General features: G+C 42.2%; 30 protein-coding genes. 2 read left to right on the top strand and 28 right to left on the bottom strand.

Annotation, left to right across the window (positions count from 1 at the left end; translation table 11 throughout):
- The first annotated feature begins 195 nt into the window (after positions 1–195).
- Together E4635_RS09960 and E4635_RS09955 are read left to right on the top strand one after the other, a co-directional pair.
- Positions 196–1,035 carry a helix-turn-helix domain-containing protein gene (locus E4635_RS09960; protein ID WP_135526500.1) on the top strand — a complete coding sequence of 280 codons (840 nt, stop codon included), beginning with the start codon at positions 196–198 and terminating at the stop codon, positions 1,033–1,035.
- A gap of 97 nt (positions 1,036–1,132) precedes the next feature.
- Positions 1,133–1,678, top strand: coding sequence for a YbhB/YbcL family Raf kinase inhibitor-like protein (locus E4635_RS09955; protein WP_135526499.1), 546 nt, complete (start codon positions 1,133–1,135; stop codon positions 1,676–1,678).
- A gap of 55 nt (positions 1,679–1,733) precedes the next feature.
- Here the strand turns inward: E4635_RS09955 and E4635_RS09950 are convergent, their stop codons facing one another.
- The 28 genes from E4635_RS09950 to E4635_RS09820 all read right to left on the bottom strand — a co-directional run.
- Positions 1,734–3,014, bottom strand: a complete 1,281-nt coding sequence (locus tag E4635_RS09950; protein WP_135526498.1) for an ATP-binding protein — start codon at positions 3,012–3,014, stop codon at positions 1,734–1,736.
- Between the two features lie 81 nt (positions 3,015–3,095).
- Positions 3,096–6,659, bottom strand: a complete 3,564-nt coding sequence (locus E4635_RS09945) for a phage tail protein (protein ID WP_135526497.1) — start codon at positions 6,657–6,659, stop codon at positions 3,096–3,098.
- Between the two features lie 26 nt (positions 6,660–6,685).
- A complete protein-coding gene (locus tag E4635_RS09940; RefSeq protein WP_135526496.1) occupies positions 6,686–8,128 on the bottom strand; it encodes a contractile injection system tape measure protein in 1,443 nt (480 codons plus the stop codon).
- Between the two features lie 10 nt (positions 8,129–8,138).
- On the bottom strand, positions 8,139–8,702 hold the full coding sequence (locus E4635_RS09935) for a hypothetical protein (RefSeq protein ID WP_135526495.1): 564 nt from the start codon (positions 8,700–8,702) through the stop codon (positions 8,139–8,141).
- Between the two features lie 14 nt (positions 8,703–8,716).
- Positions 8,717–11,713: a PKD domain-containing protein gene (locus E4635_RS09930; RefSeq protein WP_135526494.1), complete on the bottom strand. Its 2,997-nt coding sequence runs from the start codon at positions 11,711–11,713 to the stop codon at positions 8,717–8,719.
- Positions 11,714–11,722: 9 nt separating this feature from the next.
- Positions 11,723–14,743: a hypothetical protein gene (locus E4635_RS09925; protein ID WP_135526493.1), complete on the bottom strand. Its 3,021-nt coding sequence runs from the start codon at positions 14,741–14,743 to the stop codon at positions 11,723–11,725.
- An 11-nt stretch (positions 14,744–14,754) separates the two neighbouring features.
- Entirely contained in the window at positions 14,755–17,916 is a 3,162-nt protein-coding gene (locus E4635_RS09920; RefSeq protein ID WP_135526492.1) for a baseplate J/gp47 family protein, read from the bottom strand.
- Between the two features lie 7 nt (positions 17,917–17,923).
- Positions 17,924–18,337 (bottom strand): GPW/gp25 family protein, encoded by a 414-nt coding sequence (locus E4635_RS09915; RefSeq protein ID WP_135526491.1) that lies wholly within the window; start codon positions 18,335–18,337, stop codon positions 17,924–17,926.
- Between the two features lie 13 nt (positions 18,338–18,350).
- Complete coding sequence (locus E4635_RS09910; protein WP_135526490.1) at positions 18,351–18,641, bottom strand: PAAR domain-containing protein; 291 nt, start codon at positions 18,639–18,641, stop codon at positions 18,351–18,353.
- Positions 18,642–20,339 carry a phage baseplate assembly protein V gene (locus E4635_RS09905; RefSeq protein ID WP_135526489.1) on the bottom strand — a complete coding sequence of 566 codons (1,698 nt, stop codon included), beginning with the start codon at positions 20,337–20,339 and terminating at the stop codon, positions 18,642–18,644.
- A 5-nt stretch (positions 20,340–20,344) separates the two neighbouring features.
- A complete protein-coding gene (locus tag E4635_RS09900; protein ID WP_135526488.1) occupies positions 20,345–21,115 on the bottom strand; it encodes a CIS tube protein in 771 nt (256 codons plus the stop codon).
- Positions 21,112–21,288, bottom strand: a complete 177-nt coding sequence (locus E4635_RS15745; RefSeq protein ID WP_169630240.1) for a DUF5908 family protein — start codon at positions 21,286–21,288, stop codon at positions 21,112–21,114. The genes E4635_RS09900 and E4635_RS15745 overlap by 4 nt, the downstream gene beginning before the upstream one ends.
- 9 nt (positions 21,289–21,297) lie before the next feature.
- On the bottom strand, positions 21,298–21,756 hold the full coding sequence (locus E4635_RS09895) for a phage tail protein (RefSeq protein WP_135526487.1): 459 nt from the start codon (positions 21,754–21,756) through the stop codon (positions 21,298–21,300).
- A 5-nt stretch (positions 21,757–21,761) separates the two neighbouring features.
- Positions 21,762–22,202, bottom strand: a complete 441-nt coding sequence (locus tag E4635_RS09890; protein WP_169630239.1) for a phage tail protein — start codon at positions 22,200–22,202, stop codon at positions 21,762–21,764.
- A 31-nt stretch (positions 22,203–22,233) separates the two neighbouring features.
- Positions 22,234–24,159 (bottom strand): phage tail sheath C-terminal domain-containing protein, encoded by a 1,926-nt coding sequence (locus E4635_RS09885; protein ID WP_135526486.1) that lies wholly within the window; start codon positions 24,157–24,159, stop codon positions 22,234–22,236.
- Positions 24,160–24,200: 41 nt separating this feature from the next.
- Positions 24,201–24,860: a Pvc16 family protein gene (locus E4635_RS09880; protein ID WP_135526485.1), complete on the bottom strand. Its 660-nt coding sequence runs from the start codon at positions 24,858–24,860 to the stop codon at positions 24,201–24,203.
- 286 nt (positions 24,861–25,146) lie between these two features.
- Entirely contained in the window at positions 25,147–25,797 is a 651-nt protein-coding gene (locus E4635_RS09875; RefSeq protein WP_135526484.1) for a 4'-phosphopantetheinyl transferase family protein, read from the bottom strand.
- Positions 25,798–25,825: 28 nt separating this feature from the next.
- Entirely contained in the window at positions 25,826–27,199 is a 1,374-nt protein-coding gene (locus E4635_RS09870) for a hypothetical protein (RefSeq protein ID WP_135526483.1), read from the bottom strand.
- A gap of 40 nt (positions 27,200–27,239) precedes the next feature.
- Entirely contained in the window at positions 27,240–29,174 is a 1,935-nt protein-coding gene (locus E4635_RS09865) for an alpha/beta fold hydrolase (protein WP_135526482.1), read from the bottom strand.
- 31 nt (positions 29,175–29,205) lie between these two features.
- Complete coding sequence (locus tag E4635_RS09860; RefSeq protein WP_135526481.1) at positions 29,206–33,645, bottom strand: non-ribosomal peptide synthetase; 4,440 nt, start codon at positions 33,643–33,645, stop codon at positions 29,206–29,208.
- Positions 33,646–33,746: 101 nt separating this feature from the next.
- Entirely contained in the window at positions 33,747–35,381 is a 1,635-nt protein-coding gene (locus E4635_RS09855; protein WP_135526480.1) for a cyclic peptide export ABC transporter, read from the bottom strand.
- Between the two features lie 11 nt (positions 35,382–35,392).
- Entirely contained in the window at positions 35,393–35,752 is a 360-nt protein-coding gene (locus E4635_RS09850) for a hypothetical protein (protein WP_135526479.1), read from the bottom strand.
- A 99-nt stretch (positions 35,753–35,851) separates the two neighbouring features.
- Positions 35,852–36,574: a thioesterase II family protein gene (locus E4635_RS09845; protein ID WP_135526478.1), complete on the bottom strand. Its 723-nt coding sequence runs from the start codon at positions 36,572–36,574 to the stop codon at positions 35,852–35,854.
- A 14-nt stretch (positions 36,575–36,588) separates the two neighbouring features.
- Entirely contained in the window at positions 36,589–38,916 is a 2,328-nt protein-coding gene (locus tag E4635_RS09840) for a TonB-dependent receptor domain-containing protein (protein WP_169630238.1), read from the bottom strand.
- A gap of 114 nt (positions 38,917–39,030) precedes the next feature.
- Entirely contained in the window at positions 39,031–40,668 is a 1,638-nt protein-coding gene (locus E4635_RS09835) for an MBL fold metallo-hydrolase (protein ID WP_135526476.1), read from the bottom strand.
- A gap of 31 nt (positions 40,669–40,699) precedes the next feature.
- Complete coding sequence (locus tag E4635_RS09830; protein ID WP_135526475.1) at positions 40,700–48,391, bottom strand: non-ribosomal peptide synthetase; 7,692 nt, start codon at positions 48,389–48,391, stop codon at positions 40,700–40,702.
- Between the two features lie 24 nt (positions 48,392–48,415).
- A complete protein-coding gene (locus E4635_RS09825; protein WP_135526474.1) occupies positions 48,416–54,973 on the bottom strand; it encodes a non-ribosomal peptide synthetase in 6,558 nt (2,185 codons plus the stop codon).
- Positions 54,974–55,054: 81 nt separating this feature from the next.
- Positions 55,055–57,671: condensation domain-containing protein (locus tag E4635_RS09820; RefSeq protein ID WP_169630237.1), on the bottom strand; the 2,617-nt coding region annotated here is incomplete at its 5' end.

Below are 57,671 nucleotides of genomic sequence, written 5' to 3'. Positions count from 1 at the left end.
TAGTTCTTTGTTATTCAACCAAATACAACAAAAAGTAAACAAAAGAAAATTAAAAATAACAGTCTGTTAATCAGAGGGTCCTTGGTTCGAGCCCAAGAGGGGGAGCGTTAAAAGCCTGACAGCAATGTCAGGCTTTTTTTATGGCGTAAATTTAATTCTAGTTTCTGCTTATATTTGCGTACAAACACAACGGTAATGAAGCAATACATCCTTCCGCATGACATTATGGAAAAAGGCCAAACCGGCCAGGATGTCTATGCCTTTGATTATTTAGTCAATACTCCAAGTACGAAAAACCAGATCGCGCTGACCCAAAATGTTTTCAGTTTTTTATTGGAAGGCAGTAAGGAATTGGTCCATTTCGATAAAAAGGCAAAAATTGAAAAGCAACAGTTTTTATTGATAAAAGCGGGCCGGTGCCTGATGACCGAAAATGTATCGGAAGACAGAAACTACAGAAGCCTGCTGTTTTTCTTCGATAATGAAATCCTATTGAACTTTATCGAGAAGAACAAAATCCAACTCAAGACAAGCTCACAAAACAGCCCTTTCTTTGTTTTCGATTACGATCATTACATCCGGCATTTTGTAGAAAGCCTGATTCAGGTCACCCGGATGCCTTCTGCTTTCAAAAATCAATTCCTGCAAACCAAAACCGATGAATTATTGTTGTACCTGGTCCACAAGAACGGAACAGGTTTCCTTTCGGAATTCCTGCATACACCTGCTGATGCTTCTGCCCATTTTACGAGCGTCATTGAAAACAACCTTTATAACAATTTAAGTGTTGCAGAACTGGCTTTTCTTTGTCATGCAAGTGTTTCCTCTTTCAAACGGAAATTTGAAAAAACATACGGTCAAAGCCCGATAAAATGGTTCCAGGAAAAACGATTGGAACACGCTTCCTTTCTTATGGAACACAAAAAACTCCGTCCCAGCGATGTTTATGGCGAAATGGGGTACGAAAGCCTGTCTTCTTTCATACAGGCATACAAGAAAAAATTCGGCACAACGCCCAAACAGCATTTTATATGATTTTGGACGTTTGCAAACACTTTTAGGGCTTCTCAAACTACCCCGGGGCTGTAAAGCCATTTTACCTTTGCATTGAATTATTTAATTGTAAAACATCATGCAAAAAATCAGCTTTTTTATCAGTTGCCTTGTAATAGCGACAACCGCCCTGGCACAAAAAACATTTACATTATCCAGTAAAGATGTTGGCGGACAGGCAACCGTAACGGAAGAATTCAATGGCTTCGGTTGTACCGGAAAAAACCAATCGCCACAGCTCTCCTGGAGCAATGCGCCCGACGGTGCAAAAAGTTATGCGGTCACGATTTATGATCCCGATGCGCCAACAGGAAGCGGATGGTGGCACTGGGTGGTATTTGACATTCCGGGGAATATCCATGAATTAGTAGCCAATGCCGGGAATCCTGCCAGCAATCTTGCGCCAAAAGGAGCTATCCAATCGGTTACGAATTATGGTGTAACGGGTTATGGCGGCCCTTGTCCTCCGCAAAAACACGGTTTGCACCAATATATTGTTACGGTATATGCCCTTAAAACAGAGAAATTAGGACTTGATGCTGCTGCCAATCCGGCAATTGTGGGTTATTATTTATGGAACAATACCATCGCGAAAGCCAGTTTGGTTTTTTACTACCAACGTTAAACTATTATTCGGGAAGTATGATAAAAGCCTTGCAGTTTTAACCTGTAGGGCTTTCTCACCTCGCAACGGCCGTAAACTGCCTTTCTTCCTTGTCAAATTCTCCTTTTATGCCCAGCAGCAAGTTTTCCTTGGATACTATTCCTGAATTTTCTTCCAGTGCCAAAAGAGAGGCATGCATGATGGCGGAAACGATCTGGGCTCCCGTTAGTTCATAATAAGTGGCGAGCTCTTCTAATTGCCCGACCGGTAGTGATAGGTGTTTCGGCATGGCGTTTGTCCATAATTTCAGGCGTTCTTCTATGGTAGGTTTTGAAAATTTGACAATCGAATTAAACCTTCTCAGGAAAGCATCGTCAATATTGTTCTTGAAATTAGAGGTCAAAATGACCAATCCGTTGAACTGTTCCACCCTTTGCAGCAGGTAACTCACTTCCTGGTTGGCATACCGGTCATTTGACGATTTTGTAGTGGTTCGTTTGCCAAAAAGCGCATCGGCTTCATCAAAGAGGAGAATCCAGTTTTTGTGCTCGGCCTGATTGAATATTTTTTCCAGGTTCTGTTCGGTTTCCCCGATGTATTTTGAAACTACCTGAGACAAATCGATCCTAAATACCGGTCGGTTGAATTCCTTTCCGACAAGGGCCGCAGTAAGGGTTTTCCCAGTACCGGAAGGGCCATAAAACAAGGTCCTGAAACCGGGAAGGATGTGCTTGTCCATGCCCCAGTCCTTCAGCAATGCCTGGTGGTGTTTTATCCAGAGCTTGATTTGGTTAATTTGAGTGCGAACGGTTTCATTGACTACCAAGTCATCCCATTCCATTAGCGTATTGACTTCTTTTGCCGGGAAATTGCTTCCGAATTTCGGTTTGAGCCTTTCTCCGTAACAAAGCAGATGGACAATTTCTTTGGGAAGTTTCAGTTTGCCGCTCATCATGGGTTCGCCTTCTTTCACTTCTTCCAAAAACAAAATATTTTCCTTCGAAAACCAATGCTCTGGAGAAAACAACTGCTGTGTTTCGAGACGGCCGTCCAGGTCTTCTTTGGCCAACACATGGAGTATGGTTTCCCCGGTGGGCTGCATTCCGCGGTGGTTGCCTTCCCTGACGCCGCCAAATTCAGGGATATCCCCTCCTTCAGGGTGCAGCTCTTTGATAATCTCATCAAAAAAATTAGGAAAGACGTGCGGTGCCAAGGCGATCAGTAAAATAACCGCTTCCTCGTGCGTGGTACTCCGCTCCAACGCTTGCTCAAAAGAATTTTGGAAATCAAAAATTTCAGTAGCTTTTTTATCCGAAAGCTGGGAAAGGATGTATTTTTTAAGTGCTTTAAAAGGCATATTGGATTGGATTTGCTTTTTTAGGCCTTCCGCAAAAGAGCCTATTGGTAAATGTAATCAAAAACTTTGAATGTCAGCCGCCTAGCTTTTGAGTTTGACCACAGGTGGCAATTCATTTTTGATAGAATCGCTGATTTCAGTAAAACTGTCATCTACGACAACTTTTCCGTTTTTAATCATCAATTTCTTAAGGGTGAATTTCAGGGTTGTAGGCACCACTCCTCTTGTTTCTTCAATTTCTTTAACCTGTTTCTCCCGCGCTTTAAGATTAGGAAGGTTTCGTTTTGGATGGTCTCCGTACAAGGCTTCCACACTATAGCTTATAATGCTGCTCTTGGTTTTGGTATCGCTTTCCGATTTTTTGCCGGTTACGATTTTCTTGGCGTCCCTTTCAACATTTTTCAAATGCTCTTTGTTGGAATCTTTAGACAGCGGAGTCAAATTGGTATTGTTTACCACTCCTCCTACTTTTGCATTCAAAAGGTGTCCCCTCACATAATAATAAACGGAATTGTTCCCTTTGTTCTGGCTGACGATATCCCACTCGGTGGTTAGCCCGCCGCCATCGTGCTGTTCTCCCACTTCCTGGCCTTCAACATAATTTGCCGAAAGCTGCTTGGCATTTACTTTTTTACCCAAGCCTTTAGGATTGGTCGGTTCCCATTCTACGATACTTGGAACGTCTTTTTCCGAAGTTCCCGTTTCCCCGTATTTTGAAATGACATCAGCGATATTGTTCATATGGACAATCAGGTTGTCGCCCCATTTTTTCCTGTCTTTTTCATCGGTTTTTTCGTATTTGCCCAATTCACCATCAACCACTTTACCGGCTTTCTTCGCTGTGGCCTGAGGTGTCGATTCCCCGTATTTGTCAGACACGCCCCTTCCTCTTGCGTATTTGTCTTCAAAAGTAACATCCTTGATAAAATCGGTATATTTCTGAGGAGTGGACTGTACGTAAAATTCGGGAACGCCACCTTTGTCTTCAAAGAGCAATGTATGGGTTTCAGTACCCATGGTAAAGCGCTTTTTGAACCCTAAAAAAATCAAGAGTTTGTCTCCGTATTTTTTGGCGGTATCTTTTGCTTTTTTCTTCTTTTCGTCAACCCAGGCTTTTCCTTTTTCGACCGCTTTCATAGACTTGTCAATAAGTTTTGTCAAGCCGATTTTAGTGATTACTTCCTTGATTTTCTTGGCTATTTTGTTTAAGATCTGATCAATTTTAGGGCGGATTTTCTGCTGGATGAATTTCTGTACTTTCCCGACAATGCCGTTGAGTCCCAATACCGCTGCCAGGAAACTGATGGCCAGGCTCAAAAAGCCGCTGAATACATTTTCGACTTTTTCGGCAGCTCCCGCCAGGTCTTTCCGGATGATATTTCCAAAGGATTCGATAATCCCGTCAATGATTTTCAGGATCTGGGCCGCTTTCTGGAATAGTGTAACGACGAATTTTATAAGCAATTGGGCCGCCCTGATGAACCCCGCTCCCGGTATGAGTAGCGAGAGCAAAAACTCAATGGCTTTCATCGTAATGGTTTCCACGACAAAGGTTTTGACATTCTCGATGAGCATTTCCTTCAAATCGCTGAATTCTTCTTTGATAAATTCCCAAAGCCCCGCCAGTCCTTTTTCATTCAGGATCTTGAACATGTTCAGGATGTTGTTCCCGGCCGCAAGCCCTGCATCGACACCTTTTTCGATAAACTCGAACCTTTCTTTCCCGATAATGTCAATGACCAGGTTTTTAATTTTCTTGATACTGATCCCCAATATCTGGAGGACCAGGCTGGTAATGCCTTCGAGGTTGAGTTCTTTTGGCAATTCTATTTCCGAGCCTGCCATAGATCCGGTAAGCCACTCCAGGACTCCTTTGACCAGGTGTTTGTCTATATTGTTTTTGAAATTGGTGAAACCCATCCCTACCCCATCGCTAAGGTTGCCAAAGAACGTGATCGGGTCGTCAATAATCTGTTCGGCATATTTGGCTGCTTTCCTGGCAATGGATTGTATGGCGTTTTTGAGTTCGATTATAGTATTGATGACCGCTTTTACGGCATCGATCGCCCTATCGAGCCAGCTTTTGTTTTCTTCCTTGGCTTTTTCAAAACGGGCATCCAATTCGTCTAATGCGGCACTGAATTTCTCGGTAACCTTATCAATTACGGCGCCTTCTTTGCTTTCTACCGAATTTTCCAATTCTTCGAATTTCGTATTCGATTCATCGTATATGTCACCGGCGATTTTTTTAGTTTCGTCAGATTGGCTTTTCCAGAATTTGTCCACTTTCCCTTTACCCAGCTTAATGGCATTATTGGCAGCATTGAGGTATAAATCTACCGTGTTGACCAAATCATCGATGGGTTTTTGCATGTGTTCGATAAACTCCTTTTTGGCAATATCAAAAATCTGTACTTCGCTCAACAGGTCATCTCCCGTAAGTGCAGCCCCGACATTATTTAAAAAACCGGTATTCTCATCCAGCAGCTTAGCCACTCTCCTGGAAAATGTATCCAGATTCATGGTCAGGCTCAAGCCGAAAATCTGCTCTATATAAAAATCAATCGCACCAAAATAAGACAGCACATTACTGTTGGTTTCGTTGTAAATCGCATCGAGTTCCCGGCTTACATCGTTCCTGATCTTGTTTTCTTCGGCACTTTTTGTTTTTTGGTTGTCAAACCTTCCTCCGTTAATGGTTGTATTGGTTTGCAACATCCCATTGTAGCTCCCGTTGATGGCATTGGTATTGCTGGCCCTGGTATTGGCAATGGTTTTGGCTTCGTTTTTCCGGTTCTGGTCCGTAAGTTCCTGGGCTTTTGCCTGTGAATCCTGCTTTTGCTGGTCGGCCTGGATAAAAGAAGGCTCATTGCTGTTTTGCAGTTTGTTCTGGGAAAGGTTGTTTTGCCCATACTGGTCGTCCAGTACTTTTGTTTCGGTGGTAAAATCGGTTTCTTCCGCAGGCTTTTTTGTAGGGGCGAGTGTTCCTTTTTGAGTGGTAAGCGTTTTGGCTTCCGGCGCTTCTTTTATAAGTCCTTTCGGTTCGTTGGCGGTTACCTCATCTTCCGGGGTTTCCGGTACAGCCGGCGGTTTGAGCGTACTATTCTCTACTTTTCCGCCTGCCGTGGATTTTTCTTCTTCCAAAGATTTCCCGATGTCTTCCGTAACCGTATCATCAACTCCGTTGTTCTTTATCTTTTTCGCATCCTCTTTGCTTTTTATCGTATCGTTGATCTGTTCCTGAAGCTTCTTTTTGAAATTCTTTTTGTCAAATTTTTTAGAATCCTTGGTTTGGGAATCCATCACATCTACCTGGCTCCTGTTGGCCACTACCTTGTTGGTTTTTTCAGAGGGCAGGATGGCGGCGCCCTGGGCTTCTTTTAATACGGTATCGGATTCTTTGTGTTTTTGGTATTTTACGGCCGTTGTTTTGATTTCGGCAACCGGTTTTTTTAACGACTGCGCGGCTTTCTTATCAGACTCTTTTTTCTCTTTGGCTCCTTTTTTAGGCTTTTTGTTTAAGACAAGAGGAGTTGTAGCCCTTTTTTGGGCTTTATTGAGTTTGACATCCAATTTTTTCTTAGCCCCGAAAAAAGGCTTTTTCGAAGTAAGGGATGGTTTTTTAGAGATTGGTTCCGCTTTCATGTTACCGGTTTGATTTTAATACGCAGTTAATTCCAGTGACAGGTTAGGTAATTTTCCATCCAAGGGGTTTTTACCATTCCTATTCCCCACGGAAGTTGTGCCAGCAATACATCGAATCCTTTTTCCTCGACCCATAGCTCATAGGTATTCCCCATTTGAATGTCCAGTTTTCCTTCTCTTTGCAGGAATGTTTGCTGCAAGGCTTCTTTGGAAGAACCGCTCATTACTGTCCAATGTTCTAAAACAGCTTCAAGCAGGCTATGGCATTTTTCTTTTTCCTTTTTCTTTATTTTCAATTGAACATTTACAGTGTCTTCCAATGCCAATCCGCAAAGCACCTTATTCAATAGCAGTTCGTTTTCCTGTATTTTTTCTTCTCCCGTTATTAAATATTGTGTCAGCAGGATGGCTTTATGTTGGTGCATTTCCGTTTTCCAGATTTCATTTTCACACAAGCCCAGCTGTTCAAACAATGTTTTCAGGAAAGGGTGCAGCAGGACCAGCCCGGCATTGCTGATGTATTGCAATTCTAAAGGTTGCAACTCTTTTACAGGTTCGAATCCCGGCGCTTTCCGAAATGCCGATGCATGATTTTCATCTGTAGCACTTTGGACAAACGCTTTAAAAAACAAAGCCATTTCGCTGTCGCCTTTGTTTTCTGTTATTATTTGGGCCATTTCCTTAAAAAACAACACCGATTCCGCTGCGGAAACCTGCCAGTATCTTTCGGAAAGTTTTAGGAATTCCTTGTAGAAAACTTCTCCTGAAGATCTTTTGCGGTACAGGTATTCCGTCCATTGGACCAATTCTATCCATTGCACCTCCAGGATTTTATCGCCTTGCATCCTTTTGCGCAACGGGCTGATTGTTGGTATTTTTTCATCCATTGCAACCCGGAAAACTGCTGTTAAAGGAAAACCGGCAAGCTGTGCCGTTATTTTCGCTTTAAAAAGGACCGGTACCGAAAAAATCCATCGCGCGATACAGGTAAAATCTGCTTCGAAAAACTCCAGTAGTTTTTTAAGGAAAACAGGCGTTATTTCTATTGCAGCCGTAAGGACATTCAAGTCTTTGGAAAGTGTATTCTCTAACAATACACCGGTTTTCAGGAAATGAAAGAACAAAAACCCGGCGTGTTCCCCTTTCGGGAGAAAAGCTCCTGATGCCATTTCCGCATCGTTGTGCAATGCCCTGATGACAGGATTGTTGTCTTTTAAATAGGCTTCTATCTGTTGCAATGACTTTTGGACCAGCTCTGTTTTCCAGTTCTCTTTGAAGATTTTCGGCAATTGAAGTTCCAATACATCAATGCTCCAAATATGGTTGGGATGTGTGTATTGGTCTAACAAATCATCGAGTTTAGGATAGAATTCTTTCTCCAGCAAATCAGCCAACTGGCGTTGTATTTCTTTCCCAAAAGCTTGAGAAGAACATTGGATGTCGAATGTATGTTGCTGGAGTAAATGCATTTGTTATGGATTATGAGAATGTTGGGCAGTGCACGGCTATAGATGTAAAAATCTGGTCACCGGCAAACAGGTTGTCATTCATTTCCTGGCCATCTATTTTGATAGAGAAATTCTTATCCGTTATCGAGAAACTTAAGTTTCCTGTCCTGAATCTTTTTCCGTTTGTTGGTGCCGATGCGACTCCTTTTATCTTTACCAGGAAGTCCATCTGGCTGCTTTGCGCCGCGTCCAGGATTGAATCCAAGGCTTTTACAATTAACGTGTTGTTGTTCAGGAATTTCAGGTCATTCACATTGCTTTCCTTGATCAGGATTTTGAAGGTAATGTTAACGAAGGAATCCGTAATCCCACGGATGGAAAAATTCAATTCCGCTCCCCGGCTGTCGATTAAAGGGACTTTGCTGGCAAAATCAAATTTTGAAGTGCCGCCGCCGGTAGGGCCCTGGTCGTTCAGTTCGATACAATCTAAAATGTCCCTAAGGATCGCATTGGTATCTATTGCTTTGATATTCCCGTTGGTAATAATCTTATTGTTGATTACCTGAATGATTTCTGCTTTTGTTTTTGCTGCCATGATATCTTTTTTTATTATTTAGTACTAAAATCACTTGAATTGAAATCGGGTGCGTTAAAATCGTGCGGATTGGAACTTCCAAGCACTTCCACGACAATAACCTGCATGCTTTGGCACACTTCTCCCAATTGCTGTATGCTGGCCGTATAGGACATATTCCCTTCACTGGCCGGATACATGTGGGAAATATTGGCCTCGTGGGTTGTTACTTTATCTGATCCGTCGCCAAAATTAATTTCGTACTCATGGGAATCTCCCGCTACCAGGTTGGTGAAATTAATCTTGGTTGGCATAGTGGCATCTATCAGCGCACGCCATTTTAAGGTGGCCGGTGTCGAAATTTCAAACTCAACCGTATTACTCAGCTCTTCTTCCACCTCATATTGCAACGTGTATATTTTTGGTGTCTGGATGGAAGCATGGTGCGGATGCAGGTAATATTTGTCGCCCGATTGAGTTATGGCATCTTTTCCTGTTCCTGTAAATGTCCCGCCGGATTTCCCTTTGATGATGATTTCATATTCTCCTTCAACATCATTATTGCAGAATTTAAGCGGATCCAACGAAATGGACAACGGCTCTTTGACCTCAATCTTGACTTCAATCGTATTGCCATCGCCACAGCATAAATACGGCAGGAAGAAATCGGCAATAATCATTTGCTGGAAAGGCACCTGAGGCGCGGCACTGACTTCAAACTGCAGGACATCCTTCAGGTTTTCAAGGATATAACCGCTCATTTCAGCTGTGTAATGGGCATCCATATTATACATGGCCAGTTCCAGCAGGTCATTTTTGATATTATCGGCCTCATCCTTGCATTTATTGGCAGCATTAAGTGCCGGTTTTCTTTTTATCTGCGATTTGTAGTCGGTAAATTTCACACTCTTGATCAAATCGTCTTTTATGCTGGTCGCAATTGGAATATTGTCCTTATATGCGGTCACGGCCGAAAGCAGGTTGGCATGGAACAATGGCGGAGCCACAGCTTTGAAGATGGACGTATCCACATACACCAGTACAAAAGTACCGCCTTTGGTTACGCCTCCTTTGTGTTCCAGTCCCGGGTGTTTTTTCAAAAATGTCGAAAAGAACAAATCCTTGTACGCCTTTTGCCAACGGATGTTCGCTTCCTCATAGATTACCGTAAACGGATCGTCTAAAAACAATTCATTGATGTCGTCAAAACGGTCTATCAGGTCTTCTGCAATGGTCGATAACGAAGGATTGAAGAGCTGGATGCACCATCTGTGGAACAGGAATACATAATTGAGCTGCTTGAATATTTCATAAAAGGATTTATAATTCGGCAGGAATTCTTTCAGGTCATTGGTCAGCAGGTTTTTCAGCTGCGCCAGTATATTTTTGAAATTATCGATATTTTGTGTGGAAATGATATTGTTATCGGCCAAAACCGTCCTTCTCAAATCCATCCATTTGATGACAAATTCCGTGATGTTATAGACTCTTTTGCGGGCCAGGTCGTAATCGGTTTCCAGATCGTCCCAGCGCCCGTCGAATTTCAGGATATCAACTTCTTTGTTCAGATAATCCACCGCATTTAACGCCGTAATCTTAAAAGGAAGGCTATAACTGTCTTTGATCAGGTTAAGGTCTTTGATCGCTTTTTTATAATTCATCCCCAAATGCCCTTCGATCCTAAAGAAATTATAAGGTTCGATGTCAAACAATAGCGGTTTCTGCACGGAGAGCTTGTTCGTATAATTAAGCATGTCGGAGCGGTAGGACAAAATCGTATCGTTTTTGCCTTTTACCGTCAGTTCCGGGTTCCATTTTTTATTCAAATCCAACACGGAATTGTAATAATACGGGATCGCTTTTTCCGATAAGGGAAGGTTGCCGTAAGAAGAAGGCGTGACTTTTATCTTGATGTTTTTTTCCACTTCGAAAGAATTCAGGATATGGGCCAGCCTTTCAAAAAGAAGCGTCAGTTTTTGTACCTTTTTTTCTTCTTTTTTAGTGGCACTCAATGTTTGAATGAATGGCGTCCTGAAAGTATTGGCATAGGCCGAATTCCCTCCTAAAACAACATGGAACGGAAACAGGTTTTCGTTAATGCAGCATAAAGTAGGATACAGTTTCTTGAAAGCGATGATCTCGTTGTAGGCTTCTACAATGTCTGAAATCCAGTCCCAAACGTATTGTATATTGACACTGGCCTTATGGATGTTGACCATTTCATCTATTTTAGCCTTGCTGTTGTCCAGGACGGCAAGATTCCCGTGCGGTGCCAAAGCTTCTTTATGGTCTTCGTACACATTGTCGATTGCATTGGAAATCGTGTTAACCTGAGCAGGATCGTATACTTTTTTGAAAGCGTCCAACACCTGTGTCCCTGTGGTAATGTTTTGGAACGGGACATTATATCTCGGGAAAGTCAATTTGGAATATAATTCCGGCTGTTGGTATTCTTTGAGCAGTCCTTTTGTGGATTCATTGATTGGGATAACCAAAGGCCTGATGTTGAATTCCATCCTTTTGCCCTTGTCGTCGCAATTTGTCGTTACACAGTTTTTCTGGTCGATTAGCGTGACTTCCAAAAGCAGAATAATGGCTTTGTCATTAAAAAACCCGCTAGGAATTGGTTTCTTATCGACTAGATTGGAATCGGCCGGCAACAATTCGGCGCAATTTTTTATCGGCTGGTACGCTGAAGCATATTTAAAAATGTTGTCTAAATACGGTTCACGGATATAATCCGGATGCAAAAACTGATCTGAAATCTCAAAATCATGGTAATGAGAAAGCGTTTGTTCTTTCCAGTTGATTTGAAAACCCAAAGACGTAACGGCTGTTCCACAGGCAATTTTCACAATGTTTTCTGACGGAAAAGAAAGTTCCAATCCGCAAACGATTCCTAATCCTGTTAAATTTTTCCGGGTGATACGGTCTTGCTCCTCCAAGTGGCTGACCACAAGGTTGAGTTCTTTTTGGCTTAAAACCTGATCTGCTTCAAAAACAGGATAAATAGAGGTATTATATGCTTCCATGATGTATTTTTATAAAGTTCCTAATGATGTATTTCCTAGCACTATAGGATTATTTGATTCGCTTAATTGACAATCGTACAGATTTCCTTCCGGATAAATCGTATTGAGTTCTTTTACTGCAACCATAAGTTCGTGCAATGTTGTTTTATAGGTTGTTTCCATGCTTTGTGTGAGTGCGTTTTCGCAAAATTTCAGTCTGTAATACCGGTAACTTTCGAGCCATGCTTTGTATTTCTTCTGGAACCCGAGCATATCTTCCGCATTTACCCAGCAAATCTTCAACAGTACATGGGCCGGTGCTTCCTGCCGGAATATTTTTTCGGCATATTTCCTGAAAATCAGGTTTTTGAATCGGGAAAGATAGCCTGGCAACACGATTGTAGCCTTGAAGGAATATGGGTCGTTGTTAGCCTCGTCATTGCATTCGTCGTTCAGGCAAACCGAGAGCAGGTCATCGTCCTTAAAAACACTGTTGTTGAACGGCCTGAGCAGAATATGTTCCAGGCAATAGAAATTCTCATAATAAACATTCAGTATTTTTATCATTTCCTGCAGATAGGCATACGCTTCTTTTTCCGAAGCGAATCTCTTATCCAGCTTGGCTATTTTTGTAGTACCGTCTACCAAATACAAATAGAAATTCGGGCCGTAATTATCAATCCTGTATAAATTCTGGTCCAGGAAATGAAGCTGTGCCCAGTCCCATTTTTGCTGTAAGTTGACTCCTGGTGCAATAATCTTAAAAAGGAAATCTTCCGTTTCGGTATTGACGGTCCATTGTGTCTGTGGTGCTTCTTCGGTGACGATATCCCGTAATGGTATCGCATTGATCCCTAATAGTTTTGCTGTCCTTCTTTCGTATCCGCCGCGATGGTCGGTGTTCCAAAAAATATTAAACTGCAATGTTTGGGCAACAATTTCAGCATTCAGGTAATCCACCCCCAAACCCCTGTTGCTGCTTATGACCGGATAACTATTGAGGAAATCCTGCTTGTCTTTAATAAGATCTTGATAATCAAATGAAAGGCCGCCCATTCCCATCGTATCGTTAGACATGCGGTACATCATAAAAACATAATCGTTGAAACTTTCCGAAAAACGGGCCATCAAATGATCCAAAACCCTGTTCCTTCTTTCGTAATACTGCGTCTTGGTTTCATATAAGGAAACATCGTCAGGCGATTCCCCATTAACTAAAGCGGATTGCAGCGAAGCGGAATACAACTCTTTAGAATAAAAATCTGCGCCGTTCAGGTCGTTTTTCTCAAGGTACATCGGGAAATAAGTCCTGTCGAGAGGTTTGGTGTCAAAAAGGTCTTTGGCGTTATAAAGCTGGCTGAAAAAATCCGCGATTATCTGTTCGTAAAAATACAGGTAACCCTTAAGTTGCTTGGCCTGGGCTTTTCTTAAATCGGTTTCCTTATCCGAAACCGGATTTTTCCCCAAACCGTAATTTACCGGGAATTCGTCCTGGATGCTGTAATATTTCTGGAATTCGAAATGGTCGCCGTTTTCGATCTCAAAATCATTTTTGGTGTTCTGCAGTTTCTTTTGGCTAAACTGTGTTTTATACATCAAGACTTTCTGTTCCACGAGCATCCATTGGTTTTCCGTAAGCAGGAAAGGGATGTTTTTCTGGAACAACAGTAATTTTGATTTTTCGGCATCAAATACCGGTTTTACTTCTCCGGAAAGTTCCAAAACCCAGCTTTTGTTCATCGCTCCGGTAATAGGTTTCCCCAAAAGGTTATAGGCGGTCATCAATAGGTTCCGCACTGATTTGATTCCTTTTATTTCCATTAAAACCGCAATGATATCGGAGGCATGGATTTCTTTGGCCAATTGCGCTTTTTCAATTTCCTCATCTTTTAAAAACCCGTGCAGCAGTTTCGGCCCCAGGAAAATGTCCTCCGAATGATAGCCTTCGTTGACCAATTGGGAAAGCGTATAAAAAGTGATTTTAGGGCTGATGACCTTATCGATGGCAATCTGGATCTGGCTCATTATTTCTATCGAATCGGCTCCGGGTTCCAGTTCGATATCGGCACAAATCCCGATGGATACTTTCTCGATGATTTCGGTACATAAATAATCTTCGGTAAGGTTCCTATTTTGGTGCAGTTTGATTTCAATAGTTGAAAAAATGTCCTGGATCTTTTCTTTTTTCTGCTCGAAGAGAGAAATGATTTCGGTCACGTTCTTTTCCGTGCTGAAATGCTGCAAAGCCACATCAATCTCGGCCGGGTCTTCTACAAAAATCCTAAAATGCAGGGAATCAGAAGGTTTGGTGTACCGGTTGACAATCAGGTATACGATATCCTGGACTTTCTTGATGCTGCTTATGGTGATCTTGGACGGTTTGTTCATTTTCCCAAACAAAGCGGCATCTGGATGTTTCCAGTCTGTAAATTGAGGAACGACTTTAAGGTTTACCCAGCGGTTTTGCGCCCAAAAGGCATATTCCAGCAACAACGTGTTCAAATCTCCCAAAACAGGGTCTTCTTCCAGTTCGATTTTAACTTTATTTAATCCCCTTAATGCTAATTTGGGTAAGATAGTCCCGTTTTTGTCGGTGTTTTTTAAACTTAATTTATCTTCTATTTTATTGATATACAAGCTGGCTTCAGCATCATTTGGCTTTCGGTAACCCGCCAAATCCAATTCCTTTTTAGTGGCCAATAGCCAGGCATTGGAAACCCCTTCGATATCAATGAGCAGTTTCCTGTAATCGGTTTCGGTTAGAGGCGCATTGGTAAAAATAGTAGCCGCTGAAAAAAACGTATTGTTTTGGATCAGGCCATCCTGGTTGGTTAAAACATCTTTTATGTCAAAATCGGCCCTGTAGCCCAACTCCGTAATGGCATAGCACAACACGTCCAGGATAGTGACTCCCGGGTCGTGAGGATTGTAATCGGTCCAGAATTTAGGGCCTAATTGTTCGATATATTTGAGCCCTTCCCGTAACAAGAATTGAAAATCTTGCGAAGGAAGCAATGTTCTGTCTTTCTCAATGTAATATTCCTGCAGCATAATTTTCTTTTTTAAATTTCTTGTATTTGATGGTATTCATTGGGAACAAACAAGGTAAAGTCTGTCTGGGGCATAATTTTATTCAGGTTTTGTACCGGGCCGCCTACTATTTCGCCCTTTTCGTTCAAAATGTATTGTTTTACTTTAAAATCAGTAAGGTAATCCACATAAGGCTGGTTGTCGATGAGCTGGATAATGGATGAAAACTCGATTTCATTGGCAAAATTCACTTCAGTCGCATTATACGCCCACGGGCTCAAGTAGGTATTGATGGTTTCTATCAATGCCGCGATGTACAAGCGGGTATCCATCCCTTCCTGGATATGGAATTTCACTTTAAACTGGATTTGTACCTTCTCTAATTTCGGCGGTTTTACATTTATCCGGGCATGAGGGGACGCTATTTTAGACAGATGTTCCTTGATCAGGAGCATTTTATTCAAACTCAGCAAAGGCCTCCAGTTCACGTGTTCCGAATTCGAAGATTTCGCAATAGGAATTAGGGTGACATATCCTGCAGAAACATTGGAAATTTTAGTATCGTAACGGTAATGGTTTAATGTTTTCAGGCGGAACACTTCCGGGAATTCCTGTAGAATGATCCTTTCATAGTCCCAAGAAGTAATGGCCCTGTTTTTATGGCGCAGCCTTTCGCTGGTACGGGTGTACAATGACTCGTCCCGCTCGGTGGTTTTGCCTCCGAAGGAGTTGTACGGCTGCGTTATTTTTTTAATACTGTTGATGGGATTATAAACCTTACTGATGGTTTCCTTGGGTGTGTTTTCCAAAAAGACCGCGCCAGAGTTTTCATAATCGGTCAAAACCGCTTTTAAAGCCTGGGCATGAACGCCGATAAACTTGCAAATAGCCTCAATATTGGACACGGAAATTTTCAACCAGAACAAACCCGAAGGCAGTTTGGTATTTGTAACCGGATTAAATTCAGGAATGGTAACCCAAACAAGGCCAGATTGCGTAAGCGAATACGTTTCGTCACCAATAGCATCTTGTTCGAGTGGCGTCCAAATGTTGCCATCCAGGTATTCCCATACTATTTTCGCAGGTTCCAATTGCGGGTTTGCCGTGCCTTCTTCCAATTGCAGCAAAAAGGAAAGCCCGTCTTTAGGAGCCGCTTTTTCAAAACCCAGGTACACTTCTCCCTGCAGGGAAGCCATAGTAGAAAAGTAGAAAGGCCCTTTGTTTAATTTGGCATATCCGAAAGGCAGTACCTGGAACAGCTCAATAGGGTTTTCTTCATTTTTCCGGGTAGACAAATCGATGGTTTCGGCCAGCGTATAATCAAAAATAAATTCTTTTACCCTTGGTTTATAAGGCAAAGTGGTCTTATCCTGGCTCGCTTTGATAAAATCCTGCAAATAGGTTTCACCACTGTATTTGGAATAATTCAGTTCTATCCTGATTTTTCCGTTTGCGGTAATTTCCTCGGTAATTATTTCATCAAAATGATATTCCTTTAACGGATAATCATTGGAAATGGGTTTCAATCCTTCCGAATATTCTTTCCAGGTACCGTTAGTGAACTGGAACATATCAACTTTATTGGTCAACCAAGGGATCTTGATGTTCGGTTTTCCGTCATTTTTCTTTTTATCCGAATTTTTTGAAGAACCGGAAGAAAACGTTAACGCAGCCACAGCCTTGTTTTTCATGAAATATTCGTTCGAACGCAGCATAACGCCATTGCCGTTTTTAGGGATTTCACCAAAAGGATAAAACGCTTTTTCGGTATCGATGGTACCAAAATCGGATTCCAATACAAACGACTTGAACTTATTGACTTCGATGTTAATGTCTATTTTCAGGATTTTGGTCATTACCTTCCTGTTTTTTGGGATGATTTTTAACACCGGGAAATCGGATTGCACCAGGAAATCCAGGTGCTTTTTAGCATCAAAAGGAATAATGGCCTTTTCAGCTGCGGGAAGGGTCAGTTTGATCCGTTCTTCGTTCGAATTATTATTTTTCTTGACATTCTGTTTGCTCTTGATGGCAATTGTTTTTTCTTCGCCGGTAATATAAAAATCGAAATCTTCCGCTTTATAATTATAATCGTTGAACCTGAGGTAGATAATCCGTTCCCCGCTTTGCATATAAAGGATTGGGCTGGCAATCATGATGCCTTCCTTAAAGTCTTGTTTGGCAGCAGCAAAAACATCAAAACCTTTGCTTTTGGCATTAAACGGAAGCAAATCCGGCACTTTGTAATACTGCTCGTCCCTTCGGTGTGTGCTTATAAAAGAATGCAGCTTGATCCCGTTTACTGTTTGGTCTGCGGTAGAAGCATAAAACTTTTTCTGGCCGGCGCTGTTTTTCCCGGCAATGAAAACCGTGTCTTTTGGAACCAGGAAAGGTTTGGCATCAAAAGGTTCGACTACTAAATGTACATAATCCGGCCTGGCTTTTTGGTTTTGGATGTGCAGCACGTCCTTGTAATAGAAATCCAGGTGCTTTTTAGTAAGCTCATTGAATTTTTCCTTTGCGATATTGAGCAATTTCAGGAAAGAAAGGAAAAGCGCATAATGCGGCGTGTGTTTGGAATAACCGCTTAATTGATGGGTTACCGCATTTTGGGAAAAATCTTTCCAGGACAAAAGCAGTCCGAAAAGTTGCTGCGTCGTTTTGACAAAAACATAATTTTTGAGCAATGCCTCGATATCTGTAGCATTGTTAACCTGATCCAGGATGATGGCAAACTTATCTGTAATCAGGTAAGAAGAAGCCACAAGGTTTTCTTTTTCAGGGATATCCTCATCCAGTGTTTTCGCTTTTTCCAGCAACGTTTGGTACGCTGTCCTGATTTGGGTAAAATACTCCAAAAGAAGGGCTTGCTGGGAAGGGAAATCATTGTTGAGCAAAATTTCGTTCTTCTTGTTTTCAAAGGAACTTTGCAGTAGTTCGATGTTCCAGTTTGCGATCAGGATCAGGATCGAAGTGGATTCTTTCTGGAAGAAATTGGACCAGTTGCCTTCTTCAAGGTTAAATTCGTTATAGAATTTTACGTATTGCGAAAGCCTCTGTACGAACAATATGAAATCCTGCTCATCCCTTTCATCCAAAAGAAAGAAATCGGGTTGTAGCGCCGGGTTGATCCTATCGTTCTGGGTAGTACCCATCCCTTCGTGTATAGATAATATTGCGTTGCAATTTTTCATTTTAAGCTTATTGTTTTACAAATGTCCCTTCTTCCAAATAATACGGGAATACATAATTTTTTCGGGAATTAGTGGCTCTTATCCGATAAATGATCTCAATATTTATGACGCCGTTGTTGGCATCTTCCGTAAAAAACTCCACATCCAGCAGGTCAATCCTGGGTTCGTATTTCAGGATGGCATTTTCAATTATCCCTTTGATTTTGGTAAGCAAGGTGATGGTGATGTTTTCGTACAACAGCGCACTGAGGTCGCAGCCGTAATCGGAGCGCATGACTCTTTCTTTCAATCGTGTGGACAATAAAATATGTAAGCTTTGGAAAATATCCTTATCATCCGAAACAGTTTCCACTGTTCCTGAATGATTGCTGAATGTAGGTGGGAAACCCCATCCTGTTCCTAAAAATGATTTGTCTTTCATCGTTTTTGATTATTTATCCTCCAATTATCACTGTTGGGCAACCCAATACCACTACGCCTCCATGTGCGGTAGAATCGCCCATCCTGACGGCCGGTTTCCCTGCAATAAGTACGGAAGAAGATCCTACTATTAAAGAATCCGTCGGGCCGGCACACACACAGCTGTCGCCTACAATGGCTGCCGGCAAGCCGCCTATGAGCACAGTGCTGTTACCTCCAGGCAATAACGGTCCTCCTACGTGAGGTTTCGACCCGTCTGACATTGGGCAAGTGTGCATGTCTGTAATTCGTGCTGCTGCTCCCATTTAATTTAAATTGATTGTGGCCCCTTTCAGGTCCATTTTGGCAGTTGCATCAACAGCAACCTGCATTCCTTCTACCTTAATGTTTCCTTTGGCTTTAATATTCAGGTCTTTACAACTCTCAATAGTAATGCCCTGATCGTTTAAGGTTATTTTGTTTTTGTTTTCGTCTTCAATGACAAATCCTTTCAGATCGTCGCTTATGGTGAGTATGTTGCCTTTTTTGGTACTGAGTTCGATGCTTTTCTTTTCATCATCCATGACGATTTTCGTTCCTTCTTTGGTTACGAAACCTTTGAGGAAATTTTCTTCCTTGATGGGGAAAGGCATGGCTTTGGTACTGCTGTACAGGCTTCCCAGGATAATAGGCGTGTCCGGATTGTTGCCCAGGCATCCTACAATGACCTCATCATTGATGTCCGGGATAAAATAACTCCCCATTTCATTGGAAGCATTGAGTGTCGCCAGCCGTGCCCAGACGCCTTCGCCGCTTTCGGATAAAAGCGGGATCCTTACTTTAATCCTGAACTGATTGTTGGGATCTTCCACAATTTGGGTGACAACTCCTATCTGCAATCCGTTTATCTTATTGGACTGCCCTATTTCGGCATGGCCGTTATTGGTTCCCGGAGTGGTGTTCTCCGTGAAAGATTTTTCGCTTTCCAGCCCGAAAGCATATTCGGTTTTCCAACAGCCGCCTTCAATGGTGTGGGTTTCCTGTGTGATCAGCAACGGTTTGGGATCTGCATCTTTGCCGTCTATTTCAGCGTTTACTTTATTGAAACTTATATAATCGCCTGCTTTTGCTTTTAAATTACCAAACGTGGTTACTTTCCCGTTGATGGAAGCGATATTGCTTTTGGCTAAAATCGTATTGGCAATCCTGTCTAATGTGGCCACTTGCAGCACCGTCTGGCTTACTTTGACCGTATGCGGGTTGTCTGTGCCTTTTTGCGTGACATTTACTTTGCTGACGGCCTGGTTTTCGATATCCCATCTTTCAATGGTAACCGATGATTTTATTTTCTGCGCGTCTATCTTCCCTGAAAAGGCAAAAACATTGATGCCGTTTTCCGCTAAATAGGCCACTTCTTTTTTTCCGTTTACAATATCGATCCCGCTAAAATTAGAGTTCCGCAAAGAAACCAGCATCCCGATAGAATCCAGGAAACCAATCAGGTAATCCCAGGGAACCGTCGAGGTGTTGTGTGTGATGTTTTCTTTTCCCCACGCCTGGCCCTGCAAGTTTTCGCTTAACACCAAACCCTTGGTAAAAAGAGTAAGCTTGTCCTCGAAAGTCTGGTTGTTATTTTCAACTTCTTTGGAGGATTGCGAAAGTTTGTACCCTACATCCTTGCATTCTATCTTGGCCACAATCTGGGCGTTCTCGATTTGTTTGTCGAGTGATTTTATGATTCCTTTGAACAAGGTTTCCGATTTGTTTTCGAAAGTCACTTTCACCTCAATTTCCAATGGCGGATCGGTAGGGTTCCTGGTCAAGGCATCGATAGGCAGTTTTTCGGTGCTGTCTGTGCTGGGTTGGGAAGCGATAAACGTAAATTTCGCAAAAGGAATCTTATTCAACTCAAAATGAACTGTAGCCTCTTTTAACAAGCTATCCAAACCGGTATTTTTATTGTTGATTAAAAATTCCAGTTTTAATAAGGTTTCTGAAGGATAAAATGGTTTTACAGTTGGCATTTTTATTATTTAATGGGTGGGAACTTTATCTTTTTCTCTACTTCAATATGCCTGAAACTCAAGAGTTTGTTCTTTTTGGCTACATCTATATAAAACGTATTGTCCTGATAGATGGATTCCGTGAGAAGCACCAGGCTGTCATTCATTTCGATGGTTCGTTCGTGGGTTAGGTCCGGCGAGCTTTTTTTCTCTTTGGCCACCATTAATTTGTAATCGATGGTGCCTTTAAAACCGCATTTGACCTTGGCCCGGATAGGCCTTCCGTCTTTCCTGAAAAGGGTATATTCGATATCCATGCTTTTCAGGCGGCAGCTCAGGCTGTAACCTCCCCAAAGCAATTTCAGGTAAGAGGTCTGGTGTGTGTCACCGTCATAGCCCATGAGCAATTTCCGGAATTCCTCCACTTCTTTTTCAACGGTCGCTACCTCGGCAAAAGGGTTTACGATGGCTGGTGTTAATGTCCCGGCAAAATCTTTGGCCACATCCAGGAGGGATTCTGTTCCTTTCCCGTCTTTTATTTTTCCCGGAGGGACAACCCCCGAACTGTCAAAAAGAAAATCGAAGCTTACTTCTTCCCCTTCTATTTTATTGAATTTCAGATCCGTGCCTGTTGTTCCCATAGCTTGTCCTTCACAAAAGGCCACGTTATGTTTCATGGAGTATTTCTCCGGGTTCAGCTGCACGAAAATGGTTTTCTTAGGAGGTTCTACGTAATCTTTGGTCGGGAAAACCTCTATCCGCATTTTATCGATAATACCTAACAATCCTTTTATCATCTTTCGGCTTTTTCTTTAATTTTTTCTAATACTTTCAAAGTGCATTCCCTTACAATCTCCGATTTCATTTCCTGCAGTTTTAAAGGGCTGACTTTCTGTACCGATGAAGGAAAATCTTCGGTGGCTTCGGTTATATTGACTTTAATGCGTAATTCTTTAATTTCAATTGCCATAGTGGATTTTTAAAAATTAGGGACAGGAATCTCTTTATAGAAATTGTATTTGAGCGTGATGGTTTCGATCACTATCTTATTTTCCTCCGCATTGAATTCGCTAAACTCATAACTTAAAGGAATGGCATGGGAAACATACCAAACCTTAATCGGGACGCCTTTTTCATTGAGCAGGGAAACAATCAGGTTGGCCGGATAAAAAACAAAGTCTTCCATCGCCTGGGTACACCACATGGCCAATCCCGACATTTCCGAAGTGAGCCCTCTTTTGAGCACCAAATCCTGGTAACCGCTGCGGATAGGGAAATTGTGTTTGAATTTATTTTGCCCTCCTTCCGCGTATGCTTCCGTTTCCATGGTTACCTTCAAGCCGTTTACGCTTTGAAATTTGGTGTCGATGGAAAACTGAGGCAGCAATTCAAACACAACTGAAAAATGAAAGCCTGTTATAGGATCACTGCTGGCCATCGGTGTTACGATTTATATTCAATAGTGAAACCATGGTTGGCAATTTCTACCGTATCGATGGCCGCTTCGTTCGCATCCGATTTCAAATCAGTGCATTTAAGTGACACGATAAAGCAATCTTTTACCGTCCAGACTACTTTTGGCGCATGGTTCTCATCCAAAAGGGAAATCGTAATGGTTCTTTTCTCAACCGTACTTTGAGCCACGGTATTGTACCATTCGAAAAACTCATTGTCCCCCAAAAAGACACCTCTTTTTAAGGTAATGTTGTTCAATTTCATCATCCCCGGCATTTTCTTTTTAAAGAATTCCGGACTGGATCCTACACGATGTTCAATAACATCCATTTCTTTGTTTAGACCTGAAACTTCGGTGAAGGCTATCTTACTACCACCCCATTCTACGCTAAAATGGAACTTTGGTAACGGGAAATCAATATTAGGCATATCTTTATATTTTAAATGTTAGTTATTGTTTTTATGATCTTTGTTGCATTTGTTTGAATTCCAAAATGATAAATTCAGCCGGCCTTGAAGGAGCATAACCGATTTTTACGACCATCCGGCCTTCTAAAACATCCAGCGCCGACATCGTTTCATTTAACCCTACAGAAACAAAGAAAGCGTGTTCCGGTTTTCCTCCTGCCAATGCGCCATCATTCCAAAGCGTGGTCAGGTAATTGTCTATCATCCCTTTTACGCTTACCCAGGTTTGAGCCACATTTGGTTCGAAAACAAATTGCATACAGGCTTTTTTAGCGGATTCTTCAATCATATTGGCCAATCTTCTGACATTGATGTATCGCCAGTCGTTGCTGTTTCCTGCCAAAGTCCTTCCTCCCCATACCAGGAATCCTTTGCCCGTGAATTTTCGTAAGGCATTGATGGATTTTCCTGTTTCATGGATATTCATGTCTTCCTGTTCGGCATCATTGATATCTGCTGTCAAACCTACAATACCGTTGATGCTTACATTTGCCGGCGATTTCCATACACCTCTGGTAGCATCTGTCTGCGCATAAATACCGGCCATGGCTCCGGATGGAGGTACCGTATTCATCGTTTGTGAAAGTTTCGCGATAATGGCAGGATAAAATGGAATCTGAGAGGTTAAATTGTTTTCTTCGAACAATAAAAACTCGTTCATGGTTTTCAATACATTATTTGTAGCATTGATAATCGAAGCATACATTTTTTGGATAACCAGCTGGATTTTGCTGAAATCCGGTTCGTTATGGGCCGGGATTGGGCCATTAACCGGAACTGCCACACTGATAGCACCGTTTTTATAAGGGTTTGGCGTTGATTCTGTATAGGTTGATATATTGCCCCACACATTTTTAAAATCCGTATTGGCATCTAATGCTGTTAAAGCCGCAACTGCCGTGGTTCCGTCTGCCTGCTTAAGGCCATCGCTATCATACGCTTTTTTGAAATCAACCAGGTCCTGTGCATATTTTTTAAGGAAATTGGTTACCTGTTCCTGTGCTACGGTGGCAAACTTGCTGCTGGTCAAGGTAGGCGCTTCCGGTTTTCCTAACGTTTTAAGCAAAGCCCAGCATTTGTCTATGCTTGTTTTTACTTTGGCTTCGGTGTTAATAGGAAGGGTAAGCACGCCAGGAGCCCAGGCCGCTTTGACAGTAGCAAGGTCTGCGATTATTTTTTCAAATTCCTCAATAGAAGCTTTTAATCCGATATTAGAAGACAAGATGGCTTTAAAATTAACCTTAGTAGCCGTTACACCATTAATATCACTGAATCGGAAGGAATATGGGAAAGAACTTTGCAAATACGGATAGTACGCTGAACCGTATTTAAGGTTCTGGTTTCCTACGCTATCTCTAAAATTAAGGCTGTCGGTCACAAGGCCGGCATCTTGCTTCACATCCATGATAGTGAAACGATCCATTAAATCCCCACATTGTTTTAAGGCCTGTTGTTGTACCAAGCCCAGTTTGGCAGCCGTTAGGTTTACCGCATCCGGGAACAATAATAAGGTAGGCTCATCGAATTTACGCAACAGGTCCAGCCCGTTCACAAAATTGGTTTCGCTTGTAATGTTCGAAGCATAATCCCCAATAGAAACAATGTAGCAAACTCCTCCTCCATTACTGAAAAAAAGACGTAAACTGTTGTGCAGCTTAAATTTGCTTTCCGTTACTTTAGTGTTGTCGGTTGGCATCAGGTTTGCATCTAATTCTACTTCTACTGAAGCCGGTACCGGTGCCCCACCAAAAATTTGTTCAAATTCCATAAAAGAAGTGATCCTTGTCGGAACCACTGGCCCTTTTTCCGTATACCCTACAAATGCAGGTACGGCAGTTGCTACTTGAGCAATTGATGGAGGAAATGCATCAATCTCATTGATATATACTCCAGGTGTTTTAAGAGAACTTACATTCATGACTTTTTTATTTATTGTTTATATTTTAGAGTTACTAATGGTTATTCTTCGATTTCTTGGGTTTCCAATAATCCTATGCTATTGTTTTTATCGTTGTCCCAAAGGTTGATTGTAACCTTCTTGATTACTTTTTCCTGGATAGTGTCCGGGTTCTGGATTGTGCACAATCTCATTTTATACAACACCGAAGGCATGTATTTCGATCCTAAATAAGACCACATCTGGTTTAATTGATCCATTGTAAGGCTTACCAATTCAATAGTGATCCTGTGGTAATTCTCCTTCTCCAGGGCTGTTTTCCCTATAAAAGTGTTGTAATCGATCAGTTCCGTATCGTCGTTTTTATAATAGAAGGAATTGTTCTGCTGGAAATAGGCAATAATATTTTTTAACTTCCCGATACCGTCAAGATATTTGGATAGGTCCTTATTATAGGAACTGAACAATAAGGAAAGTATAAGATGTTGGGTGGGATGTTTGTGCTTCGATATCGAAGTGTGGTCATTTGTATTCTTTAGATAAACCGATTGGTTCTTGAGCGTCTTATCTTCTTCAATATTGACTATCGACAAAATGATTGGCGATTTTGACTCGATAAAATCATCGCCGTCATTAAGTGTGGCAATATTGGTAATATTGATAACCGTTTCTCCCGGATCAACAAGTTTACTAAGTTGCTCTATAACAAATTTTAAATCCATCTTTTTTATTTTAACTGGAAGTTTTATTCTTAAAAACGTATTCTATAAAAAAGGGGGCTTTGATAGAAATGAGTAAGTAGGTATTTCATTTCAACGTACAAAGCAACTAAAAGGAAGTTGAATATTTGTAAGGAAAAACCTTATTTTTTATGGGTGTTTTTCCCCTTTTTGAAAGGGTATTTTTCCTTATAAGAGGCAAAACCCCTTATTTTACTGGTGTTTCGGGTAAATTCCGGAAAATAAAAAAGCCCAACGATACTGTTGGGCTTTTTTCAAGGCAAAACGATTATAAATCAGAAAGCATGATTCTTTCGGGTTCGTTGATCATGGCGTCAATTTTATTCTTAAAGGCCAGGTGGCATTTGTATTTTTCGTCTAAAAAAATCTCTTTCAGGAAAAAACATTCCTCATTTATCCTGGTGTGGTAATCTACGACTTCGAAGGATTTCAGGGGAATGGAAAGTCCTTGTCCATTGGCCTTGATAACGGCTTCCTTCTGTGTCCAGAAATCATAAAAAGCGGTTTCCTTGTTATGGATGACCATAAGGTTGTCCCATTCCGATTTGGTCATTTGCATTTCAAAATCCTCGATGTTTATTTCATTGATGATTTCAACATCAATACCCACATCATTACTATCGGAAATGACGCAAACCACTATCTCGCCAGAGTGCGATATATTGAATTTGGTAGGATCATCATTAAAAAAAGGCTTGTCATAAGACGTGTAACTAAGGTTTTCGTTCTGATAGTCTTTATCCATTTTCTGCAGCCCGTAGTTCAGGAGCAACCTTCCTAATAATGATAATTGGGCATCTTGCCATCGCTTGAAGACCCGGATTTTTTCCTGGAAATCTTTCGGGAATTTATGCAGATGGGTTTTGATCAGGTAATCATGGTTTTCTGCGCAGATATAGGAATATAAAATTTGTGTCATTCTTATGGGGTCATTTTACGGATCGTATTTAGTCAATAATTTCAAATACTATGGCTTCAACGGCTCCGGTGGCAGAATTAATAACCCCTACATCTGATGTTACTTCAGACATCCTGACCCAAACGCCTCCGTAGGAATCCCCAAAACCAAATGCTCCCCATATCAGTTTGTGCGGTGTCCATTGATTGTGCTCGTTAGGGGCCGAAAATCCAATCGAATCACTAAATTCCTGTGCGATAAAAGCATCGGTCGTCAAGGCAAGATCCAGGGCTTCCTGCCATTGGCCATCGTTTAGGTATTTCCCCACAAAAACATCCTTCCCTTGGTATCCCCTTGAGGCTTTTATGACGAATTTTTCCCTGTTATCCCGAAGTAATGCCGGCAAATCGTATTCCTGTTGCCTGAAGATCGTTTTTGTATGTCCGACCGGTGCAGTCCATGGGATATTTTTCAGGATCAATTCATTTTCTTCTGGTGAAAACCTCCCTTCAAGAGCCAATTCCCGAAGTATGGACAGGTTTCTCTTATCGCCCAGCATCCTAAGGCCGAGATGGTCGGGAAAATACACATTGTCCATAATGAATGCCCTGAATACTGCCGGCGAGATTTCCGAGTCCAGGCTCAGTACGATTACACTGTGGATGATTTTATCTACCATATATAAATTCCCGCTGATGAGTTCCAATGCCTTCATATCGCCGGTACAAGCTTCTCCTTCCAAACCGAATTTAGCCAGTTCCTGCTTGAACAAATCATCAAAAAATGCTATGTTCAGTTGTTTTTCCGGGCCATCTTCCATGTCTCTCATATCAACAAACAAATTAAGGGTCTTGTTTTCCTTCCCGATATGTTTGATGACCTGGCCGATAAGGTAATTCATATAAATCTGCAAGGTATTCCTGGTCCTGTAATGATTGGCATGGTCCTTCTCCGATAAAGCGGGGTGGTTTCTCCTGATGACTGATTCCAGGCTTTGTATTTGCCAGCCTCCCAAGGAAGAACCGATGTTGGCTTCGAGGATCTTAAACCCGTCTTCAGTATACGTCAAATCCAGGCGGCAGCCCAACTCAAGGTTTTTCTCATGGCACATCATGCCTAATTCTGCCATCATCTCATCGCCTTCAAAATAGAAATCTGCAATTTTTTCCATGTTTTTATTGAAGTACAAATCCGGGATTTGCTGTAACAATTTCGGGATTTTTACTGATAATTCCATCAGCTGCGCCGTCATTTCTTCATTGATGAGAATGGGCCAGGCAGTTACCGGATACCCGTAATTCCTGAAGGCTTCGGGAACCATGTCATCATTGGTGTCAATCCTTGATGGAAAGGCATTGCCTCTCCTGAATTCTGAAATTTTTTCCGAAAGGATCGTATATTCTTCTGTTATGTTTGCTATCATGATACAATGTTTTTATTTTTTTCTGTTGCTGAAACGCGGTTTAAATGATTCCCCAATACAAGAGATACGTGGCCAGTAACAGGTTTGAAAAGATTACTGAAAAAATAAGGCCCCGCTGGTTCGTTTTCTTTATCGTCGCCATGAAATACACCGAAGACAAAGCCAAACAACCTAAAAATCCGAATACTAAAGAAAAAACATACCCGAAATGCTGCGGCAAGCCAAAGGCCAGGATAAAGAAATTTTGCTGTGAGACATTCAGAATGGCCATGATCAAGCTTCCGAAAAGTGCCAGCCCTACGGCGGAAGTAATAATCAGGCAGATCCTCATAATTTTATCCTGGCTGGTGGAATAGCTTTTTTTCAGTAATTTGATCAGGTACATGAACATGAAAACCAGCATAATGATTAAAGCCAAAGCCAGAGGGAACAAAAAGATAGGGTTCAGTTCGCCTATACTGTTGCCTGCTTTGGAAATTCCCTTATTGATGATCACACTGGTAACCAATTCGATTTTGTCCGCTTTTTGGAAGGCAAGTACCTCCGGCAGATGATGATCGATGAATTTTTCTGCCACTTCTTTTCCGATAGAAGTAAAACTCGGTACGTGCCCGTAAGTGTCCGCTGCTACATTGTAACCGTGAGGGAATCTTCCGGCGACTTTTTCCCCATTGGTTTGGGGTGTGATAGGATCGAATTCCCCTGAAAAAACCAACACCGGATATTTGGCCGAAGCCAGGTTTGAAAGGTCATGGTGCTTTTTGGAAGCGGCAGTCCGGTTTTTATTCCAGGCATCGCATACTTTAAAATCCGATTTGTAAAACGAGATCCCACCTTGCAACCCTTTAAATTGGGCGGCGTTTTGCTGGTATTTTGAAAAATCATTGTTCGGCAGGGCTTCATTGCAACTCATGCAGTAGTACACGGCGTAATCCATCTCCAGCAAACTTGAAAAAGCACTCACCAGGTTGGCCAAAGGCTCTTCTTTTCTTTCATGGAATTGGTAAATCAATAATGGAATCACTTCTACCAATTGCTTGTTGTACAGCGCCTGTTGGATGGCTACCTTGAAATCTTCGGCATTGTAGGTGAAACTGCCCGAAGGCACTATATTTTTATCAACGGCTACCGTCAGCGGGTTTTTTTCCAGGTCTGCAATTACGCTGTAGTATGTTTTTTCCAGATCCGGATACTGCGCGTTGTATTTTTTATCCTTTTTGCACATGTCGAAAATTTTATGCAAACTGGCCATATAATTGGACGTGTTCTCTACATAATAGGTCGAGATGTCATAAATGGCCGAATCCAGCACCAGTGATTTTACATCTTCAGGGAAATTATTGGCATATACCTGCGCAACATAGGTTCCGTAGGATACTCCGTAAACGTTCCAGTTGGTATATTTCAACGCAGACTTTAGGGCATGGAGGTCGTTTGCAACGGCAAAACTGTTGTAATCATCAATGTTTATGCCTCTGTTGATAAGCTCTTGCTTGCACAACATTGCGGCATCTGCTTTTTGCTTTTCATCTTCTTCCACCGATTGGTTTTTGGCCAGGATATCCAGGAATTTTTCGCCTAAATCTTCCGATAGCCTCGGCTGGCACAACCCTGTTCCCCGAACGTCGAATATGACAATATCGTTGTTTTTGCGCAACGGATGATCGAGCCATGACCAAATGTTCACAATCCCTCCGGCTCCCGGCCCTCCTTGTATGAACACTACGGCATTATTGCTTTTTTCGTTTGACGTTTTCTTTAAAATGGTTACGGCAACTTTTATGGTTTTTCCGTTATTGACTCCCCAGGTTTCCGGAACGTTTAGATATCCCCAGGCGATTTCCTTCGGATTTGAATCTTTAAGCTGAGGCAGCAATGGGGCACTTTTTTCAAAAGTCACGTTTTGCGCCTGTATATTCCCCGTAAAATGGAGCAATGCAAGAAGGATGATACTAATTGTTGTTTTTAATTTCATAACGTTTTTTTTAGTTTTTAAATATTCAGGGTTAAAAATTCAAGCCGATTTCAATGGTCCTTTCTTTTTCAAAAGGCAGTTCAATAGCCAGTTCCGCTAACTGTTTCTCTGGATTTTTTAGGATTTCCGATAGTAACTGCGCGTATTTCAATTGGATCAATCCGATGGTTTGTGCCGAAAAATTCCGGGCGGTGTATTGTATGCTTCCCGATACGTTTTCTTCGTTTATCCAAAGGGTAACCAGCAACGGCAACCTGCTGTAAGATCCTTTTACAGGCATCATCTGAAACTGCAGGCCATCGCACACCGAAATCGTACGGTAATCAAACGATGGGTTTTGCAATACGAACAAGACGTCTGTTTTCAATTGGTTTTGAATGGTTTGCGGAAGGTCCTGATGCTCATCAATCGCTAATAAGTCCTGATGGGTTTGGTGGAGCATTTCCAAAACGGTCTGGGCCGAATGCATCCGGGAACGCAACGGGAGTGTTTTTACATACATCCCCAACTGATCGTGCAATTCCGCATGCGTCCTTCCTGAATTAACCGTTCCGATACAAAAATCCCGCTTGTCGAACATTTTATATACCAGTATATTAAAAACACCAGCCAGGATCGTATGAAGCGACAAATTATGTTTCCGGGCAAATTCCTGTAATAGAGCAGGTTTTACAGATTCAAGCAAAAAGTCATGATGGCCTCCGGAATGCTCTCCTTCAAAAGGTTCATCCTCAAAAGGCAGCCTATTCTCCCAGGAATATCCTTTGAGGTATGTTTCCCAAAAGGCTTTGTTTTTTTCATGGTTGGTTTCCAGCTGCTTTAGGTGCCATGCGGCATAATCCCTAAATTGAAAGGCCGGCAAACCTTCCTTTCGGTCCTCCTGCTGGCTGATTGCTTTATAGCTGTCGGCAAATTCGCGTATCAGGATTTCCAGAGACCATCCGTCCATGGCGATATGGTGTGTGGCAAAAACCAGATAAGAATCTCCATTTGCCTCATGGAATAAAGCGGCTTTCAAAAGGATTTCCGTTTCCAGGTCGAAGGCAGTGTCCAGGTATTTTTGTAAAGAGGCAGCCTTATTCCTTTCTTCATGGAAAAATTCCTCAATTACCACAATTACCTCATCCCGGGACTTGATTTTTTGGTATGGAATCCCTCCGGTTTCCATAAAATGGGTCCTTAGTATTTCATGTTTCCTTACTATTTCCAGCAATGCCTGTTGCAAAACTTCTTTACGGATGGCACCCTGGATTTTAAATACAGCCGGCATATTGTAGGCCATTGATTTTTCTTCCTGCTGGGAAGCCAGCCAAATGCCATATTGAGAAGGTGTTATCTCGTAATAGGGTTGCTCTTCTACCGGTTCGATACGGATACTTTTTACAGTTGCCTTTTTTCCGAGGTATTTTGAAAGGGTTTGTATCGTGGGATAGTCAAACACTTCTTTCAATGTTATCCTGTACTGCAATTGCTCGTTTATGCGGTTTATCAATTTTACGGCATTTAAGGAGTGGCCGCCCAACGCGAAAAAATTATCCGTAGTGCTGATTTCTTCCATTCCCAATACTTCGGTATAAAAACCATACAGCTTTTCTTCAATAGCTGTGGTTGGTTTTTCTTTGAGGCCCGCCGTTTTTTGTATCGTTATTTCCTGAAGGGAAAGGGCTTTCCTGTCTATTTTTTTATTCGGTGTCAACGGAAATTCTTCCATTTGAATGATGGCATGTGGAATCATGTATTCCGGCAATTCCTGACGCAATGCATCGATAATCAAAACCGTGTCGGGCGCTTTTTCAGTAATCACATAGGCAATCAGTACTGCTTCCTGGTCTGCTTTTTTCTGGGCAATCACCACCGATTCCTTAACGGTTTCCAGCTGGTTTAGTTTAGTTTCGATTTCTCCAAGTTCAATGCGATAGCCTCTTATTTTTACCTGATTGTCGTTTCTGCCCAAAAACTCTATTTCGCCTTTTTCATTCCATCGGCCCAAATCCCCGGTATTGTATATTTTTTTATTGCTGCCGAAAGGGCTCGGGATGAATTTCTCCCGGGTCAGTTCTTCATTTTTGAAATACCCTTGCGCCAATCCGTAACCGCCTATATAGATGGTTCCGGGGCTGCCCATGGGAAGGAGTTGCTTGGACTCGTCCAGGATATAAAATTCGGTATTGAAAATGGGTTTTCCGATAACCGAAGCTTCACTGGCGTGCTCTATTTTTTTGCAGCTCGACCAAATGGTTGTTTCCGTTGGACCGTACATATTCCATACTTCAGCACTGGTTTCCAATAGCTTACCGGCTAAGGTTTCGCTTAACAAATCGCCACCGCATAAAATCTTTATGGCTTTATCCCCTTTCCATCCGGCGTTGTAAAGCATCTGATAAAAACTCGGAGTCGCCTGGATGATATTGGGTTTGAGTTGGTCCAGTTTGGCCACAATAGCTAAAGGATCGGATAAAAGTTCCTGGCTGGCCACATATAGGGAAGCCCCGGAAATCAATGGGGTGAAAAATTCAAGGATCGAAATATCAAACGATTGCGTCGTAACGGAAAACAGGCAGTCGTTTTCTGCTATTTTAGGTTCCTGCCGTATGCTGATCAGGAAATTGAGCAATGCCTTATGGCTGATGGCCACTCCTTTTGGGCTACCGGTAGATCCTGAAGTATAAATAATGTAAGCCGTATCTTCTGAAGAAAACCGTTCTAATCCTGCTTGTAGCCCATCATGCTCTTCTTCCAGGATTGACTCCACAGTAATGATCCTGCTGTTGGTATGCAAGTCATGGTCTATATTCCGGCCGGCAATAATTTGAGCTACTCCGCTGTGTTTTATGATATACTCCAGGCGGTCTTTCGGGAAGGACGGATCTAGCGGGATATATGAATTCCCGGATTTTAGCACTCCTAATAACGTAGCCACAAGGGTTGCCGAACGATCCATCAGGACTGCAACAGGTACCGGTTTTGCACTTGTCCTGTTTTTTTGCAGGTAATGGGCCACCTTGTCCGAAAAAAGGTCTAATTCCCGGTAAGTGAATTTTCCCTCCTGGTTTGCTACAGCTGTTTTATCAGGTGCTTGAAGGACTTGCTCTTTGAAATAATCCAATAGGGTGGCTTCTTCAGGAAATCCTGATTGGGTATTGTTGAAGTTTTGCAGCAATTGTTCCTTTTCCGTTTGGGAAAGGTATTGGTATTGGGAAAGTGCCTTCTTCGGATTGTCTGTAACGGCAGAAAGCAGGGCCTCAAAATGTGCTGCCAGCCTTGAAATAGCTGCCTGGCTAAAATAATTGACATTATAATCAAAGTCAATTTTCACATCTTCCAAGGGATCGAATTCCCGGATGTAAATGGCCAAAGCGACTCTTTCCGAATGATGCGACAAAGGAATTACCTTCGTTTCGGTATTTAGGAAATGATCGGCATAATTTTGCTTTTCGTAAGACAAGGTGATGTTGAAAAGCCTTTCATTTTCGTGGAACAATCCCAATTCCTTTATCAATTTTCCCAAAGGGAACCGCTGATGCCTGTAATCCTGGCGCAGTTGCTGCTTGATGTTTCTGATGAGTTCTTCAAAATTATCTTCCAAACTGAATTGTATCCGCAACGGAGAGACGCCCATAAATAATCCCACTGTTTTTTTGAAAATGGATTTGCCCCTGTTGAGTACCGGAAGCCCAATGGTAAAATCGGTATTTTGATCTTTCCTCCCGAAATACAGGTAGAGGACGCCCAAAATGACATGGAAAGTCGTGGCTCCCAATTCTTTGCTTACCTGCTCCAATCTATTGTAATGGTCTCGTTTTATGATGATTTCCTTCCTTTGGCTTTCATTTGGCTTAGCGGAATTCTCTTTTTTCTCCAATAGCTGTTCCTGAGGCTGCCGGAATTTTTCTTTCCAATAGTTTTTATCGTCTTGATAGTCGTCAGAAAGAAAATACGCCTGGTCGTCAAGGACAAAATCCCGGTACGTATACGGATATTCGGAAGTTACTGCTCCAAAAAGCATGATTTCGTTGTAGTTTTTGACCAATCGCTGGAACATTAACGAAGTGCCCCATCCGTCTGTAATAATATGGTGGTACACCGAAAACAGGTAATGCTCGGTTTGGCTTACCTTCAGTAGGATAAATTTGTGCAACAGCTCCCGGGTGTCCATCCTCAGGGCCACCTCGAACTTTTGCTGCATAAACGCATTGGCATGGGCATCAGGGTTTTCATCACCGGAAAAATCCAGGTATTCCAAAACAGAATCATGTGTTTCCAGGATGTTGATGGTGACTTCTTCTGCGGATTGGCTGATCACACTTCTATACGAATCGTGCTGGCTGATCAGGTCTATATAGGCCTGGTTAAGCACTTCATGCGAAATGGTTCCGGTAATGGCAATTTTGGCTCCTATATTATAAATAGGGTCATCAGGGTACATCAGTTGTTCGAAATAAACGTCTTGCTGCGGAAGTGTAAGTTTCATTTTTGATAAAAAAATAAGAATAAGAATCCCTGCAATCTTCAGGCAAGTGAAGGTTGGCAACTTCTTTTTCAGTTGAAAAAATACTTAAATTAAAAAGCGGATCAGGCCCAGATATTTTCGGTCAGTTCTTCTTTGGTAGCGGTGTGTATATCTTTAACAATGTTTCCATAATCAAATTTTACGATTCTGTCCGCCATATGGAAATAGGCATCGTCATGGGTAACGGCAATGATCGTTTTGCCTTCTTCCTTGAACTTCGGCAAAAGGATTTCGTAGAAATATTTCCTGAAATGCGGGTCCTGGTCGGCGGCCCATTCATCCAAAACCATGATCGGTTTTTGTTCCAGCAAATTAAATATCAGAGACATACGCTTGCTTTGCCCTTTTGAGAATTTCCTCCTCACAGAAGCATCTTTATCGTCTGTGATGATTTTGTCCATTTCCATGGTTTCCAATAACTTGCTATACGTTTCATTATTTTCCAGGACATAATTGTCGTAATTTTTGGAGAACAAATGATTGTCTGTGAAAACCGCAGCAATCAGGTCCTGTATATTTTCCCCGTTCTTGTGCTGGTTTTGGCCCTCTATGATTATTTCCCCTTGCGTAGGTTTGTAAAGCCCCGTAAGCAAATTGATAAAAGTGCTTTTCCCGGAACCGTTCCCTCCGACAATAAAAATAGTCTCTCCTTTTTGAACGTTCAGGTTAATAGGCCCGAGGGTAAACGCCGTGTCTTCCTCTTTGCTCGGATAGGTAAACCCGATGTTTGAAAATTGTAGGGAATCAAAATCGTGAAGGGTGTTTTCGGGAGAAACAGTTTCTTCTTCGGTTACTTCAAAATCCTTTATAAAATTGGAAATCCTGTTGTTTGCCACAAAAAACCTTGTGTACAATTGCTGTAAATTGATGATGTTGTTGATGGGCCCGGATATGAACAGGATGATCACGACATAGGCGATAACATCTTCTTTGGTAAGCAAATCAAACGCCGGCAGCACAAATAAAATAACCGATACGACAAAATACAAACCATACTGGCTGATCAGGTTGATGGACAGGAATACATAATTGATGTTAAAATCCAGGTCCATGGCCTGGTCCCTGTTGGGTATGATAAATTTGTTCATCAGGTTTTCCCTTCGGAAGAAATTAATCTTCAATTCTTTAAAGCCCCGGATGACATCGTCTACCGATTTGTAATAACCGTCATTGTATTCCCGCAATTGGTTCACTTTTTTGGACATCGTGTTCATGACCATAAAATAGCAGACCGCCACCAGGACAATAAGGCTTACCACGATCAGGGCCGATACCAGCGAAAGCGTGAACATATAAATCAGGCACAGGATGAGCATCAATACCGAATTGATGGTATGGGTAACGGTATAAGGCAACAGGGAAAAAGTCCTTAAATCTTCCACGACAGTGTAAAACCTTTGGGAACCGTATTGCTCTAGTTTTACCAGCGGCACGCTTAAGATTTGCTTGAAGATTTTTTTCTCGTTTTCATATAATAACTTAAAAGAGAATTGGTTCAGTTTTTTCTGGAAGATGATATTCAGCAAATACGTATACACCAGGATGGCCGTAAAGACAATCCCCATATAACCTTGCAGGAATGCTTCGTTCCCGGCCATGGCGTTATTAATAATGTATACTATCGAAAAAGTCAATAGCGTATTGGGAACCGCATATAGCAACAGATAGAGGATTTCCCTTTTTTTGATTTTCAGCACTTGACTACAGGTTATATTAATACTAATTTAAATTCCATTCTTTCGGCATCGATCTGATGGATCATTTCTTCGATATCCTTCGGATTCGCGCTGCCTTCAAACATGTGGATTATCTTCAGCAAAAGCTTGATGATCCTTAGGGCCAAAGACTGTTTTTTCCGGGTATCGGTTTCTGTGGTAATGGTTTCGTTGAACATAAAATTCAAGCTGCCCAGAATATATTTAAACTTCATGGACAGGTTTTCCGAAAGGGCCACATCATTGATGATGACCGGCTCAAATTCTCCCTTCACCTGAATTTTGGTTTTGATGTCAAATATGTATACATATCCGTTCGAGATATGATATACTTCTCCTGTTGTATTCTCCATACGCTGTTTTTAAAATTTTAGTTGGTACATGGTACAATTAGGCGAGCTACATTATATAGCGCCTTTTGAAAATGCTCTTTTATGCAGGTTTAGAAGAGTTTATGAGATTTTTAGGTCCAGTAAAGGTTCTTTCCGTGTGATGAAAGAGCTCCTTACGATCTTTGCTATTTCTTCCGCGTGGTTGTAAAGGAAGAAATGGTTTCCTTCCAGGATTTTATGCTTCAGGCGGGAAGTGGTGAACCTGTCCCAGTTTTCGATCTCGCTGCAGGTTTCTTCTTCCGTGCCCATAATGGCATAGATAGGGGTGGTAATCAGGATGCCTTTTTCTAAAGCCGTGTCTTTTTCGAGGCATTCGAAATCAGCCCGAATAATCGGTGCGAAATAATCGAACAGTTCTTCATCGGTAAGCACTTCTTCCGGAACGCCTCCCAGATACCGCAGCTCCTCTTTAAATTCGGTATCATTTAGTAGGTAACGTACAATTTCCCTTTCTTTTTTACTTCCCGGCCCGGAATTTCCGGAAACGATCAGCTGTTCCGGGAAATGGCCCCGTTTTTCGAGTCCTGAAACAACGCTCAGGCCTAAAGTGGCTCCCATACTGTGCCCGTAGACAATAAATGGCGAGCCATCCCTCAATTTCAGGATTTGGCCGAGATAATCTTCAATGGCTTCTTGTTTGGCCTTTATCAGTTTTTCAGTAGACCTTTTCCCCCGTCCTGGAAGTTCCAATGGCAGGAATTCGATATCCGTTTTTAAATGTTTTTTTAAAAAATCGAACGAATAAGTGCTGCCTCCTGCAAAATGTAATACGAATAATTGCATAGAATCTAACGGTTTTAGTTCCTGTTGCTTTCTTTTATTTGCCTTTCCTTAAATTGTTTTTCGGCAAAGCGGTATAAAAGCGTGATATTGAATTGTTCCGCATTACGGTTCGAGACCTTGTTCAGGATGTAGCCCGGGCTGCTTGTCCTTTGGATTTCTTTTCTGGAATCCAGTACATTTATAGCATTGAAGCCGACAGTCAGTTTGTTGGACAGGAAGCTTTTGTTCACGGACAAATTCAGGTAATGGTTCGATTTGGTAGTCGTTTGGGCGTTGGAGCTTTTCCCGACATAATTCAAAAACCCCTGGAAATTGATTTCCTTCGGAAGTTTTACCTGCGCCCTTACCTGAAGCTGCCAAAATTCATTGGAAAAGTCAAAATCCTGGTCCTCATAAATCCCTTCCTGGGAAAAACGGTAGAAATTAAAGCTGGAATACAGGCTCAGTCTTTTAATCGGGTTGTAATTGACAGACGTTTCAATACCGTACTTACTCTCCATATCCAGGTTTACCGGTAAGGCTACAAAGGAATTGTTCGCATCGCGGTACACATAATATTGCATAAAATCCTTTGTCCTGTGGTAGTATACGGAAGCATTCAGGAACACTTTCTCGAAATTCTTGTTCCCTCCGAATTCAAAGGCATCGGTATATTCCGGATTCAGGTTAGGGTTTCCGGCATATTGATAGGTGAAATCCTTTATTTCATTGAAAGGGTTCAAATCCCAGATGGAAGGCCTGTTTATCCTTTTACTATAACTCCACTGCAATCCGGCTGTTTCGGAAAAAGTATAACCCAAATGCACAGTCGGGAACAAGCGGTTGTAATTGATTTTTTTGGTAAACTCCCTGTTTTCATCGCTTATTTTAACCGAAGTATATTCGTCCCTCAAACCGATAAGGTAATCGAATTTCCCCCATTCGTTTCCGTACTGCACATAGGCGGCACCAATAGTCTCGTTGTAATCCAGGTCGTTATCCAGCCCGTTGAAAACCTGCCAGTTATTGGATACGAAATTTTCCGCCAGGTAAGTATTGGTCACGTTCCTGTGCTCTCCTTTCAAACCAAAATCAAGCTTTCCTTTTTCCTTTATGGGAGTGGTGTAATCCGTTTGCAGGACAAAATCCTTATTCCCGTTTTTATTGTTGGTCCTCAATTGTTTAGGAGTTTCGATAATCGGTTTCACTTTTTTGGTATTGATGTCCCAGTCTTTTGTACTGTTCCAAAAGTCGTATTGGAAATCTACCGTAAACTTTCTTCCTTTTTTATCGAAATTCCGCAGGTAATTCAATTCCAACTGGTTATAACTTCTGTTTTCTACTGATTTTGTATTTCTTACCAAAACACTATCCAGGGCATTTTCGGTATAATAATCATATCCGATCAGGGATTTGTCACTGTCTTTGGTCACATTGATGTTATACGCCATGGTAATGGTTTCCTTATCGTTTAAGTAATAATCAAACCCTCCGTAAAATAATTTCCCGTCATCATGCCTGTTTTCATCTTCCATTTGCAGCAAAGCTTTGTTGAATCCGGATTGATTGTATAGTTGATTCGAAGAATATTTACCGATATAATCTGTATAACGCTGCCCGACAGTGGCAAAGAAATTAAGTTTGTCCGTTTTGTAATTGACAGAACTTCCGATGCGCGAGTCAATCGGGACGCCGTAACGCAAAGTCAGTTGCCCGTTTATCCCGTCTTTCTTGTTTTTCTTCAGGATGATATTCAATATCCCGGCAGAACCCGTTGCCTGGTAGCTTGCGGAAGGGTTGGTGATTATTTCCACCCTTTCGATACTTAAGGCCGGGATCTGGTCCAGCGCGTTGTTTAAGGTAAGGCCGGTTTGCCTTCCGTTTATAAGTATGGTCACATTGGAATTTCCTCTTAAACTTACCTGGCCTCCGGCATCAACGGTAACAGATGGAATGTTTTCCAATATATCCAAAGCCGAGTTGCTTTGCGCCAGGATGTCTTTCCCTACGCTGAACACTTTTTTGTCCCTTTTGAAGGAAAGCGTGCTTTTTTGGCCTACGACCACAACTTCGTTCAGGAAATTCACATCCAATTGCAATTTCAGGCTGCCAAGGTTCATTTTTTTGTTCGAATCATTCAAAACCGTTTCTTTGGAAAAAGTAATATACCCGCTGTAACTGATCTCTACAATCAGTTTCTCTGTCGGGACGGCAATTTCAAAGCCACCGTTCTCTTCGGTCATTCCGGCCACAAGGAACTTTCTGTTCGCATCCAATATCGTAATATTAGCATAGGGCATTGGTTCAGATTTTTCATTGATGGCTTTGCCCGAGATCATTCCCTTAAAGTTGGTTTTCGCCATTTGAGCATGTGTCAAAGTGCTTAAAAAAAATAGTAGCAGAACAGCGCTTTTTAACCTGTTTTTATCTTTCATCTCTATGTTTTTATACTATTTGGATTGTTAAATTTTGCGAATTTAGCTAATTTGTAGCTCATTTATTACATTTTTGTACTCAATAATTTTTTCTCCAAATAATCTTTCTGCTTCAACCCCTTTGTTTCGGCAATATTCCAGCAGTTGGTTGGATTGTACAATCGGTTCCGATTCGCTGGTATACTTGATGGAACTGATATGTTTCAACCAAGGTTCCATTCCCATAGCATAGACAAATACCGTTTTGGCATCAAATACATCGATAAGCGCCCTGGCCTGGTCAAAATTACAGCCTGCCAATCGTCTGGATTCGTCCATGTCCCTTTGTATCCCATTAGGCAACAACGGCCCGTAAAGCCAGGATAAAGGCGCGCCATGGCATTCCATCCCAAGGAAAACCACATCAATGTCCCCTATTACTTTTTGGATCCTTTCGTATAATTTTGGTGCAATATTGCAGGAATCGGCTGCAAAAAGCATCTTGAATCCATCGTTGAATTCGATGCTGTGGCAGATTTTGCTTCTCACGTCCAAATCACAATGCTCTCCGATGAAAGGCAATCCGGTAATTTTAAAATCAGGGAAATGCTTGATTTCCATGTCTCCCAATTCAATAATATTATGGAACCCGATCTTTTCGAACATCAATTTCAAACTTGGGTCCTGGATATTCCCGCCGCTGCATTTCGGAACGATGATATGCCCGATCCTGTGCCTGATGCGTAATAACGTTTCAAATAAAATATGGTCCTGGTGGTTATGAGTGATTAAGATATAGTCTATTTTTTCCGGCAGGTCTTCATAGGAGAACCTCGAAATATCGGTTTCATAACCGTAGCTGATGATTGGGTCTACCAGGATGGTTGTTTCTTTTGTTTCGGTTAAAATACAGGCATGGCCAAAATATCTGGTCAAGACGCCATCACCATCATATTTCTGGTATTCTTTTGGTGTTTCGGTGGTAAAGAATGTCCGGAACAGGATTTCTTGAGCCGGGTCGGTTATTTCAAAAATCTCCAGGATTTCTTCGTATCGTTTAGGTTCAAGGGACATTTCGAACAATTGGTCGATCTTATCGCTGTTGAAAGGAATGTCAAGCCTTAGGATTTCAGGAGAAGCCAATTTTGGCGTACTCAATACGAAAGTCCTGGAATCGTCGTCCAAAACCAAAAAGAGGTTCACGCTCTGGATGCTTTCATCATAATATTCGGTTTCATACAATAAGGATTCAAAAAAACGGAACGAAGGGTTGTTGTTGATGTCATACACCAATTCCACCAATCCTTGCAGGCTTTCCGGTATCAGCGGATACAAATCTATCAGGGCGTATCCTTTGGCACTGTTCTTCAACAAACTGTGCAATTCGAGAATATCATCGTTGAGTTCCAGTAATTTGGCACATTTTTGGGTAGTCCCGTCAATTAACGATTGGATTTCATCTACCCTTCCGCCGTTGTAATCTATAAAAGGGCCGCCCAGCATTTTAGGGTTTTTGACCGCTGCCGCATGGATCATCGGATTCTGAACATAGGATTTCATGATCTTGAGGTGCCTTGATTTGATGTTCATCGCTGCGGTAGCAGGAGAAACGATATGCGGCCAGGCATACCAATTGTCAATTAACGGCTCAATAACTAAATTGGGTTTGATGTATACTAAATCTTCATTGTTGATTTTCATGGTCTTTATTATTTGTATTAATTGTTTATTATTAGCTCTGTTGAAAAAAATTATCTTGCTTTTGCTTTACTTTCACATAGTCGGTTTCGGCGTTGATTTCCAGGATCAATCCGTTGTCGTACATGCTGCTTTTGATCTCGACCGGATAATGCTGTTTGCTGATCAGGTCTAAGATTTTCACGTCATTGTTGTCCAGGTGGATGTCCGGGTTCCGGTTCCCCGAAAGGTCCAGATTGTTGAACGACCCCAGCGTAAATTCGCTTAACCTGAAGTTGTTTTTAGCCTGGAAAGCATTATCCAATAAGGTATACGGAATCTGCTGGGATTCTTTTGCATCCAAATGACTCTTCTGTATGGTAGCTGTTATGGCCTCGATACTGCCCTGGTTTTCCATGACAACCTCAACCGGTATGGTATTGGTAAACTGGCCGATCCTGTTTTCCAAATCAAATCCCATCAGTTGCGTATCCCTGGAATTTACCGTTATGTCGATAAAAAACGCCGGGCTGGTTTGAATGTAATTTTTCAGGCAATAGGAAAGGATGTAATTGCTGAGCAGTATTCCGTTTGCCCTGCAAAACTGTTGCATTTCGCCCAGTTCAATCTCACCGATTTTGACGGTAATCCTTTTGGCCCCTTTGTCTTTATTCCTTTGGAAAGGAGATAAATGCCCGTTGCTTCCAAGTGTCGCGGAAAGGGAGTCAATCCTCTTACGAAGCGTTGTTTCAAAAGCGGTTGTAGCCAGGTATTTCCGCTGCAGTTTTGAAAAGATCCCGTTACCGCCGGTTTTTAAATCGATGGTATTCGTATGGCCGTTGTACATTTCGTTTATAGCATCGATCAACATATTATTCGACTGGAAATCGGTCACGATATGATGAATCGTTATTTGTACGATAGCGTCGGTGCCGTCATGGCATACATCAATATGGCACATGTCGCCTTTCTCCAGGTCAAAAGGATTGTTTTTGGCTTTTATGAAATAATCCTGGATGTTTTTGCTTTCTTTCAAATCCATCTGGCTATATACAACATGCGGTGTGAATGCTGAAAAAGGCACCAATTGCTGGTAGGTTTCTTCTCCATCCTGATAAATTTTCATCCTGAGTTCCGGGATGCATTCGAATACATTGGAAATCGTCTGATCGAATTTTTCCTTGTTGAAAGGAGCCAGCTCAAAGGTGAAATATTGGATTGGATGCGCATAAAGCGTGCTGTTGGTGTATACTTTTTGATTGACGGACAACGGCACCGGTTCCTGGTAGATATTCGGTTCGTAGCTCTCTTCAAATACCGTTTCGATGGTTTCCAAATGTGGGACAAGATCGCTTATCCTCGGGTATTTAAGGATAGTAAGTACCGATAATTCATAACCTTCTTTTTTCAGCTTTGCCGAAACCTGAATCGATTTTAGCGAATTCCCGCCTATTTCATAAAAATTATCGAAAACACCTATTTTCTCCATGCCCAGGACTTCCTGCCAAATAAGGGCCAGTTTTCGTTCCGTTTCGTTTCTTGGAGCGGTATATTCTTTTCTGATGATGTCTTCTCCTGTAATGCCCGGCAATTCCTTACGGTCTATTTTTCCATTCGAATTCAGCGGCATCGATACCAGTTCAACATAAAAACCGGGAATCATATAATCCGGAAGGTTTTCCGATAAATAATTCCGCAAGTCCGATTTGTCGATAGCGGAGGCAGCCACATAATACGCCACCAGCACTTTTTCGCCTTTCATTTCCTTGGCCACGACCACAACCTGCTTTAAAGATTCCGAATATTGCACGATCCGGGCTTCTATTTCGCCCAATTCTATACGGAATCCGCGGATCTTGACCTGTTGGTCTTTCCTGCCTAAATATTCTATATTCCCGTCCGGCAGCCAAGCTCCGAGATCTCCGGTATCATACATTTTCGTGTTGGCCAGGAATGGGTTTTCGATGAATTTCTCTGCTGTCAGTTCCGGTTTGTTCAGATAGCCTCTTGCCAATCCTGCCCCGGAAAGGTAAATTTTGCCGGGAATCCCAACAGGGACTAATTTCAGTTGCGTATCCAGGATATAAGCCCGGGTATTTGACAGCGGTTTCCCGATAGGAAGGGAAGTATACCCTTTGTGTTGTATCCTGAAATAGGTACTGTAAGTCGTATCTTCCGTAGGGCCATATAAATTGTAAACTTCAACGGTATCCAAAGGTAGTTTTTGCAAGATGTCATTAGAAATGGGTTCTCCCGCCATATTGAGTACCGATACGTTTTCCCAGGATACGTTTTCTTCCAGCAATTCCCTCACTACAGAAGGCACTGTATTGATCAGTATTTTAGCATCTTTATTTATAAAATCACCTATTTCCAGGCCGTTCTTTAACACTCTGAGTTTTTTTCCTATGGAAAGCGGATAGAACATTTCGTAAACGGACAGGTCAAAACAGTAAGACGTTGTGGCAAATACGATATCGAACCGCTCTGCTTGATAATAGTCCTCCGACCATTTGATCAGTTCCACAGCATTCCTGTGTTCGATCATTACGCCTTTAGGATTGCCAGTTGTCCCCGAAGTATAAATAACATAAGCCAAATCTTCAGGGCTGCTGATGCTTTCTATATCCTCTTTTGAATATTGGTGCGAATGGTTGTAAAAACGCTGCAATTCTTCCAAATCAAAAACCAGTTTGCAATTACTGTCCTGCTCCATATAAGCGATACGTTCCTGCGGATAAGCCGTATCTATGGGAACATATGCCCCGCCGGATTTGAGTATCCCCAAGATGGCCAGAATCATTGCTTCGTTCCTGTCGAGTTTTACTCCTATAAGATGGTTTGGCTGGATGAGGAATTTCTCCCTTAAATAACCTCCTAATTGATTCGCCTTTTCATTCAGTTCACGGTATGTTATTGCCGTATTTCCGAAAACAACCGCCGTATGGTCCGGGGTCTTTTTTACCTGTTTTTCAAATAAGCTGACAATCGTATCCTGCTCCAAATGGATGAGTTCCGTATCATTGAATGTTACCAAAAGTTCTTTTTCCTCTTCGGGAGACAAGATCAGGCGCTTGTTTAAAAGGACGTTTGGCTGTTTGGTCAAAAGATCCAGAAACGCCGTATAATAATGATGCAGTTTTTCTATTGTGAGTCCTTCTTTTAATTTTCGCTGCTGGCGCCAGGATACTTTTATTCCGTTATGGACAGGGCGTACAAACAGGTCCAGGAAAGTATTGGTGGCCTCAAAACTGATATCGGTAAACTTCGATTCTTCCGTTTTTTCCGATTCCTCTACATTCATTTCATTATAGATATGGAAATCTACATAATTGAACATCGTATCGAAAAAAGGGTTTTCGTCCCTGTTGTTTTTTGAAAAACGGGTGTGCAGTTCGAATAAACTGATGCCTTCGAATTGTTTTTGGATGTTGACCAGGCGGTTCACTTCCTGTGTGAATTCCAGGACAGTACCATGGGTTTCTTTGACACGGAAAGGAATAGTATTCAAAAAGCAGCCCAGTATTTTATCTCCGTCTTCAGACAAAGGCCTTCCACTTGTTACGATACCGGCCAGAACATCATTGTCATAGGTGAGCATTTGCAACGTATGCATATATGCGGCAAAACTTGCTGTTTTCAAACTGATTCCGGAAGTTTTGCTGAAAAGCTGCAGGGAATCATACAGCGTTCCTTCAATCACAAAATCACGGTTGGAAGAAACAGCCACATCGGTAAAAATGTCCAGGCGTTTGTAATCTTCAAGCGTATCGGTCCAATAGGCATTATGGCTTGGGCTCTTCTTGATGCATTTCTGTTCAAAAACATAATCTTTATAAGTCAGGGAAAGCGTATCTTTTAGCACGGCGTTTCCATCTTTTACAATACTGACATAGGTGTTGTTAAGCTCGGTCATTAAGGACGCAACGCTCCAGCCGTCCAGGATCGCATGATGGAATTGAAACAAAAGATGCCATTCTTTTTGGCCCGTCTTATAAACTTTCATCCGCCAAAGGCCCGGTTTGGCTATCTCAAAAGGATTTTCAGTCCGTTCCAGGAGCATGAATTTTTCAATTTGGGATTGTTGTGCCTGCTGGTTTTCACCCGAAATATCTTCGTATGCCAAAGGAACTTCAATGGTATCATAAACCAAATGCACCGGTTCGCTGTAATCCTCAAGATTATAGGCCGTACGCAGCAATTCATGTTTTTGGACCAGGAAATCGGCAGCCTTTGCAAAGGCATCCCTGTTAAAATCCGATGTTGGGACAGGGAAGAAAAACTGATCGTGGTATATTCCTTTTTTGCCGTTTAAGGACGAAGCGTACAACATCCCCAATTCTATGTCGCTCATCGGGAAAATGGAAACAATATCCTGCTCCTCCGGTTGTAATTCCTGGGATAATTTTTGGAAATCTTCTTCTATTTTTGATTTTACGAAAGGAGAAATTTCGCTTTGCATCCGTTCTGATTGTACAGATAACAATTCGCTTATTGATAATAATGCATAAATATCGGCCAGTTTGTAATTAAGCCCTAATTCTTTATTGATTTTGCTGAGCACGCGGATGGCCCGGATGGAATCTCCTCCCAATTCGAAGAAATTATCCGTGATCCCGACTTTTTCAACACCTAGGACTTCCTGCCAGATCAATGCTGTTTTTTGTTCGTTTTCGTTTCTTGGGGCAATATATTCTTTTCTGATAATGTCTTCTCCTAAAACACCTGGCAAGGCTTTCTTATCGATTTTGCCACTGGCGGTCATGGGTAGGTTTTCCAGGGCAACATAAAAACTCGGGACCATATATTCCGGCAGCTTTTTTTGCAGGTAATTGCGGATTTCCGCCTTATCTGTTTCTTCTTCCGGAAGGTAATAGGCAACAAGCGCTTTTTCATTGTTGACTTCCTTAGCAACTGCTACGGCTTTGAGGATACCCGGATATTCCATGAGTACTTTCTCGACTTCGCCTAATTCTATCCTGTTCCCTCTTATTTTTACCTGGTTGTCCATTCTTCCCAAATAATGTATGGTACCGTCCGGTTTCCATTGTGCTAAATCGCCGGTGCGGTACACTTGGTAACCCTGCCGGAACGGATCTGGGATAAACCTGTCGGTGGTAAGTTCGGGAAGGTTCAGGTAACCTTTGGCCACCTGTATCCCGGAAATCAGCAATTCACCCGGAATGCCAATGGGCTGGAGCTGGAAAGCTTCATTTACAATGTATATTTTGGTATTCGCTATTGGTTTTCCAATGCTTACTCCTTCTTTGATAACGTCTGTATTGCTCAGGTCGATAGCTGTTACGTCAATGGCTGCTTCTGTAGGGCCATATAGGTTGTGAAGGCGTGCCTTTGGGAATTTCTCTTTGCAATCCTGTGCCATAACTGCCGGTAATTCTTCACCACTACAGATGATATGGGCCAGGCTGCTGCCTTTTTCCCCACTGGCTTCCAACAGGAATACGCCCAACATGGAAGGTACGAAATGGACAATCGTAACTTTTTCCTTGTGGATTAGTTCCTGCAGGTAATGCGGGTCCTTATGCCCTTCCGGTTTTGCGATGACCAAAGTGCTTCCGGTTAAAAAAGGTAAGATCAGCTCCCAAACGGAAACATCAAAAGTATAAGGGGTTTTTTGAAGGAATACCGCATCGCTTCCCGCATTCAGGTACAATTGCATCCAAACCAAACGGTTATACAATCCGGCATGATGGTTTAGGACTCCTTTTGGTTTCCCCGTAGAACCGGAAGTGTAAATGCAATAAGCCAGATGGTCTGTTTTAACCGTCAATGGAAGGCTTTCTTTGCTATAATTGTCCTGGAATCCCTTGAATTTTGCCAATTCTTTTTCATCCAGACAGGTTTTCAGGTTGCCGTCTTTTATGATATACGCTACCCTATCATCCGGATAAGCCGGATCAATTGGGACGTATGCTCCTCCTGATTTCAGGATCCCGAATACGGACAGGATCATCCTTTCGCTCCGCTCCAATTGGATCCCCACCAAATCATCCGGCTGGATATTGTAAAAATCCTTCAGGTAATGTGCCAATTGATTGGATTGCTCGTCTAATTCCTTATAGGTGACTTTTTTATTCCCGAAAACAATGGCAATAGCGTGAGGTGTTTTTTGGGCCTGTTCTTCGAATAAATCCAAAATCGTTTTCCCTTCCGGGTACGCAACTGATGTATCATTCAAATCAAACAGCAGGTGGTTTTTCTCTTCCTGGGAAACATAATCTATTTCCTGGATCAGGACATCAGGATTTTCCAAAGCCTTGATGAATATATTTTCCAAATGGCATAGCATCGCCTCCATCTGAGAAGATTCGTAAATATCCGAATTGTAGATGCTGTTTACCGTGAGTCCATCTTGGGATTCGGTACATGTAAATTCGATATCAAATTTTGATGTTTTTGTTGTTCCGCCATAACTTTCCACTGATAAGCCTTGTAACGATTGCTGGCTGTTCAGGTTATTGAGCTGGCCTTGGTTCTGCAGGACAATCATCACATCAAACAACGCGGAGCGGCTTCTGTCATGGGCAATGTTCAATTTATCGACCAACTCGTCAAACGGATACGTCTGGTGCTCGTATGCTTTGAGTAGGAGTTCTTTTTCTTTTTGGACCAAATCCGAGAAACTATCCTTCTCCTCAATCCTGGTCCGTATCGGCAATGTGTTTAGAAACAATCCTATCTGGAGCTCCAAATCCGGGTGTTCCCTGCCTGCGATCGGGGTTCCGATGATGATGTCTGCCTGGTTGGAATATTTATACAATACTGTTTTTATACCTGCCATCAAAACCATAAAGAGTGTCGCGTCCTGTGCCTTTGAAAACTGTTGCAGCTGTTCTGAAAATACCTTTGAAAATACATGCGAACAATGGTTTCCGTTATAGGTCTTAACCGACGGTCGCGCTTTGAGGCTTGGCAAATCCAAAACAGGCAATTCTCCTGAAAACTGGTCCAGCCAATATTTTTCAGAAAGCATTTGTTTCTCTTTCCCCATTTCGCCATTGAGCCATACGGCATAATCCTTGTATTGTATCTTGAGTTCCGGCAATTGCACTTCTTCTCCCTGAACCAATGAATTATAGATTTGAATGAGTTGGGAAACCAATAATTGTATCGACCAGCCATCACCAATAATATGGTGCATGGAAAGCGAGAACACATGGTTGTTTTCCGCTACCCGAAGCAACGAAGCCCTCAAAAGCGGTGCTTGCTCCAGGAGAAACGGGATGCTGTTTTTATGTTGCAGATAGTCAAAAACAGAACCTTCAGGATCATTTTCACGGCTGAAATCCTTTTCTTCTATCTTAAAATCCACTGCATCTGCCGGAAGGACATATTGCGAAATTTGCCCTTCTTCGTTTGCTTTGAAAAAAGTTCTTATGATTTCGTATCGCGCTATCAAAACCTGGAATGACTGCTCTAGCTTAGAAACTTCCACAGCCCCTTTGAAAGTAACTGTCAAAGGCATGTTATAAGCCAGCGAACCTTCTTCAAACTGACTCAAAATCCAGAGCCTGTACTGTGAAGCGGTCATAGGATAATGGTCTTTTTCCGGTGCATTAGGGATGTGGGAAAAGGCGGAAAACATCCGGATCAGGTCTTCCTTATTTGCTTTTATTTCTTCAATGAGGCTTTCGGTCAACGTCCCTTTGGGAGCGCTTATGTCCAATTTGCCGTTTTGAACACTCAGGATAATACCCAAGGATTCAAGTTTGTGTAATATTTCCATTCGAAATTATGTGTTTGTTGAAATCTAGATCGATATTTTTTCATATTCTTTTGAAGCGTCAACCGTTTGGTTTTCATGCAAAAGAATGTAATCAATCATTTTGGACAGTCCTTCGATATCTGGTGTGGAAAAGAAATTTTTAATCGGGATCAACACCCCGAATTCCTCGTGTATCCTATTGACAACCTGAACAATAAACAAGCTGTGCCCACCCAGTTCGAAAAAATTATCAGAAACACCTACTCTTTCTATCCGGAATACTTCCTGCCATATTGTGGCCAGTTTCTCCTCCGTTTTGTTTCTTGGAGCGAGGTATTCTTTCCGGGTCAGGTCTTTTTCGGTTATGCCTGGCAACGATTTGCGGTCCGTTTTGCCGTTCGGGGTTAGCGGCAGGGTTTCTAATTCGACCAAAAAGCTTGGAATCATGTATTCCGGCAGTTTGCCCTGCAGGTAATTGCGGATCTGCGTTTTGTCTGTTGGGGCATCGGCGACAAAATAAGCTACCAATGCCTTTTGCCCGTTAATGTCGCTCATGGCAACAACCGCCTGTTTTATTGCTTCGGAATACTGTAATATCGTGGCTTCAATTTCCTCCAGTTCTATCCTGAAACCTCGTATTTTTATTTGCTGGTCTTTCCTGCCCAGGTATTCTATATTGCCATCCGGGAGCCATCTGGCGATATCACCGGTATTGTACATCCGAAGCCCGCCCATAGCAGGGTTTTGTATGAATTTTTCTTCCGTTAAGGCCGGATTATTCCTGTATCCCAAAGACAAGCCTGCTCCGGAAAGGTACAGGTACCCTTCGGCCCCGACCGGTAGTATTTCCCGGTTTTCATCCAGTATGAATGCTTTGGTATTCGATATTGGTTTTCCTATAGGAACCGATTTATAATCCTTGCCGGATACTGTATAGCATGTACTGTAAGTGGTGTCTTCTGTCGGGCCGTACAGGTTCCTGGTCTCGATGTTCAGCGCGGTTAGTTTGTGTGCGATGTCTGAAGGGAATGCTTCTCCGGCCAAGTTGATCACTTTTACGTTTCGCATATCCAAACCTTGCTCCAGGACAGCCCTGATAGCCGAAGGAACGGTATTGAGCAGGATATTTTCTTCTTCCAGATGTTTGCCAATTTGTAACGAATCGCGCAGGATCCGTATTCTTTTTCCGATGGATAACGTATAGAACATTTCAAAAACGGACAAATCGAAACAATGCGATGTGGCGGCAAATACCACTTCAAAGGAAGCAGTGTCAAACTCAATTTCCGCCCAATTGATCAGTTCCAGAGCATTGCCGTGCGTGATCATCACCCCTTTTGGAAGCCCTGTTGTCCCTGAAGTGTAAATGATATAAGCCAAATCGTCTTTACCAATTGGAACCGATAGGTTTTGATCTGGAAAATCTCCTTTGCCAGTTTTGAAAAGATGCAGTTCTTCTTCATTGAGGATTACCTTGCATTGGCTGTCTTTTTCAATATAATCTATTCTTTCTTTTGGATAATTGATATCTATCGGAACGTATGCCGCTCCGGATTTTAGCACTCCAAGGATGGCCATCGGTAAGTTTTCATCCCTTTCCAGCTTGATGCCTACCACATCTCCTTTTGCAATTTGATGTTTTGTGATTAGGTAATGTGCCAATTGGTTTGCTTCCCGGTTTAAATGACCATAAGTGCACTCTTTTTGATTGTAACTGATGGCAATGCGCTCCGGAAACTGACGGGCCTGGTTTTCGAATTTTTCAAACAAGGCATTTTCTAAAACAGGATTTGCCGGGATATCATTGAAAGTAGTCATCAGTTTGTATTGCTCTTCTTCAGACAGGACATCAAAATTGCTTACCACCGTATCCGGTTTATTGGCAATAAGATCCAATACTTTTTTGAAATTTTGGGCAAAGGCATCCAAAGCCATCGCAGATTTGAATTTCCGCTTCAGTTTGAAAGTACTTCGTACCGTGCCGCCTGTAGCGCTTAAGGTAAAAATAAGGTGCGTGTTGACGTTTTCGAATGAATTAAGTTCAAAACCGTTATCCAGGGCTTCTTCTCCAGGTTCTCCGGCCTGTGGCAAACTATTCCCGTAATCCATGTTTTCATAAATATGAAAATTCACATAATTGAAAATACTGTCAAAGAAAGGGTTATCCAGAGAAGAATTGTTGTTGACAATCCTATTGATATGCGCCAGGGAAAGGCGGTCTTTCCCTTTTGAATTATGAAGGTTCTCCTGTAATTGGAGTATGAAATCCTTCCACGTCCCGGTTTTTTCCACCTTCATCCGAAGAGGGACCGTGTTGAGAAAACAGCCCAGGACTTTGTCCCCGTCTTCGCTTACAGGCCTGTTGTTAGACACCACACCGATCATAATATCCTTGTCGTGGCGCAGCAGGCTTAAAGTATAAAGGTAAGATCCTAAGAAAACCGTTTTTAAGGTTGTATTCCATTCTTTGGCCAGCTTTTCCAATTTTTGAATGTCGCTTTTTTCGAAATACGTATCATGGGCAAGATCTGTTTCTTCTTCTGAGAAAATATCCATCCTTTCGCTGCCTTGAAGGTATTTTTTCCAATAATTGGCATACTCGTCATTTTCTTTGGCCAGCAAAGAATCCAGGATAGCCGATTTATTATTTGTTTTTAAGGAATGGGTTCCCGGGTTTTCGTTCCGGATCAGTTTGAAATACACCTCGAACAATTCCGTATTTAGGGACGCCAGGCTCCAGCCGTCTAAAACCGCGTGGTGAAATTGGAACGCATACACCATTTTTTCCTCGGAAATCTTAAAAATATCGGCTCTCCAAAGCGGTGCATTTCCAATATTGAATTTTATGCTGCGCTCTTTTTCCAAAAACAATTGTATGCTGCTTTCCTGCTCTTGTTTGTTTAAATGGGCAATATCGGTCAGCCGTACATCCCAAAAGACTTCCTTGTTAACGACCTGGATGCCTTCAAAACCGGAAATATCAAATGACGTCCTCAATGTTTCATTTTTTTTCACCAAAAGGCCAAGTGCTTTTTTGAATGTATTGATTTCGATTGCCGGGATGATGTATACGAACTGGTCGTGGTAAACCCCTTCGCTTTGGTTTTTAAAATACTCATACACCATTCCTTTTTGGATGTCGCTCATCGGATAGGCATCTTCAATTTGTTCCGGTTCGGAAACGCTAAGCAGGAATTTGTTTTTCATCTCGGCAAGCTCTTTCTCCTTGTTGCTTCTTTCAGCCGAAGGGCCGGCAATTGCCTGCTTTTCCAAATGAGCCGCCAAGTCCTTCAATACCGGATATTCGTAAATGGTATGCAAATCCATTTCCTTTTTAAAATGCTTTTTCAATTGAGTCAGCATTCGTATGAGCAAAATAGAATCCCCTCCGATCAGGAAAAAATCATCGTTTATGCTAATCTCTTTTACATGAAGCAATTCACTCCATATCCCGGCTATTTTTTTCTCGTGATCCGTCACCGGTGCCTCATAGGCTGTTTTTTCCGGTTCGTAGGCTTCCAACAGTTTTTTCCTGTCCAACTTGCCATTGCTGGTTAATGGAAAGGATTCCAGTTGAATGATCGCATTGGGCAACATATACGCCGGCAATTTGTTTTTTAAGGATTCCTTTAAGGCTTCCATCGGGATTTCGGTTTTGGCCGTAATGAAAGCCACCAATTGAAGGTGCCCCTGGTAACCTGCCTTTACTAAAACTGATGCCATTTGTACTTGGTCAAACTCTTGAATCGCGGTCTCGATTTCTCCAAGTTCGATGCGGTACCCACGGATTTTGACCTGGTTGTCCATCCGGCCTATGTACTCAATGTCCCCGTCCGGTGTCCATTTTGCCAAATCTCCGGTGCGGTATATGCGTTCGTTTGCCGCAAAAGGGTTCGGGATATATTTCTCCTGTGTTAGTGCTGACTTGTTTAGGTAACCTCTGGAAACTTGTATTCCTCCAATGCATAATTCGCCGCTTACCCCTATTGGCTGGAGTTTGTTTTCCTGGTTGAGAATATAGATTTTGGTATTGGAAACCGGTTTGCCGATGACTACTTTCGTTGCAGATTCGGGAACATCCCAAAACGTAACATCTATGGCAGCTTCGGTTGGCCCGTATAAATTCTGCAACCGGACATTCCTGTTTCCGAATACTCTCCTGAATTCGTTTATATGATGCATCTGCAAGGCTTCGCCACTACATACGAACGTTTTCATACCCGCGCAATCTTCCTGGGAAAGTTCCAATAAAAACACCGATAACATTGACGGTACGAAATGAGCAATTGTTACGTGCTTCTTTTCGATAATTTCTTTCAGGTATACATTGTCCTTATGCCCTTCCGGCTTGGCAAACAATAATTTCGCCCCGGTAAACAACGGCAGGAATAATTCCCATACCGAAACATCGAAACAGAAGGTTGTTTTTTGCAAGACTGTATCGCTTCCGTCCAAACCATAAGAATCCTGGGCCCACAACAATCTGTTATAAACGCCGTCGTGCTGGTTCATGACTCCCTTGGGTTTTCCTGTGGAGCCTGAAGTGTAAATAATGTACATCAGGTCCGTAGGTGTAAGGCCAATTGCCGGTTTGTCTTTTGGCTCAAGGCCGAAGTCATCCCACAAATCGATGGAGAGGCATTTCCCTTGATGGTTTTCGGAAAGTTGCTCTCTGCTTTTTTGAGTCGTTATGATGATTTTAGCCTGGATGTCTTCTAAAATATACTGTATTCTTTCTTCCGGATATTCCGGATCGATCGGGACGTAGGCCGCACCGGCTTTCAAAATCCCCAAGAGCCCGATGCTCATTTCCAGTGACCTTTCCAGGTAAATACCGATAAGGTCGCCTTTTTGTATTCCCTTTTTGATCAGGTGATGGGCCAATTGATTTGATCGTTCGTTTAATTCCTGGTAGGTAAGCGACGTTTCTTCAAACTCTATGGCAATCTGGTCTGGTGTTTGCAGTACTTGACGCTCAATAAGATCCAAAACCGTTTGATCTTGCGAATAGGAAACAGTAGTATCATTGAATGCTTCCAGCAGTTTGTGCTCTTCCTGCGCCGATAACAAGGTTATGTTTTTTAGTTCACCATCGGCACTACTGATGATTTGATCTAAAGTATGCTCGAAATGATTGGCTATCATTTGAATATATTCTTCTTTGATAAGGCCGCTGTTGAATTTGAAATCAATGCACAATGCTCCTGCCCCATGCAAATCGGCCTGGACCGATAAAGGATAATTATTGTTCTCCTGAACATTGTAATTTTGGATTTCCAGGGTATTGGCAACCTTTTCTCCTTTGAATGTATTGACCGGGAAATTCCTGAAAACAAAAATCGAATCAAAAAAACCATGCTGTATGCCGTTATACCTTTTGATGCTGCTTAAAGCCGTATGCTGAAATTCCCTGGCTTTGACATGCTGGTCCTGTAAACCTTGCAGCCAATTGGAAACAGTAGCTTTTTCATCCATTCTGGCCCGGAAAGGAATCGTATTGATGTACAATCCTATTTTTTCCTCATACCTGGTTTCCGGCGGGCGCCCTGAAACGGTAACTCCAAAGACAATATCGTCGTTTGCCGTATACCTGGACAATAATAGCGCCCAGATGCCTTGTAGCAAAGTGCTAACGGTAATGTTGGCCTGTTTGGTGTAGGTGATTACTTTATCTGTAAAAGACTGGTCCAGGTTCAGGTAGACATCTTTATAATCTGCATTGGGATTTTGCCCGTCTGGCAAAGTATTGGCAAAAGGCAATAAGGAAGGTTCATCGAATTCCTTCAAGTAAGTGGTCCAAAATGTTTTCTCTTCTTCAGGATTTATGCTTTTGATGTATTTGATATAATCTTCGAACTTGTCTTCTTCCCGGACAGGCGGAAATCCGTTGTTGCTGTATGCGGTATAGGCTTCTATGAATTCCTTCATGAGTATCTGGCCCGACCATCCGTCCCATAAAATATGGTGTTTGGTCCAGATCATCCGGATTGCTTTGGCATCGGTCCTAACTAAAGTGACGCGCATCAAAGGAGGTGCCTTGAAATCAAACTCTTTGTTCCGTTCTTCGGTCAATAAGGCTTCAAACCGGGTTTCCAATTCTTCTTTCCCGAAAGGAGTAAAATCGATAAGCTCATAATTGAATTTTATTTTTTTATACACGCATTGTACCGGAATGGTCAATTGGTCATGAATAAAGGACGTCCTTAAAATAGTATGGTTTCCAATGACATATTCCCATGCTTTCTGGAAAGCGCCAAGATCCAGCCCTTCCGGGAATTCCATGCTGAACTGCGTTTTATAGGCGGTTCCCTTGGGGTGGTATAAGCTATGGAATAAAATACCTTCCTGCAGCGGGCTTAATTCGTATAAGGCCGAAATATCTTCTTTGTTGATTTTAAAACCCTGGGTATCCTTATTTGATTTTAAATAGTGTATCAGTTCGTTTTTATTGCTTTTGATGAAAGTCATAATTTCAGCATCCTTCTTTATGATTTCAATTTCGTCCGGAGATAGTTTCCCTCCGGCTCCTTTTAGCAACAAATCATTTCCCTGTACTTCGAGGGCCAGCCCCAAGCCTGCTATTTTATTTAAAAAATTATTCATGTGATGAAAAGGTTATCGTTACGTACTGCACGCGGCAGCACAGCAATTCTTGTTAATTAGGTTGTGGTTAATGGAAATGTTTTAGAATTTTATAGCTCCTTCCGATTCAAAATCAGTGTTTTCAAACAAACTGTCCAATTCATCAATCGTTACCTTGTCCTGCAAGTTGAAATCCGAAGGTGTAAAATCAGCATCTTCCTTGTTGGCGGCATGGCCGATTAATTGGGCCAGGTTATCGATATAGTTTTTGGCAAGTGTTTCGATTGTTTTTTCATCGTATTGCTTTTCCGAATAATCGAATGAAAACCCTAAGGTATTATTGACAATTGCACCTTTTACAACCAGTTTGTCGCGTACGGGATAATTAGGATGGATGTGCTCTCCGGTACTTTCTTCAGCACCTGTAAACCAATTGCTTTTATTGATAATGTTGTCCATTTGCCCCAGGTAATTAAAAACCAAATCCCATGATTTCCCGTTCAGCAGGCTGCTGGTTTGGGTATCGGTATTCAGGTATTTCAGGGCTCCGTATCCTAGGCCCTTGTCCGGGACATTCCTGATTTGTTCTTTGACCGATTTTATCAATTCTCCTTCCGATTCAAAACCAGCCTGCAGCAGTAATGGATATTTACTTGTAAACCAACCCGTAGTATTGCTGATGTCGATTTCATCGGAAAACAATTCCCTTCCATGGCCTTCCAGCCCAATAATGACGTCCGGCTCTCCGGTCCAATGGCTGATGGTTTTTGCCAGTGCTGCCAACAATATGTCATTGATTTCGGTATTGTATGCTTTATGTGCCGATTTCAATAGCAAAGCCGTAACTTCTTCACTGGTATTGACCACAAAAGTCCGAAGGGTTTGCCTGTTTTGGCTTTTGGAATCGTAATCAGTAGCGAAAGGGACAAATTTTGCCTTCACATTCGCCCAATAGTCTTTTTGTACCATAGCCTTTTCGGAATTGGCATAGGTATTCAGCAACGCGGCCCAAGCCCTGTAGGAACTCGTTTTCGGGCCCAATTCAACATTGACGTTTTGCGCCAAGGCCTCTAAAATAATCTCCAGTTCGTCTAAAATAATCCGCAGTGAAACCCCATCAACACCTAAATGGTGCAGGCTGATGAATAACCTGTTGTATTCCTCATGAGCCGGTGTTTTTATCAGTGCAAAATGAGTCAGTTCGCCATTGATGGTCCTGTTTTTCTGGACATTTTCAGCGATCGTGCTGATCTGGGCTTTAAGGTCCGCTTCCTGTTCGCCGGCTATATCGTATATTTCGAAATTCCCCGGACTATGGCTATAGGTTTGCACATAGTGAAAGCCTTCCCTCTCAAATCGTAACCGAAGGGTATCATGCCGTTCGATTAGTATTTTCATGGCATTTTTAAGATGTCCTTCGCTTATTTTCTTATTAATTTTGAAAAACAAATTCATATTAAAATGGGACATCTGCTCATTTTCTTCCTCAAAAAACCATTTCTGGATGGGTGTTAAAAGCAAGGTTCCTTCCAATATTCCTTGTTCGGCCTCTATTTTGTCTTTGGATTGATTTTCCAATGCGATAGAAAGCCCGGCAATCGTTTTCCAATCAAATAAATCCTGGACCTTAAAATGATGGCCTTTTCGTTTTGCCCTGCTGACAAACTGGATGACAATAATCGAATCACCGCCCAAAGCAAAGAAATCGTCATTGATGCCTACCTTTTCCACATTGAACAACGAAGACCAGATTTCGCAAAGATCCTCTTCCAACGGGTTTCTTGGCGCTTCGTATGCCTGGGTACTTTCGTATCCTTTAGGGCTCGGGAGCGATTTACGGTCGATTTTCCCATTGCCCGTCAATGGCATTTCCTCCAGTTCGATGTAGATGCCCGGGATCATATAATCCGGCAATCGGGACTGTAAAAAAGCTTTCAGGTCGTCTTCCTTATAATTTGTTTTTGGTACCAAATAACTCACCAAACGTTTGTAACCGTTGCTGTCTTCATCTGCCAGGACGATACATTGGTCAACAGAAGCATGGCCCAGGATGACCGTCGCAATCTCATTCGGTTCCACACGGTAGCCCCTTATTTTGACCTGGTCGTCGATACGGCCCAAAAAGACAATTTCGCCATCTTTGCGCATGCGGACCTTGTCGCCCGTGCGGTATAACAAGCCTTCTCCAAAAGGGTTCGGGATGAATTGTTTGCTTGTAAGTTCCTGGTTGTTCACATAGCCTTTGGCAACGCCCAAACCGCCTATAACCAGTTCTCCGGCCAAGCCCAGCGGGCATAATTCCAAAGATTCGGTAACGATATAAGCCTGTGTGGAAGAGAACGGTTTCCCGATAGGAACCTGCACGTACTCTTCTTCCCTGGAGACCTGGTGGAGCAATTTCCCGATGGTGGTCTCCGTAGGGCCATAATGGTTTACGATTGCTATAGTGTTGGAGTGTTCGTGCAGACGGTTTATGATGTCTGTCGGTAATACTTCGCCTCCAAAAATAATCATCGAGGACGGAAGCAATACTTCTTCTGTGCCTGATAGGGCTTTCCAGTGTGATGGGACAATCTTGATGCAGTCGATGGCTTGGGAAGTGATGTAATCCCGAAGGTTTTCGGCATCCATCAGCATCGGTTTTGAGAAACCATACAACGTGCCGCCGCCTAATAAAGAACCGTATACCACCGTTTTTCCCAAATCTGCGGAAAGCGAT

The sequence above is a fragment of the Flavobacterium humi genome (assembly GCF_004745595.1).
Taxonomy (GTDB): domain Bacteria; phylum Bacteroidota; class Bacteroidia; order Flavobacteriales; family Flavobacteriaceae; genus Flavobacterium; species Flavobacterium humi.
The sequence above is the reverse complement of the archived record's forward strand: the minus strand, read 5'-3'. Positions and strand labels throughout refer to the sequence as shown.

Excerpts from the sequence above, each read along its gene's own strand:
- E4635_RS09960 (WP_135526500.1), top strand. The coding sequence starts at position 196 with ATGAAGCAATACATCCTTCCGCATGACATTATGGAAAAAGGCCAAACC.
- E4635_RS09955 (WP_135526499.1), top strand. The coding sequence starts at position 1,133 with ATGCAAAAAATCAGCTTTTTTATCAGTTGCCTTGTAATAGCGACAACC.
- E4635_RS09950 (WP_135526498.1), bottom strand. The coding sequence starts at position 3,014 with ATGCCTTTTAAAGCACTTAAAAAATACATCCTTTCCCAGCTTTCGGAT.
- E4635_RS09945 (WP_135526497.1), bottom strand. The coding sequence starts at position 6,659 with ATGAAAGCGGAACCAATCTCTAAAAAACCATCCCTTACTTCGAAAAAG.
- E4635_RS09940 (WP_135526496.1), bottom strand. The coding sequence starts at position 8,128 with ATGCATTTACTCCAGCAACATACATTCGACATCCAATGTTCTTCTCAA.
- E4635_RS09935 (WP_135526495.1), bottom strand. The coding sequence starts at position 8,702 with ATGGCAGCAAAAACAAAAGCAGAAATCATTCAGGTAATCAACAATAAG.
- E4635_RS09930 (WP_135526494.1), bottom strand. The coding sequence starts at position 11,713 with ATGGAAGCATATAATACCTCTATTTATCCTGTTTTTGAAGCAGATCAG.
- E4635_RS09925 (WP_135526493.1), bottom strand. The coding sequence starts at position 14,743 with ATGCTGCAGGAATATTACATTGAGAAAGACAGAACATTGCTTCCTTCG.
- E4635_RS09920 (WP_135526492.1), bottom strand. The coding sequence starts at position 17,916 with ATGAAAAATTGCAACGCAATATTATCTATACACGAAGGGATGGGTACT.
- E4635_RS09915 (WP_135526491.1), bottom strand. The coding sequence starts at position 18,337 with ATGAAAGACAAATCATTTTTAGGAACAGGATGGGGTTTCCCACCTACA.
- E4635_RS09910 (WP_135526490.1), bottom strand. The coding sequence starts at position 18,641 with ATGGGAGCAGCAGCACGAATTACAGACATGCACACTTGCCCAATGTCA.
- E4635_RS09905 (WP_135526489.1), bottom strand. The coding sequence starts at position 20,339 with ATGCCAACTGTAAAACCATTTTATCCTTCAGAAACCTTATTAAAACTG.
- E4635_RS09900 (WP_135526488.1), bottom strand. The coding sequence starts at position 21,115 with ATGATAAAAGGATTGTTAGGTATTATCGATAAAATGCGGATAGAGGTT.
- E4635_RS15745 (WP_169630240.1), bottom strand. The coding sequence starts at position 21,288 with ATGGCAATTGAAATTAAAGAATTACGCATTAAAGTCAATATAACCGAA.
- E4635_RS09895 (WP_135526487.1), bottom strand. The coding sequence starts at position 21,756 with ATGGCCAGCAGTGATCCTATAACAGGCTTTCATTTTTCAGTTGTGTTT.
- E4635_RS09890 (WP_169630239.1), bottom strand. The coding sequence starts at position 22,202 with ATGCCTAATATTGATTTCCCGTTACCAAAGTTCCATTTTAGCGTAGAA.
- E4635_RS09885 (WP_135526486.1), bottom strand. The coding sequence starts at position 24,159 with ATGAATGTAAGTTCTCTTAAAACACCTGGAGTATATATCAATGAGATT.
- E4635_RS09880 (WP_135526485.1), bottom strand. The coding sequence starts at position 24,860 with ATGGATTTAAAATTTGTTATAGAGCAACTTAGTAAACTTGTTGATCCG.
- E4635_RS09875 (WP_135526484.1), bottom strand. The coding sequence starts at position 25,797 with ATGACACAAATTTTATATTCCTATATCTGCGCAGAAAACCATGATTAC.
- E4635_RS09870 (WP_135526483.1), bottom strand. The coding sequence starts at position 27,199 with ATGATAGCAAACATAACAGAAGAATATACGATCCTTTCGGAAAAAATT.
- E4635_RS09865 (WP_135526482.1), bottom strand. The coding sequence starts at position 29,174 with ATGAAATTAAAAACAACAATTAGTATCATCCTTCTTGCATTGCTCCAT.
- E4635_RS09860 (WP_135526481.1), bottom strand. The coding sequence starts at position 33,645 with ATGAAACTTACACTTCCGCAGCAAGACGTTTATTTCGAACAACTGATG.
- E4635_RS09850 (WP_135526479.1), bottom strand. The coding sequence starts at position 35,752 with ATGGAGAATACAACAGGAGAAGTATATCATATCTCGAACGGATATGTA.
- E4635_RS09845 (WP_135526478.1), bottom strand. The coding sequence starts at position 36,574 with ATGCAATTATTCGTATTACATTTTGCAGGAGGCAGCACTTATTCGTTC.
- E4635_RS09840 (WP_169630238.1), bottom strand. The coding sequence starts at position 38,916 with ATGGCGAAAACCAACTTTAAGGGAATGATCTCGGGCAAAGCCATCAAT.
- E4635_RS09835 (WP_135526476.1), bottom strand. The coding sequence starts at position 40,668 with ATGAAAATCAACAATGAAGATTTAGTATACATCAAACCCAATTTAGTT.
- E4635_RS09830 (WP_135526475.1), bottom strand. The coding sequence starts at position 48,391 with ATGGAAATATTACACAAACTTGAATCCTTGGGTATTATCCTGAGTGTT.
- E4635_RS09825 (WP_135526474.1), bottom strand. The coding sequence starts at position 54,973 with ATGAATAATTTTTTAAATAAAATAGCAGGCTTGGGGCTGGCCCTCGAA.